45 protein-coding genes (2 of these 45 only partly in view) are annotated in these 57,671 nt (G+C 68.7%); 17 read left to right on the top strand and 28 right to left on the bottom strand.

Going from position 1 to position 57,671, the window contains the following annotated elements; all coding sequences use genetic code 11:
* From KF715_07930 to chrA, 5 genes are all read right to left on the bottom strand, one after another.
* Window positions 1-1,533 carry the 5' portion of a TonB-dependent receptor gene (locus tag KF715_07930; protein MBX3736601.1) on the bottom strand. The gene continues 720 nt to the left of window position 1, outside the view, so the window shows 1,533 of its 2,253 coding nt (coding positions 1-1,533); its start codon is at window positions 1,531-1,533; its stop codon lies beyond the left edge, outside the window.
* Window positions 1,534-1,573: 40 nt separating this feature from the next.
* Window positions 1,574-2,089, bottom strand: a complete 516-nt coding sequence (locus tag KF715_07925) for a cytochrome c (protein ID MBX3736600.1) — start codon at window positions 2,087-2,089, stop codon at window positions 1,574-1,576.
* 102 nt (window positions 2,090-2,191) lie between these two features.
* Window positions 2,192-4,276 carry a TonB-dependent copper receptor gene (locus KF715_07920; protein ID MBX3736599.1) on the bottom strand — a complete coding sequence of 695 codons (2,085 nt, stop codon included), beginning with the start codon at window positions 4,274-4,276 and terminating at the stop codon, window positions 2,192-2,194.
* A 134-nt stretch (window positions 4,277-4,410) separates the two neighbouring features.
* Window positions 4,411-4,794 (bottom strand): hypothetical protein, encoded by a 384-nt coding sequence (locus tag KF715_07915; protein ID MBX3736598.1) that lies wholly within the window; start codon window positions 4,792-4,794, stop codon window positions 4,411-4,413.
* Window positions 4,795-4,868: 74 nt separating this feature from the next.
* On the bottom strand, window positions 4,869-6,332 hold the full coding sequence (chrA, locus tag KF715_07910) for a chromate efflux transporter (GenBank protein ID MBX3736597.1): 1,464 nt from the start codon (window positions 6,330-6,332) through the stop codon (window positions 4,869-4,871).
* On the opposite strand from chrA, the gene KF715_07905 reads away from it, so the two are divergent.
* The gene (locus KF715_07905; protein ID MBX3736596.1) at window positions 6,331-6,909 is read left to right on the top strand and encodes a pseudouridine synthase; all 579 of its coding nucleotides are present in this window, start codon (window positions 6,331-6,333) and stop codon (window positions 6,907-6,909) included. The genes chrA and KF715_07905 overlap by 2 nt on opposite strands.
* Before the next feature lie 30 nt (window positions 6,910-6,939).
* Here KF715_07905 and KF715_07900 read toward each other — a convergent pair whose 3' ends face one another.
* From KF715_07900 to KF715_07885, 4 genes are all read right to left on the bottom strand, one after another.
* The gene (locus KF715_07900; GenBank protein ID MBX3736595.1) at window positions 6,940-7,287 is read right to left on the bottom strand and encodes a hypothetical protein; all 348 of its coding nucleotides are present in this window, start codon (window positions 7,285-7,287) and stop codon (window positions 6,940-6,942) included.
* Between the two features lie 82 nt (window positions 7,288-7,369).
* Window positions 7,370-8,269 (bottom strand): EamA family transporter, encoded by a 900-nt coding sequence (locus KF715_07895; GenBank protein ID MBX3736594.1) that lies wholly within the window; start codon window positions 8,267-8,269, stop codon window positions 7,370-7,372.
* Between the two features lie 208 nt (window positions 8,270-8,477).
* Window positions 8,478-9,500 (bottom strand): WD40 repeat domain-containing protein, encoded by a 1,023-nt coding sequence (locus KF715_07890; GenBank protein MBX3736593.1) that lies wholly within the window; start codon window positions 9,498-9,500, stop codon window positions 8,478-8,480.
* A gap of 119 nt (window positions 9,501-9,619) precedes the next feature.
* Window positions 9,620-10,783, bottom strand: a complete 1,164-nt coding sequence (locus tag KF715_07885; protein ID MBX3736592.1) for a PEP-CTERM sorting domain-containing protein — start codon at window positions 10,781-10,783, stop codon at window positions 9,620-9,622.
* Window positions 10,784-10,967: 184 nt separating this feature from the next.
* Between KF715_07885 and KF715_07880 the strand changes: the two genes are divergently transcribed.
* Window positions 10,968-11,882 (top strand): formamidopyrimidine-DNA glycosylase, encoded by a 915-nt coding sequence (locus KF715_07880; GenBank protein MBX3736591.1) that lies wholly within the window; start codon window positions 10,968-10,970, stop codon window positions 11,880-11,882.
* Window positions 11,883-11,888: 6 nt separating this feature from the next.
* Here KF715_07880 and KF715_07875 read toward each other — a convergent pair whose 3' ends face one another.
* From KF715_07875 to KF715_07860, 4 genes are all read right to left on the bottom strand, one after another.
* A complete protein-coding gene (locus KF715_07875) occupies window positions 11,889-12,059 on the bottom strand; it encodes a hypothetical protein (GenBank protein MBX3736590.1) in 171 nt (56 codons plus the stop codon).
* 50 nt (window positions 12,060-12,109) lie between these two features.
* Window positions 12,110-13,492, bottom strand: coding sequence for a toll/interleukin-1 receptor domain-containing protein (locus KF715_07870; GenBank protein MBX3736589.1), 1,383 nt, complete (start codon window positions 13,490-13,492; stop codon window positions 12,110-12,112).
* 218 nt (window positions 13,493-13,710) lie between these two features.
* Window positions 13,711-17,376 carry a fused MFS/spermidine synthase gene (locus KF715_07865; protein MBX3736588.1) on the bottom strand — a complete coding sequence of 1,222 codons (3,666 nt, stop codon included), beginning with the start codon at window positions 17,374-17,376 and terminating at the stop codon, window positions 13,711-13,713.
* Window positions 17,377-17,382: 6 nt separating this feature from the next.
* Window positions 17,383-18,840, bottom strand: a complete 1,458-nt coding sequence (locus KF715_07860) for an autotransporter-associated beta strand repeat-containing protein (protein MBX3736587.1) — start codon at window positions 18,838-18,840, stop codon at window positions 17,383-17,385.
* 157 nt (window positions 18,841-18,997) lie between these two features.
* On the opposite strand from KF715_07860, the gene KF715_07855 reads away from it, so the two are divergent.
* From KF715_07855 to KF715_07840, 4 genes are all read left to right on the top strand, one after another.
* Window positions 18,998-20,389: a HAMP domain-containing histidine kinase gene (locus KF715_07855; protein MBX3736586.1), complete on the top strand. Its 1,392-nt coding sequence runs from the start codon at window positions 18,998-19,000 to the stop codon at window positions 20,387-20,389.
* On the top strand, window positions 20,344-21,075 hold the full coding sequence (locus tag KF715_07850) for a response regulator transcription factor (protein MBX3736585.1): 732 nt from the start codon (window positions 20,344-20,346) through the stop codon (window positions 21,073-21,075). Before KF715_07855 ends, KF715_07850 begins: the two co-directional genes overlap by 46 nt.
* A complete protein-coding gene (locus KF715_07845; GenBank protein MBX3736584.1) occupies window positions 21,072-21,938 on the top strand; it encodes a CPBP family intramembrane metalloprotease in 867 nt (288 codons plus the stop codon). The genes KF715_07850 and KF715_07845 overlap by 4 nt, the downstream gene beginning before the upstream one ends.
* 125 nt (window positions 21,939-22,063) lie before the next feature.
* Window positions 22,064-22,474, top strand: coding sequence for a hypothetical protein (locus tag KF715_07840; protein MBX3736583.1), 411 nt, complete (start codon window positions 22,064-22,066; stop codon window positions 22,472-22,474).
* Between the two features lie 134 nt (window positions 22,475-22,608).
* On the opposite strand, the gene KF715_07835 is transcribed toward KF715_07840, so the two are convergent.
* The 7 genes from KF715_07835 to KF715_07805 all read right to left on the bottom strand — a co-directional run bounded on the left by KF715_07835 (window position 22,609) and on the right by KF715_07805 (window position 37,074).
* On the bottom strand, window positions 22,609-24,714 hold the full coding sequence (locus KF715_07835) for an autotransporter-associated beta strand repeat-containing protein (protein ID MBX3736582.1): 2,106 nt from the start codon (window positions 24,712-24,714) through the stop codon (window positions 22,609-22,611).
* 321 nt (window positions 24,715-25,035) lie between these two features.
* Window positions 25,036-25,497 carry a response regulator gene (locus KF715_07830; protein MBX3736581.1) on the bottom strand — a complete coding sequence of 154 codons (462 nt, stop codon included), beginning with the start codon at window positions 25,495-25,497 and terminating at the stop codon, window positions 25,036-25,038.
* A 233-nt stretch (window positions 25,498-25,730) separates the two neighbouring features.
* Window positions 25,731-29,984, bottom strand: coding sequence for an autotransporter-associated beta strand repeat-containing protein (locus KF715_07825; protein ID MBX3736580.1), 4,254 nt, complete (start codon window positions 29,982-29,984; stop codon window positions 25,731-25,733).
* Between the two features lie 294 nt (window positions 29,985-30,278).
* Entirely contained in the window at window positions 30,279-32,636 is a 2,358-nt protein-coding gene (locus KF715_07820; protein ID MBX3736579.1) for a TonB-dependent receptor, read from the bottom strand.
* 31 nt (window positions 32,637-32,667) lie between these two features.
* Window positions 32,668-33,429 carry a response regulator gene (locus tag KF715_07815; protein MBX3736578.1) on the bottom strand — a complete coding sequence of 254 codons (762 nt, stop codon included), beginning with the start codon at window positions 33,427-33,429 and terminating at the stop codon, window positions 32,668-32,670.
* Complete coding sequence (locus KF715_07810; protein MBX3736577.1) at window positions 33,426-35,282, bottom strand: histidine kinase; 1,857 nt, start codon at window positions 35,280-35,282, stop codon at window positions 33,426-33,428. Before KF715_07810 ends, KF715_07815 begins: the two co-directional genes overlap by 4 nt.
* Window positions 35,283-35,595: 313 nt before the next feature.
* Window positions 35,596-37,074: a GTP-binding protein gene (locus KF715_07805; GenBank protein ID MBX3736576.1), complete on the bottom strand. Its 1,479-nt coding sequence runs from the start codon at window positions 37,072-37,074 to the stop codon at window positions 35,596-35,598.
* A 233-nt stretch (window positions 37,075-37,307) separates the two neighbouring features.
* On the opposite strand from KF715_07805, the gene KF715_07800 reads away from it, so the two are divergent.
* On the top strand, window positions 37,308-37,544 hold the full coding sequence (locus KF715_07800; protein MBX3736575.1) for a DUF1653 domain-containing protein: 237 nt from the start codon (window positions 37,308-37,310) through the stop codon (window positions 37,542-37,544).
* A gap of 131 nt (window positions 37,545-37,675) precedes the next feature.
* Here the strand turns inward: KF715_07800 and KF715_07795 are convergent, their stop codons facing one another.
* Window positions 37,676-38,365: a phosphatase PAP2 family protein gene (locus tag KF715_07795; protein ID MBX3736574.1), complete on the bottom strand. Its 690-nt coding sequence runs from the start codon at window positions 38,363-38,365 to the stop codon at window positions 37,676-37,678.
* 80 nt (window positions 38,366-38,445) lie between these two features.
* Window positions 38,446-39,879, bottom strand: coding sequence for a pyruvate kinase (gene pyk, locus KF715_07790; protein MBX3736573.1), 1,434 nt, complete (start codon window positions 39,877-39,879; stop codon window positions 38,446-38,448).
* Between the two features lie 173 nt (window positions 39,880-40,052).
* Between pyk and KF715_07785 the strand changes: the two genes are divergently transcribed.
* Complete coding sequence (locus tag KF715_07785; protein ID MBX3736572.1) at window positions 40,053-41,519, top strand: MFS transporter; 1,467 nt, start codon at window positions 40,053-40,055, stop codon at window positions 41,517-41,519.
* Between the two features lie 257 nt (window positions 41,520-41,776).
* On the opposite strand, the gene KF715_07780 is transcribed toward KF715_07785, so the two are convergent.
* Window positions 41,777-42,574, bottom strand: coding sequence for an MBL fold metallo-hydrolase (locus tag KF715_07780; GenBank protein ID MBX3736571.1), 798 nt, complete (start codon window positions 42,572-42,574; stop codon window positions 41,777-41,779).
* 128 nt (window positions 42,575-42,702) lie between these two features.
* Here KF715_07780 and KF715_07775 point away from each other — a divergent pair, with 128 nt between their 5' ends.
* The 6 genes from KF715_07775 (at window position 42,703) to KF715_07750 (ending at window position 47,483) form a co-directional block, all read left to right on the top strand.
* Window positions 42,703-43,209, top strand: coding sequence for a 6-carboxytetrahydropterin synthase (locus KF715_07775; protein MBX3736570.1), 507 nt, complete (start codon window positions 42,703-42,705; stop codon window positions 43,207-43,209).
* A 50-nt stretch (window positions 43,210-43,259) separates the two neighbouring features.
* The gene (locus KF715_07770; GenBank protein ID MBX3736569.1) at window positions 43,260-44,240 is read left to right on the top strand and encodes a GTP cyclohydrolase I FolE2; all 981 of its coding nucleotides are present in this window, start codon (window positions 43,260-43,262) and stop codon (window positions 44,238-44,240) included.
* 13 nt (window positions 44,241-44,253) lie between these two features.
* A complete protein-coding gene (locus KF715_07765; GenBank protein ID MBX3736568.1) occupies window positions 44,254-44,532 on the top strand; it encodes a hypothetical protein in 279 nt (92 codons plus the stop codon).
* Complete coding sequence (locus tag KF715_07760) at window positions 44,529-45,251, top strand: SDR family oxidoreductase (protein MBX3736567.1); 723 nt, start codon at window positions 44,529-44,531, stop codon at window positions 45,249-45,251. The genes KF715_07765 and KF715_07760 overlap by 4 nt, the downstream gene beginning before the upstream one ends.
* Before the next feature lie 161 nt (window positions 45,252-45,412).
* Window positions 45,413-46,249, top strand: a complete 837-nt coding sequence (locus tag KF715_07755) for a PEP-CTERM sorting domain-containing protein (protein ID MBX3736566.1) — start codon at window positions 45,413-45,415, stop codon at window positions 46,247-46,249.
* 106 nt (window positions 46,250-46,355) lie between these two features.
* Window positions 46,356-47,483 (top strand): cation:proton antiporter, encoded by a 1,128-nt coding sequence (locus KF715_07750; GenBank protein ID MBX3736565.1) that lies wholly within the window; start codon window positions 46,356-46,358, stop codon window positions 47,481-47,483.
* 70 nt (window positions 47,484-47,553) lie between these two features.
* Here the strand turns inward: KF715_07750 and KF715_07745 are convergent, their stop codons facing one another.
* The 5 genes from KF715_07745 to KF715_07725 all read right to left on the bottom strand — a co-directional run bounded on the left by KF715_07745 (window position 47,554) and on the right by KF715_07725 (window position 54,509).
* A complete protein-coding gene (locus tag KF715_07745; GenBank protein ID MBX3736564.1) occupies window positions 47,554-49,131 on the bottom strand; it encodes a right-handed parallel beta-helix repeat-containing protein in 1,578 nt (525 codons plus the stop codon).
* Between the two features lie 227 nt (window positions 49,132-49,358).
* Window positions 49,359-51,449, bottom strand: a complete 2,091-nt coding sequence (locus KF715_07740; GenBank protein ID MBX3736563.1) for an HAD hydrolase family protein — start codon at window positions 51,447-51,449, stop codon at window positions 49,359-49,361.
* Window positions 51,446-52,033, bottom strand: coding sequence for a mechanosensitive ion channel (locus tag KF715_07735; protein MBX3736562.1), 588 nt, complete (start codon window positions 52,031-52,033; stop codon window positions 51,446-51,448). The genes KF715_07740 and KF715_07735 overlap by 4 nt, the downstream gene beginning before the upstream one ends.
* Window positions 52,034-52,075: 42 nt before the next feature.
* Window positions 52,076-53,413, bottom strand: coding sequence for a glycosyltransferase (locus tag KF715_07730; protein ID MBX3736561.1), 1,338 nt, complete (start codon window positions 53,411-53,413; stop codon window positions 52,076-52,078).
* A gap of 253 nt (window positions 53,414-53,666) precedes the next feature.
* The gene (locus KF715_07725; GenBank protein ID MBX3736560.1) at window positions 53,667-54,509 is read right to left on the bottom strand and encodes a metallophosphoesterase; all 843 of its coding nucleotides are present in this window, start codon (window positions 54,507-54,509) and stop codon (window positions 53,667-53,669) included.
* Between the two features lie 181 nt (window positions 54,510-54,690).
* On the opposite strand from KF715_07725, the gene KF715_07720 reads away from it, so the two are divergent.
* The 3 genes from KF715_07720 to creC all read left to right on the top strand — a co-directional run.
* Window positions 54,691-55,851: a hypothetical protein gene (locus tag KF715_07720; GenBank protein ID MBX3736559.1), complete on the top strand. Its 1,161-nt coding sequence runs from the start codon at window positions 54,691-54,693 to the stop codon at window positions 55,849-55,851.
* A gap of 64 nt (window positions 55,852-55,915) precedes the next feature.
* Entirely contained in the window at window positions 55,916-56,608 is a 693-nt protein-coding gene (gene creB / locus KF715_07715; GenBank protein ID MBX3736558.1) for a two-component system response regulator CreB, read from the top strand.
* On the top strand, window positions 56,605-57,671 hold the 5' portion of the coding sequence (gene creC, locus KF715_07710; GenBank protein ID MBX3736557.1) for a two-component system sensor histidine kinase CreC. The gene runs 298 nt beyond the window's last position; 1,067 of the gene's 1,365 nt are visible here — the first part of the coding sequence; its start codon is at window positions 56,605-56,607; its stop codon lies off the right edge, out of view. Before creB ends, creC begins: the two co-directional genes overlap by 4 nt.

Below are 57,671 nucleotides of genomic sequence, written 5' to 3'. Positions count from 1 at the left end.
GCCGGTCCACGGGGCGTAGCTTTTCGTGTAGGTGGCGAACGTCGTCGTGGGCGTCGCGAGCGTGTCGCGCTGGAGGTCGATCGCGTCGTGACGGAGGCCGGCGACGAGCTTGAGCGTGGGCGTGAGGTCGAGGGCGTCCTCGGCGTAGAACGCGAGCGTGTCGATCGTGATGTGGGAGGTTTTCAGAAAGCGGTTCGGGTCGCCGGGGCCGTAGGTTTGCGCGGGATCGAGCAGCGTGACGGCTGGGGCGGTGGTGGCGTAGCCGGTGGGCGTGCCGCCGCGGGTGAGGTTGTTGCGCTCGAAGAAGCCGCCGACGATCACGCGGTTCGGCCGGCCGGCGAGCGTGCCCTTGTAGATGGCGTCGAGGCGGTCGCCGGTGAGCAGATCGTCGCGGTAGATGTGGAGGAACGAGGAGCGCGTGACGAGTTTGGTGACGGGATTCCAGGTGTTGGACTCGAGGTTGCGCCACTTGAGGAGCTGGGTGGCGAGGTAGGCTTCGTTGCGGAGTTCCCAGTCGGGCGTGAGGCGCAGCTCGGCGCGGAGGCGCGAGAAGGTGTTCTCGGTCTTCGCGTAGTTATCGAGGATGTTGTAGTTGGTGCGGCGCGCGGCGGGCTCGACGCGGGGATTCACCAGGCGGTCGGTGGCGCTGTTGAAGGTGCGGATTTCGACGGGCGAGTTGGGCACGGTGGTGTTGATGACGCCGTCGTAGACCACTGGGTTGCCGTAGTAGGACTCGTTCCAGTCTTTCAGGCCGGTGGTATTGAAGGTGAGTTTGAGTGTATCGCTGACTTGCCAGCCGAGTGCGGCGGCGAGGCCGTCATAGCGCTGGGCGTTGCGGTCGACGTAGCCGGCGGTCTCGTTGTGCGAGTAGTCGAGGCGCGAGGTGACGCTGCCTTTTTTGCCGAGCGGGAGCGGGCCGCCCCAGCCGAGGCCGTAGCGGTAGCTGTCCCACGCGCCGACGGAGGCGAAGGCTTCGCCGCCGGCGCGGGTGGCGGGCGGTTTCGAGAGGTAGTTCACGGCGCCGCCGATGGCGCCTTCGCCGAACATGAGCGAGGCGGGACCCTTGAGGATTTCGACGCGGTCGAGGAGGAACGAGTCGACGGTGCGCGAGGATTGCGACGCGGTGTTCTGGCGGATGCCGTCGCGCATGATCGTGACGCTGTTCGAGCCGAAGCCGCGCGTGGAGTAGGTGGGGATCGAGCCGAATTGCGTGCCGCCGGTCATGCCGACGGCGGCCTCGACCGCTTCGACGGCAGTGCGGAGGCCGCGCAGTTGCATCATTTCCTGCGAAACGATGGAAACGGACGCGGGCAGGTCGCGGTTGGCGAGGCCGAGGCGCGAGCCGGTGGCCGGCGCGGAGTCGAGTGGGAGCGAGAAGTCTTTTTGCTTTTCCGCGGTGACTTCGAACTCGTCGAGTTTGACGACGTCGGGTTTGGCGTCGCTCGCCGAAGTGGCGGGCGCGGTTTGGGCGCGCGCGCCGGTCGTGGCGAGCAGCGCGAGGAACGTGAGAGTGAGGAGCGTGGATGGCTTCATGACGGAGATGAAAGGTGGCTTGATGGAATGCGGGCGGCGTTCAGCGCGCGTTGAGTTCTTCCCAGGTCCAGAACTTGTCGCGCTTCACGGTGAGGCGGACGACGGAGACCTGTTCGGCGGTGACGGCGGAGGCCTTGTTGCCCCAGGAATTGCGCGCGTAGGTGATGGCGGCGGCGAGGTCGGCGTCGTTGAGCACGGGGCCTTGCGGCGGCATGACGCTGTTGAATTCGTGGCCGTTGACGGTGATCGGGCCTTGGAGGCCGTGCATCGTAGCGCGGATGATCTTGCCGGGATCGGCTTCGGTGATGAGCGGCGATCCGGCGAGCGGCGGGAACACGGCGGGCACGCCCTGGCCGTTGGCCTGATGGCAGACGGCGCAGACTTTCTCGAAGACGGCTTTGCCGGCCAGGAGCTGGCGCGCGAGCGCGTCCTCGGGCGATTCGGCGGCCGCGGTGGGCGTAGCGGTTTCTGAGCCCGACTTTGAACAGCCGGCGAGCGTGAGGAGGGCGAGGCCGGCGGTGAGCGCGGCGACGCGGGTGGAGCGGAATGATTTCATGGTGTGGCGAAAAGGGAGGGCCGCCCCGGCGCTCTTATGAAAAACCCGACAGGACAAGTGACGGTTTTTCCGCCGGAGCGGCCCCAAGTGGTGCGGTGAACGTCAGAGGGTGACGTCGAGTTTGAGCCAGAGCGTGCGGCCGGGCTCGTTGACGCGCGCGGTCTGGACGAAGCCGGGAACCATCGCGCCGGATTTGCTGAGGTGCTCCGCGTAGGTGCGGTCGAAAACGTTGTCGACGCCGGCGGAGAGGCGGGCGCGCGCGGTGGGTTTCCAGCTGGCGTTGAGCGAAAGCGTGCCGAAGCCGGCGGTCTCGCCGAGGTCCTGACCGACGATGTTGCCCTGGCCGATCGCGACGCGGTTCTGGCGTGCGACGGCGCGGAGGAGCGCGCCGGCGGACCACGTCGGGCGCGTGTAGGCGAGGGCGAGGCGCGACTCGAGCGGCGGCAGCTGCGCGAGCGGGCGCGCGTCGGTGTCGTTCGTGCCGCGCACGTAGGCGAGCGACGCGTCGAGTTTCCAGTCGGTGGCGAAGCGCCACGCGAGGCCGGCCTCGCCGCCGCGCGTGGTGGCGTCGATGTTGCGCGTCACGACGGCGCTGCGCGTGCCCATCATGCCGGACGGTTTGGTGAAGCCGCTCTGGACGAGGATGAAATCGTCGATGCGCGCGGCGAAGAGGGAGGCATTCCATTCGAGCGCGCCGATTTTGCCGAGGGCGCCGACATCGAGCTGCGTGGTGGTTTCGGGACGCGTGCTGAACGCGGTCACGCTGCCGGTGGACTCGTTCTTGATCGCTTCCCAGTAATCGGGGTAGCGCTGCGTGCGGCCGAGTCCGGCGAAGAGCGTCGCGGTGCTGCGGCCGGGCGCGCCGAGATCGCGTTCGTAGCGGACGAAGCCGCTGGCGAGGTCGCTCGTGCGCGTGCGGCCGGCGGAGGGGTTCGGCGCGGTGCTCATCATCGAGAGCGCGACGACGGCGCGGTTGTCGGTGGCCTTCCATTGATCGAGGCGCGCGCCGACGTAGGCGCGGGAGCCGGGCGCGAGCGTGACGGCGGCCTCGCCGAAGAGGCCACGTTGCTCGAAGCGGGCGTCGCGGACGCGGGCCTTGGCTTCGTAGGGCGACGCCGTCTCGTTCGTCGTCGAGCGCAGCGTGTGGACGTTGGTCTGCGTGTCGGCGCCGAGCGTGAGGTGCGTGGACTCGCCCGGCGTGAGTTCGAGTTGCGCGGTGGCGCCGGTGGTCTCGCGGTCGGGGTTGGAGACGGATGGGTTGGGCATCATCATCGACGCGGCGAAGGCCCGCAGCGAGTAGTTGTCCATCACGTGGTCGACGTAGTTGTGGAAACCGCGCAACTCGACCGCAGCGATGAGCGGGGTGAGTTGCTCGCGGCGGAGACGGAGTGCGTAGTTGTCGCGGGCGAATTTCACGCCGTCCATCGCGCGGTCGGCGTAGGCGGCCTCGCCGTCGCTCACGGCACCGGAGAGCTCGACGAACGTGAGCGCGTTGGGCGTCCACGCGGCGGTGGCGTTGGCGCTCCAGCGACGGTAAGCGCTGTGCACGTCGCGGCCGGCTCCATCGGCGTAGTCGTCGGCGCGCGTGGTGGTGCCGGTGGCGCGGATTTGCCAGTCAGGCGCGCCGGTGCGCGCGTCGGCCACGGCGTCGAAGCGCCCGAAGCTGCCCGCAGTGACGGAGCCGAAGAGCGAGGATTCGCGCTCGGCGAGGCGGCGGTAGGTGCGCTCGAAGAGCACGACGCCGGCGCTGTTGCCCGGACCGTAGAGGACGGATTGCGGGCCCTTCACGACGGTGATGCGGTCGTAGGCGGCGGGGAAAACGTAGGCGGTGGGCGGGTCCATGCGGTTGCCGCAGCCGCCGAAGATGCACTGGCCGTCGAGTTGCACGCCGAGGCGCGAGCCGGCCATGCCACGGAGCACGGGATCGCCGTCGGTGCCGCCCTTGCGGATCACGGCGAAGCCCGGCACGGCGCGCAGCGCGTCGGCACCGTCGTGCGCAGGCATCGGTTGCGCGGGAGCCTTCGGGTCGGTGGTGACGACGAGCGGCTGCGCGGCCTTGGCGCCGGTGACGACCAACGGGTCGAGTTCGACGGCAGGCTCGCGGGCGGGTGGAATGGCGGGCTCGGACGCGGTGGCGACCAGAGCGGTGAGAGAGAGGGAAAGAGCGAAACGGGAAAACGAGTGCATGACAAACGGGCGCGCAGAACGCGCATTGAGGCGGGAGCAGGCGCGCGCGGACGGGCCGGCGCGGCCAAACGCAACGGACGCGGCGCTACGAGGCGCGCGTCGAGGAGAGCGTGGAGGGAGGGCTCAGTGGCGCGTTAGACGCGCGGGGGCGGCACGGGCACCGCATCGGTGCGCGTGAGGCCGGCCTCGTTCGCGAGGCCCGGCCAGGAAAATTCAGGAGCGATCACCACGACCGGAGGCGTGGCGTGAAAAGCGAGGACGACGCGGTCGCTGCCACCGAGGGCGTCGTCGCGCGGCGACTGGTCGCGCGCGGTGTCCTGGGCGGATTGGGCGATGTGGCAGAGATTGCACGCTTCGCCGTCGACGAAGGTCACGCGCAGCGCTTCGTGCGCGGGCATGACGGCCGAGTAGTCGTGAAACATCTTCGCCCACGCGACAACTTGCACGACATTCCACACCGCGCCGTTGGCACAAAGCCAGGCGACGAGCAGCGCGATCGTGGAAAGTTGGCGGCGCATCGGGGACGCAGCAATGCGAAGGCCCCGCGCGGTGCGCAAGCTGTTTCGCCGGCGGCGCGCGGAGAAATCAGGTCTTACACGACGTCGATAAGCCCGCCTGCGAGCGCGCAGGCCAGCACCACGGCCCACACCGGGACCCGTGGCACGAACAACGCGCCGAACGCGGCGGCGGTGAGCGCGGCGCTGCGGAGGTCGGTGAATGCGACGGCGCCGATGGGATGGATGAGCGCGGCGAGCAGCAGGCCGACGACCGCGGCGTTGGCGCCGCGGAGTGCCGCGCGCGCGCGTGGCTGGACGCGGAGCGTTTGCCAGAACGGCAGCACGGCGGCGACGAGCAGCAAGCCGGGCAGAAAAATCCAGAGCGTGGCCCACGCTCCGCCGGCGACACCATGCGTCGTCGTGCCGAGGAAGGCGGCGAAGGTGAACAGCGGACCCGGCATCGCCTGTGCCGCACCGTAGCCGGCGAGGAACTGCTCGGCGCTGACGCCGCCCGGCGCGACGAATTCCTTTTGCAGCAGCGGCAGCACCACGTGCCCGCCACCGAAGACGAGTGCGCCGGAGCGGTAGCATTGATCGGCGAGAGCGGCGGGCCAATTTGCCGTATTACGGCAAATTGCCGGGAGCGCGAGGAGCAGGGCGAGGAAGGCGACGAGGACCGTGGCGGACGTGCGGAGCGAGCTGGCGGTGGCGGAGTAACCGGAGGAAGCGGCGGGAGGTGCTGGCGGGGCCGCAGCTTCGGACGGGCGCGAGAGCAGGGCGAGTCCGGCGAGCGCACCGGTGGCGATGACGGCGAGTTGCAGCCACGCGAACGGCAATGCGAGCAGTGCGGCGGCGCTGACGAGGACGAGCACGGCGCGCGCGGCGTCGGGCGCGAGAGCGCGCCACATCGCGAGCACGGCGTGCGCGACGACAGCGACGGCGGCGAGCTTGAGGCCGTGGAGCCAGCCGGTGCCGAGGAACGCGCTGAGTTTTCCGGCGCTGAGCGCGAAGGCGGTCATCAACGCGGCGCTCGGCAGCGTGAAGCCGAACCACGCGGCGAGTCCGCCGGGCCAGCCGCGCCAGAGGTAGCCGAGGCCGAAGCCGGTCTGGCTGCTCGCGGGGCCGGGGAGGAATTGGCAGAGCGCGACGAGGTCGGCGTAGTGCGCCTCGTCGATCCAGCGGCGGCGCTCGACGTAGTCGCGGCGAAAATGGGCGAGGTGCGCGACCGGACCGCCGAACGACGTGCAGCCGAGGCGCAGCGCGGCGAGAAAGATCTGCGGGACGGTCGGCGGTGTCGCTGGTGTGGCCACGGGAGAGACAATCAGTTGAACCACGAATGGACACGAATGAACACAAATGACGAAGCGCCGGGTGAATTTTTCGCGTCGGAACACGGATGAGATTTTGGGGTGAGCCTGGATGTGGAAGGTAGGCTTGCGGCTGGTGCGGGAATTGGAGCGTCGCGAGCCAGCTCGCTCCCACAGCAAGACCAAGGCGGGTTCGTGGAGGCTTGCCCCGGGGTATTGGGCGGCGCTCAATCGCGGCGCGCGACGCACCATGCTCCTCGCTTTGCACAAACCCTACGGCGTCCTGTCGCAGTTCACGCCCGAGCCCGGCTCGCGGTGGCGGACGCTGGCGGAGTTCGGTTTGCCGAAGAACGTCTACGCGCTCGGGCGGCTCGATGCGGACAGCGAGGGATTGCTGCTGCTGAGCGACGAGGCGGGGCTGAATTCCCGGCTGCTCGATCCGGAGCGCGGGCATCGGCGCGAGTATTGGGTGCAGGTGGAGCGCATTCCAAACGATGCGGCGCTGGCGCAGCTCGCGCGCGGCGTGACGATCGGCGATTACCGCACGCAGCCGTGCGCCGTGCGGCGGTTGGAGCCGGCGCCGGAGCTGCCGCCGCGCGAGCCGCCGATCCGTGTGCGGCAGAGCGTGCCGGATTGCTGGCTGGCGCTGGAGTTGGGCGAAGGGAAAAACCGGCAGGTGCGCCGCATGACGGCGGCGGTGGGGCACCCGACCTTGCGGCTGGTGCGCGCGAGCATCGGGGCGCTGACGCTGGCGTCGCTCGCGCTGAAGCCCGGTGCTTGGCGCGAACTCACCCGGGCGGAGCGCGACGCGGTGTTTGCCACCCAATAGGTGACAAACGCGGCGGTCGCGGACGGCGCGTCAGGCGCGGGCTGGCGCGGGGGCGACATCGCCGTCGGCGAGTGCGGCGGCGAGGTGGCGGCGCAGTTTGCGCGAGGAGACGCGGAGCTTCAGCCAGCGGCGCGAGAAGCGGGCGTTGTCGGGGTGGATTTTGAAATCGGCGGCATCGACGGCGAAATGCCGGAGTGTGCGCGCGCGTCCGATGTCGCGGATGAATTCGAGATCCGGGTCGAAGAAGCCCGGGATCATGCGCAGCAGCGGATAGAGCAGCTGGCCCTGCAGCGGCAGCGCGCGCCGCAGCGCGCGGCGCGCGAAGCGATCAGCGGCGATGCGATGGCGGGCACAATAACGCTCGGCGATGGTGGGCATGCGACCGCGCATCGGACGGCGCGGGTGCCGTCGCCTCGAAGGCGAACTGACGAGCGGAGCCGGGTGGTTGACGAGCGGCGCGTCAGGTGCGCGCGACCTGGGGGATTCTCCCCGTGAAACGCGGGCCGAAGACGCACAGCACGAGACCGGAGATCACGAAGGCCGCGGCGGCGAGCTTCCATCCCGGCAGCGATTCGTGCAGGTAGATTGCCGAGGTCACCATGCCGAACACCGGCACGAGGAGCGTGAACGGCGTGACGGTCGACGCAGGATAGTGGCCGAGCAGCCAGCTCCAGATGGTATAGGCGACGAGCGTCGAGAGATAGACGGTGTAGGCAACGCTCAACCAAGCCGCGACGCCGGCGTGCGTGAGGGCATGGGCGATGGCTTCGCGGCCTTCGAAGGCGAACGAGGCGGCGAGCATCGGCAGCGGCACCACGAGCCCGCCCCACACGACGAGCGCGAGCGGATTCACTTTGCCGAGGCGACGCGAGGTGACGTTGGCGAAGCCCCACGAGGCGGCGGCGAGGAGCAGGCAGACGAAACCGACGGCCGTCATCTCGCCGCCGGTGTGCCGGCCGACGATGAAAAATCCGCCGGCCGCGACGAGGGCGCCGGCGACCTGCACGAGGCGCACGCGTTCGCCGAGCATCACGACCGAGAGCGCGAGCGACACGAAGACCTGGAACTGGAGCACGAGCGAGGCGAGGCCGGCGGGCATCCCGAGGCGCATGCCGAGAAACATGAAGGCGAATTGCGCGGCGAACATCGTGAGCCCGTAGGTGAGGAGCTGCGCCCAGGTGATCGCCGGGCGCGGCAGGAAGAACACGAGCGGCAGCGACACGAAGACGAAGCGCACGGCGCAGAGCAGCAGCGGCGGCAGGTCGACGAGCGCGAGTTTCAGCGCGACGAAGTTGGAGCCCCAGATCGCGACGACGAGCAGGGCGAGGAGCAGATGGCGGAGCGGCAGCGTGGAAGGCACGGCGAAGACCTGAGCGGCGAGGTGGTGGCGATTCAAGGTGCGAACGACAAGCTGCGACCTGTATGCCTGAAAATGAGGGCGATTGCGCGGGGCGAGGGTAGCGGTGGCAGAGGGAGTGGAGGGCGGGAGTTCGCCCCGGATTCTGCATCCGCTTGCTGGCGCGGCTGTGATGAATACAGCGCAGGGCCGGCCGGAGACAGCCCTGGGCTCACGCGGTCTTGAAGACGAAGAGCTGGCCCTTCGCGGTGCCGACGGCGAGGAGCGCGTCGTCGCCGCGCCACGCGAACTTCGTGGCGGCGGACGGCATTTTCACTTCGGCGAAGAGCGGATTCTTGCGCGCGGGCGCCCAGAGCGAGAACTCGCCTTCGGCGGAGCCGCTGGCGAGCAGGCCGTGGGAATTCTGAAACGCGACCGCGACCACGCGGCTGTTGTGCGGCAGCATCAGCGGCTCGCGGCCCTCGGGGCCGGCGCCGCTGCAATCCCACACGCAGGCATCGCGGCCGCCGCCGGTGGCGAGCCACTTCGAGTCGGGCGAGAACGAGAGTTCCTTCAGCCGCGTTTCATAGCCGCTCATGTGCAGCTCGAGATCCTCGGCCGGCGCCCAGAGGTGCACGGCGTTGTCGTGGCAACCGGCGACGAGCCAGCGGCGGTCGGGCGACCATGTGAGCGCGTAGATGGCGTTGCCGTAGGTGAATTCTTTTTCGGCGGTGAAGGTCGTCACGTTCCACAGCGAGACATGGCCGAAGCACGCCGCGGCAACCATCGCGCCATCGGGACGCGCGGCGAGAGCGGCGATCGTCTTCGGGGCGTCGGGGAAGGCGTGCACGACGGTGCCGTCGGGGCGGAGGGTGGCGAGTTTGCGGCCGGCAGCGGCGAAGAGAAGCTGAGAGCTGAGAGCGGAGGGCTGGGCGCGGTTGATCCAGACGAGGTGTTCGACCCAGGCGTTGCCGAGTTGGGTTTCGGCCGTTTGCGCGCCGGTCGCGGGACTCCAGAAACGCACGCTGCCGTCCTGGCCGCCGCTGGCGAGGACGTCGCCGGACGGCGACCACGCGAGGCAGTTGGCGCCGTCGGCGTGGCCGGCGAGCGTGTGCTCCGCCGCGCCGGTCGTCGCGTCGTAGAGCGTGATGGCGCCGGCGGCGGAGGCGGCGGCGAGGAGCGCGCCGTCGGGTGACCAAGCGAGGTCGATCGCGTAGTCGTCGAGCGTGGCGGCCCAGTGCTTGGCGAAATTCATCGGTTGCCACACCAAGGACGCAACGGGCGCGATGGCAAGGTCAGGTTCGCGCGTGCGCGTCGGTGTGGGCGCCTCTTGTGGCGTTGCGAGAGCCAGCGGGGCGCGACCAAGGTCGCGGCCTACCGTCGCGGACAAAAAGTGGCGGGGCGCAGTTTGCGACGATGGCAAGCGGTCGCGGCGAGCGCGGCGGCGGCGAGGAGGGCGGCGTAGGTCGAGGGTTCGGGCACGGCGCTGACGGTGAGGGCGAAACCGCGGGACGTGACGTTCATGGTCTCAAGGTCGAAGTAGTAACCGGAGCCGACGATCTGGCCGCTGTCGTTGATGCCGTAGGCGTAGTTGAGGCTCACGAATCCGCTCGCGGTCGCGCCGTCGCTGAACGAACCGGCGAAGAGGGTGTTGAGGTTGATCATCTCGCTGTTGGCATAGTAGAAGGCGTGGCTGTTGTCGTTGTCGTCGGTCGAATAGCCCACGATCGCGCCGGAGGCGTTGACGCCGCGGGCGACGCTGGAGGTATCGCCGAGCAGGGTGCCGAGGTCGCGCATGACGCCGCCGGAAGAAGCGAAGGCGTGGTTGTCGCCGTTGCTGTCGCGCGACACGCCGACGATGACGCCGGCGTCGTTGAGGGCGAAGGCGTCGGAAGTGTCGCCGCCGAGCGTGCCGAGGTCGGACATGCTACCGCCGCTGTAGAGGAAGGCGCGGTCGCTGTTGCCGGCATTGCCGGCGTAGCCGACGATGGCGCCCGAGGTGTTGATGGCGCGGGCGCCGCTGTAGTCGCCACCGAGGGTGCCGAGGTTCGTCATCGTGCCGCCGGAGTGGGCGAAGGCGAACGTGTGGCCATCGGCCGTGGCCGCGTAGCCGACCACGACGCCGGAGTTGTTGATGCCGAGGGCAGCGCTGTTGTTCTCGCCGCCGAGCGTGCCGAGATCGGTCATGACGCCGCCGCTATAGACGAACGGATGGCTCGAGCCGGTGCCGAAGTAGGCTTCGCCGACGATGGCGCCGCTGGCGTTGATGCCGTAGGCCCAGCCGCCGTAGGTGAGGCTCAGTTGAGTCAGGACGCCGTTCGAGAAGCTGACAGGATAGCTCTCGGAGAGGTCGTTGGTCGAGGCGCCGGCGACGACGCCGGAGGAGTTGACGGCCCACGCGGCGTTGTCGAGATAGCGGTTCTCGGTGGCGATCAACGGCAGGGTCGTGAGGTCGGAGCCGACGTAGGATTGCGCCCACGCGAGCGGTGCGGAGCTGAGAACGAAGGTGACAACGAGGGAGGGGGCGCGACGGAGCATGGCGCACGATGGAAATGCGGCCGTGGGCGCGCTACGGGAAACCGCGTTGCGGCAGGCCGAAGATGACCATGGTCGTCCGACCAGGGCGAGCGAGCGGAGTGCGTCGGGTCGGAAGCGGCGCGGAGACGAGCCGTGCGGTGCAGGATAGGCGTGTCTTTTGCGGCGCGCGTGTTTGCGTGGACGCGTGCCCGAGTTGCCGGACATCACCGTTTATGTGGAGGCGCTGGAAGCGCGTGTAGTCGGCCAGTTGCTCGAGTGCGTGCGGGTGCGGGATATTTTCGTGCTGCGCACGGCGGTGCCGCCGATCGACGCGCTCGCGGGGCAGCGGGTGGCGCGGCTGCGGCGGATCGGGAAGCGCATCGCATTCGGTTTCGAGGACGGCAAATGGCTCGTGCTGCACCTGATGATCGCGGGACGGTTGCAATGGACGGCGGCAACGTCCGCGAAGATGACGCCGGTGAAAGTGCGGAATGAGCTCGCGCAATTCGTGTTCGCTGCCGGCGTGCTGACGCTCACCGAGGCGGGCACGAAGCATCGCGCATCGCTGCACGTCGTCGCGGATGAAGCCGGGCTCGCGGCGCACGGGCGCGGCGGGCTGGACGTGTTTGCGGCGACGACGGCGGAGTTCGCGGCGCGGTTGCGCGGGGAGAATCACACGCTCAAGCGCGCGCTGACCGATCCGCGGTTGTTCGACGGGATCGGCAACGCCTACTCGGACGAGATCCTGCATGCGGCGCGGCTGTCGCCGGTCGCGCTGACGTCGAAACTGGACGACGAGGCGGTCGCGCGGCTGCACGCGGCGACGCAGCGCACGCTGCGCGAATGGACGGAGCGGTTGCGTGCGGAGGCGGCGGAGAAATTTCCGGCGAACGTCACGGCGTTCCGTCCGGAGATGGCGGTGCACGGGAAGTTCGGCGCGGCGTGTCCGGTGTGCGGGACGACGGTGCAGCGGATCCGTTACGCGGAGAACGAGGTGAATTATTGCCCGCGCTGTCAGACGGGCGGGAAGCTGCTGGCGGATCGCTCGCTCTCGCGGCTGCTCAATTCCGACTGGCCAAAGACGATCGACGAGTGGGAGGAGCGCCAGGCGGCGCGGTGACGGCAATCAGGGCTGCCGTGGCGTGGGCGGGATGACGGCGGAGACCGCAGCGGTCGCGGCGCGGATGGCGTCCTCGGCCTGTTGCTGGGCCGTGGCCAGAGCCTGCGCTTGAGCCTGCATGGCTTGCCTCACGGCCTGCGCGGCGAGTTCCTGGGGATTCGGAGCAGGGGAGGGCATGGGCGGACGAGGCGGAAACTCGGCGGAGGCGGCGCGCGTCCCGCGCGCGATCATTTCGCCGGCGCGGCGTGCAGGACGGCGTCGGCGATCCGGTTGCCGACCGCGGCGGGGTCGCTGTCTCGCACGGGGAAACTCTGCGACCACGTAACGTTGCCGTCCTCACCGCGCACCAACACGACTTCGAGCGTGGCTTCGGTGACGGGTGCGGTCGGGGCGGCTTCGGTGGTGGCGGGCGTGGCTGGCGGAGAAGTGCGGACGAGACGCGCGCCGAGGACGAAGGTGGCGTCGAGTTTCTTGCCGAGTGCGGCGAGGGCTTCGTTAGTCGGGGCGGGCAACGGCGTGGAGATGAGTGCGGTCTCGCCGGCGCGTTCGATGGAGAGTCGGCCCCAGAGCGGCATGAAGACGTCGGTGAGGAACTTCGCCTCGGCGGGATCGGTGATGCCGGAGTGGAAAGGGACGGCGACGATCTGCTTGTCGGCAGCTTCGGAGTTCCTGATTTCCGCGGCGAGGCGCTTGGCCACTTCGTTGCCGAATTCCGCGAGGCCGGCGGGCAGGCCGGATTCCTTGAGCGCCTTTTGTGCGGCGGCGAGATCGGCGGCGGTGAGTTGGGGCTTGGTTCGCTTCTCCGTCTTCTCGGCGGGAACTTTCCCCGCGGGAGGGGACGAGCGGTTGCGCGCGCAATAGGAGAAAAGGGTGAAGCACGCCCAGATGATGATCAGGACGCGGATCCACTTCGGCGCGCGGCGGAGGAGCAGCCATGCGGCGGTGATGATCCACCAGAGGATTTCCGCGAAAAATTTGAAGAGCGGGCCCACGCCCTCGCCGGTGTGATGCGGGAACGGCGGCATCGGCGGCGGGCCGTCGTGGGCATCGTGCCGGGCACGCGTGGGCGGGAGCGGCGGGGGCGCGCCAGGCGCGGGTGCGGTGGAAGCGCGCGAGATCGGCGGCTCGGTGCGGCCGCGGGGCGGGAGCGGCGCGAGGTGCTCGCCGGTGGCGATGCGGCGCGCGAGGTTTTCCAAGGCCGGTGTCGCGGTGCCGCCGGCGGCGCGCAGCCATTGCACGGCGAAGAATTTCTCCGGGACGCGCGCGTTGCTTTCCGAAGTGCCGTCGATGCAGACGGGCAGAAGGAACATCACGTCGTCGGCCATATCGAGCGTGCGCTCGACGGCGAGGCGCCACTCGCGGCGGAAATAGCCTTCCTTGCGTCGCTCGGTGTTGGCCGAGATGACGGGCATGAAGTAGTCGCACTCGCGGATTTGGCGGCGGATCTTGGCGTCCCAGGCGTCGCCGCCGCCGAGTTCGTTTTCGTCATACCAGACGTCGAGTCCCGCCGCGGCGAGCGTGTCGCGCAAACGGCGCGCGGCTTCGCGATCTTCGGAGGCGTAGCTGATGAACAGCGTCGGTTTGGGCGGCGGTGTGGCGGGGGACGTCACGTGTGGCGAAAATCGGAGTCGCGGCGGAGCGCGTCAAGCACGCGGCGCGGGAAGAGGGGCGCGCCCCCGGCGTGGCCGGCAGCGCGGTCGGGTAACCCAATCGTTGCCGATGGGCGGCGCCGGGGAACGGTTTCCCCGCCGGCGAGAAGGGAATTGTAACCTATTAGGTTACAATTGCTCGGTTCGCTGCGGCGCGGGATGCGGAGGGGCAGGCGTGGTCAGGGCGGGGCGGAGGCGAGCCAGCGGAGGTTGGCGGCGCGGTGATCGACGCGGCTGAGGTAGAATTGCGGCGAGTGGAATTCGAGCCAGCGGTTGCGGTCGGTATTGAGACCGTAGGCGCCGGCGTGGCGTTGCAGAAGCGCGTCGAGGCGCGGGCCGGGGAGGAGTTCGGCGGGGGCGAGGGTCTCGGGGGACACGATGCCGGTCGCGGCGCGCGCGGTGGCGAACGCGGGGTCGGTGAGCCAGCGTTGCCAGACGGAGAGGTTGAGGCGCGGCGGCTGCGTGGTGGCGACGAGGCAGGCCTGGCCGCCGGCGCGCCAGAGCGCGACGCCGGGAAACTCCGCGTGCGCGGTGGCGAGGATCGTGGCGATTTCGCGCGGGCCGAGGTGGTGGAGTTGGATCCATTGCACGAGCGCGCCGCCCGGCGCGAGGCGCGCTCGGGCGAGGGCGTAGAACTCGCGCGAGTAGAGATTCGTGGCGCCGGCGAACCAGAGCGAAGTGATCTCGATCTGGATGACGTCGTAGGGCGTGCGCGAGCGGAGGAGGAAATTGCGGCCGTCCTCGATGTGCACGGCGACGTTGGCGCGGTCGAAGACTCCGCCATGGAGATGGACGAACTCGGCGCGCGCGGCGGCGAGATGCGCGGGCGAGAGCTCGGCGATGTCGACGTGGGCGAAGCCGAGCTGGGCGACGATGGCGGCGGTCTGGCCCGAGCCGGCGCCGATGACGAGAGCGCGGCCGGTCTGCGGGGCGTGGAGGGCGGCGAGCAGGCCGAAGCTGATTTGGGCGGGGACTTCGCCGGCGTCGTCGGCGTCGAACTTGCCGTTTTGCAGGAGGGTTTTGACCGTGCGGCCCTGGGCGTCCGTGCGGGTCGCGACGGTGACGAAACCCGCGGCAAAATCCTCGCGGAACCACGCGAGCCGCGCGTCCGCGGGCAGGCCCGCCGCGAGATAGACGCCGTGCCCGCGCGTGAGCTCGAGGCGATCCCAGGCGGGGAGAAGCAAGACGAGCGCGATGCCTCCGACGGCGAGCGCGCGGGGCAGGTGCACGAGGCGGCGCCAACTCGCGAGCGCGCCGAGGGCGGCGAGCAGGGCGCCGCCGGCCAGGGTGTGCTCGGCGCCGAGGTGCGGGATGAAGCCGAATCCGGTGGCGAGAGCGCCGGCGACGCAGCCGGCGATGTTGGCGAGGCTGAGGCGACCGACTTGCGCGCCGTCGCCGCCGGCGTCGCGCAGCACGCGCGGGAAAACCTGTCCGAGCAGGACGGCGGGCGGAAGCACGAGCGCGGCGACGGCGAGAGTCTTGAGAAGTTCACCCGCCCAGAACCATTCGAGATGCAGCACGCCATTGACTGCTGCGAGCGCGCGGCCAACCCACGGCCACAGCGCGCCGGTGACGGCGAGTGTGACCGCGAGCGAGGCGAGCAGGCGCGGCAAGGCAGTGGTGCCGCCGCGCGCGATGCGGCGTCCGGCCAACGCGAGGCCGAGCAGCACGAGCCCGAGCAGAAGCGAGAAACTGTAGACGCTCGCACCGCAGGCAGCGCCGATGAGGTGAAACCAGACGACTTCAAGCGTGAAGAACGCGAAGCCCGCGGCGAACGCGGAGCCGAGAAACCGGGGCGCGACGGGCACGCGGCGCGCGAGGGCGCGCGGGGCGTGTCCGGACGCGGCGCTCGGGCGCGGAAGGCCCGACCAGAGCGCCAGGCCGATCAACGCGCCGAGTCCGGCGGCGAACCAGAGCGCGCCGTTGGCGCCGACGAGGTTGAAGAGCAGGACGGGCGCGCCGAAGCAGAACGCGCACGCGCCCGCGAGGTTCAGCGCGTAGAGACGCGTGAGCGAGGCATCCGCGAATTCGGGCGTGCTGTGCAGCGCGGCGGCGAGCGTGGGAAGTTGCGCGCCCATCGCGAGCGTGGGCGGCAACAACCAGAGGACCGCGATGGCCGCGCGGCTGGCGCTGAGCGCGTAGGCGGACGATTCGTGCGCGGCGAGCCAGGAGCCGAGTCGCTGGTCGACGGCGAAGAAGGCGAGGGCGAGCAGCGCACACCAGGCGGCAATGAAGAGCTCGAGAATCGCGAGGCGGCGGGAGGCGCCGGCGGATTTTTTCGGACACAGCGCGGCGCCGAGCGCGAGTCCGGTGAAATAGACGACGAGCACCAGCGTGGCGGCGGGCCGGCTCGAGCCAAGGAGGGTCGAGAGGTATTTTTCGGCGACTTGTTCGAGGATGAGCGCGGTGCCGCCAGTGCAGAAAACGGCGCCGGCGAGCAGACGCGGGGCGAACACCGGCGCGTCCGGCCGATGGGGCGCGGGAATTTTTGCGCGAGGAGTATCCGATGCGTGCTCAAACAAACGCCGCGCGGCGATGAGCGGGGCGAGAACCACGAGGGCGGTCAGCGGCCACGCGAGCCATGGCGGGAGCGGGGCGGCGACGCCCCAGAAAACCAAGGCGGCGACGCTCGCGGCCAGTGCGCCGGCGAGGACGAGCAGGCGCGGGCGGCGGATGGTTGCGTCGCCGCGCAAGGGCGGCAGCGGCGCGGCGTCCTCGGGCGGGAAGCGCCGTGTGGCGGCTTCGGCGAGCGACCACGCGAGCACGGCGAGCGGCACGGCGGCGATGAGGTCGACCACGTAGTGCACGCCGAGCGTGAGCGTCGTGATGATTTGCGAGGCCGCCAGCGGCAGCCACAACAGCACTTCGCGGCGGCGCGGCCAGAGAGCGGCCAGGGCAACGAGCGTGAAGGTCGTGTGCAGCGAAGGGAAGACGTTGCGCAGGACGTTTTGGCGGAAGCCGATGGTCGATGCTCCGCCGAGCACGTGGACCAGCACATCGGACGGCGGCGTCGTCTGGGAAAATAGCTCCGGCCACGCGTAGATCGGACCGACGGCCGGCAACGCCCAGTAGAAAACAGGTCCGAGGAAGGCAACGAAGACAACCGCGGTGAGGTAGCGACGCAGCGGGGCGAATTCACCGGCGAGGTGCAGGCGCGCCCCGACGGCGGCGAGAAAGAAGCCGAGCAGCGGGTAGGTGTAGTCGCTAAGGAATTGCGCGGCGGGATGGGCGGCGGTCCAGCGGGCGATCGCGGCGACGAACAGCGGACCGAGCGAGGCGTCCATTTTCAGCAGCGTCGGATCGAACACGTCGGGCGTGAAGTGGCGGACGATCGAGAGCAGGTAGCCGCCGGTCGCGAGGTAGAAGACGACGCCAATCCAATGGTGTCCGAGTTCGCGCGCCGCGGCGCGCAGATCGCGCACGCGCACGAGTCCGCAAGCGGGCAGCAGCACGGCGAGCAGTGCGCTCCAGGCCAGCACGGCCAGCACGAGGGATTGGAGAATCCAGCTGGTGGAGGTGCGCGCGGGGTGGGCGAAAGAGAAGAGCAGGCCGGCGGTGGTGGCGGCGACGACCACGGCCCAGCCGACGCGCAGCGTGCGGGCGACGGCGGGCGGCGCGGTGCGGAGGAGCAGCGCCACGAACACGCTCATGAACACGCTGATCATGCCCACGCCGAAGGAGTCGGCGAGGTGACTGAACAGGACGCGATCGAGCGCGAGCACGCGCAGCGACGTCAGCTGGAAGACCGGGATGACGATCGCGAGCGTCGCGCATCCGACCCAAAGATCCGGGCGGCGGCGCACCGCGCGAGCGAGGCGCACGAGGGCGGACAGGGCGCCGCGCATTTTCGATCAGCGTTGCAGCGCGCGCCGCCGGCGCAGCAGCACGCAGCCGAGGCCGGCGGCGCCGAGGGCGAGCGCGATGGTGGACGGCTCCGGCACGGCAGAGACGGTGACTTGCAGGCTGTCGGCGGTGAGGCCGAAGGTGTAGCTCCAACCCGAGGGCGAGGTGCCGAGGGAGAAATCGGCGGCATCGAAGTCCGAGAGCGTTGCGCCGGTGAAATTGAACAGCGTGTAGGTGGCGGCGGTGAGCCCGCCGGCGTTGGCGAGGTTGACCGTGACGCTGCCGGAGGCCGGACCGGCGAGCGTGCCGCCGTCGACCACGATGAGATCGCCCGTGGTGCCGAGGTCGAAGCTGAGCACGGCGCCGGAGGCGAGACTCAGGCCGTCGTGGAAGGTGAGCGTGCCGACCGAATCGCCGGGCGCGAGGATGCCGCCGGTGGCGATGGTGGTGGCGCCGCTGATCGAACCCGTGCCGCCGAGGGTGGCGCCGCTGGCGACCGTGGTGGCCGTGCTGCCGAGCGAGCCGTTGACGAGCAGCGTGCCGGCGGAGACGTCGGTGTTGCCGGTGTAGGTGTTCGCGCCGGAGAGCACGAGGGTGCCGGTGCCGGATTTGGTGAAGGCGAAGTTGGGGTAGGAGCCGCCGAGCGTGCCGGAAAAGACCTGGCGTTCGCCGTCGGGGGGGGCGACGCCGAGGTGGCCGGAGCTGCCGCCGAAGCTGTAGACGGTGCCGGCGCCGGTCAGGCCCGCGCCGGTGGTGGCGTGGTTGGAGATGTCGAAATACGCGCCGCTCGCGACGTAGACCTGGGTGGAGGTGGAGAGACCTTGATCGGCGTTGGCGGCGAGCACGAGATAACCGGAGTTGACGAGCGTGCGGCCGGTGTAGGTCTGGGGGATTTGCAGGCGGAGGATGTCCCCGTTCTGCACGACGTCGCCGGTGCCGGTGATGTAGTTGCCGTAAGCGTAGTCGCCGCCGCGGTTGAAGACGACGGTGGCGTTGTTGGTGATCGCGCCGGTGAAAGTTGCGCTGGCCGTGCCGTCGCCGATCTGGAGCGTGCCCTCGGAGACGGTGGTGCCGCCGGAAAAGTTATTCGTGCCGGCGAGGACGAGCGTGTCGGACGTGGTCTTCGTGAGGCCGCCACTGCCGAGCAGTTGGGCGGTGACGGTGCCGCTGTAACCGGTGAAACCGGTCGAGGCGTTGATGGCGCCGTTGGTGACGGTGCCGCCGTTGAGGATGGCGGTGGCGAGCGTGACGGTGCCGCCGCCGAGATCGTAGGTGTTGGGCGCGTCGTAGCTGGTGGTGCCCGAGCCGACGACGCCCGATCCGGTGCCAGAGCCCGTGTCGGTGCCGGATCCGGTGCCGGAGCCCGTGGTGCCAGAGCCCGTGTCGGTTTGCGCATGGGCGGCGAGCGCGAGGAGTCCGGTGATGAGGAGAGCGGTGAGGCGGCGGCGGACGGTGTGCGGGGTCATCGTGGGAGAAGCTTCGCGCGGGACGGCAACAGGGCGCCGGGGGCGGCGCAAAGACCCAGTTGTCCTGGGACAAATGTCCCAGAAGGACCAAATCGGGCTTCCCCGGCGGGGCAGCGTGCGGCAAGGTGCGGGGCACATGGAGAGCTCCACGCCCCCGATGCTCGAACTCCTGCAGCGCCAGGCGCGCCGGCTGCGCTTCACCGATCCCGTCATGGAGAGTGCCTTCATGACGGAGCGCATCGAGGGTGGGCTGACGCGGGCGCGGGTGATCTTGGTGGCGGCGATGGCGGCGTTCGCGCTCGGCGGCTGGGCGGACATCGCGAATATCGCGCGGACGTCGATGTTGTTGCGGGCACTCCTCCAGATGCGCGTGCTGGCCGAAGTGGCGTGCGCGGGGATGCTGCTCTCGACCTGGTTGCCGGGGCACACGCGGCGCGCGGAGTGGGTCAACGCGCTCGGCGTGGCCGTGCTCGCGGCGTATCCGGTGCTGGCCTACTGGCATTTCGCCTACCATCTGCCGAAGCTGCAATTCGTGGGGCAGCTCATCGGCAATCTCATGCCGATTCTCGCGGTGTCGGCGTTCGCGCTGCCGTTGCGCGCCCGCACGCTGGCGGTCGTCATCACCGCCGTGCTGGTGCCGGGGGCGTGGTTCTTCCGCGCCACGGTGTTGGTGGACCGGGCGTCGGAATGGCGCGTGCTGGTGACGGCGTTTTTCGGCATCGTGCCGGTCGTGCTGCTGATGGCGTGGTGGCGCGAGGCGGGCGAGCGCACGATGTTCGCGCAGCGCGAGCATGCACGGCGGTTGAATGCGGAGCTGGAGCGGGCGAACGCCGAGCTCGCGCGGCTCAACGCGGAGAAGAACGAATTCATGGCCGTCGCCGCGCACGACCTGCGTGCGCCGCTCGGCGTCGTGCGCGGCTTGCTGGAGCTGTTGCGCGAGGGGCGGATCGCGGCGCCGGAGAAGCGCGACGAGGCGTTGCGGCAGGCGCTCGGAGAGACGGGCCGGATGCATGCCCTGGTGGAAAATTATCTCGGCGCACACGCGGCGGAGAGCGGAGTGTTGCCGGTGCGCATGGAAACGATCGATCTCGGCGCCGCGGCGCACGAACTCGCGGCGCGGCATGGCGCGACGGCGGCGGCGAAGCGGCAGGCCCTGACGACCGATGCGCCGGCGGGGCGCGTGCGCGTGACGGCGGATGCGGCGCTGCTCGCGCAGGTGGGGGACAATTTCGTGACCAACGCGCTGAAGTTCTCCCCCGCCGGCGCGGCGGTGCGGATAGAGCTGCTCGCGGCGCCCGGTGCGGGCGTGGCGCGGCTGGCGGTCGTGGACGCCGGGCCGGGCGTATCGCTCGAGGAACAAGGGAAGCTGTTTCGCAAATTCAGTCGCGGTGCGGCGCGGCCGACAGCCGGCGAATCGAGCGCGGGGCTCGGCCTCGCGACGGCGCGCCGTCTGGCGGAGGCGATGGACGGACGCGTGGGCTGCGAGAGTCCGATGGCGGACGGGTGCGGCGCGTGTTTTTGGATCGAATTGCCGGAGGCGACGTCATGAGCGGCAGGGCGGCGCGGACGGCGGCGAAGATCGCCGTGGGTTTGGTGGAGGACGATGTGCCGTATCGGGCGTATTTGGAGACGCTGCTCGGCGGCAGCGACGCGTATGCAATCGCGGCCCTGGCCGGATCGGCGGAAGAAGCGCTGGCGTGGCCGCTCGCGACATCGCCGGCGTTGTTGCTCATCGATGTGGCGCTGCCGGGGCGCAGCGGCGCGGCCAGCGTGAAGGATTTTCTCGCGCGCTGGCCGCAGGCGAAGGTGATTATCCTCACGGGGCGCGATGCGGACGAGCCCGTGCTCGAGGCGATCCGCGCGGGCGCGGCGGGTTACCTGCTCAAGAGCGCGTCGTCGTCGGAAATTCTCGAGGCGCTCGATGACGTGCGGGCGGGCGGCGCGCCGATGTCGCCGGCGATCGCGCGGCGTGTGCTGACGTTATTGCGCGAGCCGGCGGGCGCGAGCGCGGCCGGCACGGGGACGGCAGCGGGACCAGAGTTGGCATTGTTGACGGAGCGTGAGCGCGCGGTGCTGGCGCTCGTGGCAGATGGTTGCGCGGACAAGGAGATCTGCACGCAGCTCGGCGTGACGCGGTCGACGGTGAAGAATCACCTGACTGCCATCTACGACAAGTGGCGCGTGCGTTCGCGCACGCAGGCGGCGGTGAGATTCGTGAAGATCACCGGCGGATGAGCGGCGAGATCGCAGGCGGGATGCTGGCGTTGGCGGTGGCGGCGCTGTGGTTGCCGGGCACATGGCTCGGGCGGTCGGCGTGGCAATGGCTCACGGTTGTGGCGTTCGCCGCGGCGTGGTGGGCGGGCGTGCTCGACGCGACGGGAGCGGGCGTGGCGGTGGTCTGGTTCGGAGCGGTGCAGGTGTGGGCGAGCGATCGCGCCGCGCCGCGCGGACGGCGTGCCTTGGAGGCGATCGTGGTCCTGGTCGCGGCGGCGGCGTTGATGATGCACGCGCTGCCGGGGTTCGCGAATCCGCGCGTGATCGGGCCAGTGCGGTTCACGCCGGATGCGATGCCGTTTTCGTTGTTCGTGAATTTCGACAAGACGCTGATTGCGCTCGGACTGCTCGGGCTGGCGCACGCGCGCGTAGCTTCGGCGCGCGAGTGGCGCGGCGTGTTGCACGAGGTGGCGAAATGGGCGCCGCTGACGATCGCGGCGGTGCTGACGGGATCGTTCGCGCTCGGCTACGTGCGCTGGGCGCCGAAGCTGCCGGCGGAGGCGCCGCTGTGGCTGGCGGTGAATCTGCTGTTCACGTGCACGGCGGAGGAGGCGCTGTTCCGCGGGTTCGTGCAGGGCGGCTTGCGGCGGGCGTGGGCGAACGTGCGGGGCGGAAAGTGGCTCGCGCTCGCGGTTGGCGCGATGGCGTTCGGCCTCGCGCACGTGGCGGGCGGCTGGAAATACGTGGCGCTGGCGACGGTGGCGGGCGCGGGCTACGGCTGGGTTTACGAGCGGACGCAGCGCGTGGAGGCGAGCGCGCTCGCGCACTGGGCGCTGAACACGCTGCAATTTTTCCTGTTCACTTATCCGGCGCTGGCGCGGTGATCGCAACGAAGCCCGGCGCCTAGCCGGGCTTCGTTGCGAGTGGAAGTTGAAGGTTGAAGTTTAAGTTGTCGGTTGCGCGTGGCGGGCGGGTTTCGTGAAGTGTATGGCAAAAGAGAGAGCCCTCCATGAACTACGAAAACACTTTCATCGCGGTGGCGGCGGACACGAAGGCGACGGCGGGCACGCCGCCGAAGAAGCGCGAGGGCAAGCCGACCATTGCGGAGATGGAATACGAGATGATCGCGGCGGCGCCCTACGCGCACACGCAGGAGGACGTGCAGTTCGCGGTGCATGTGAAGAAGTGCGGTTTCACGCCCGCCGAGCTGAAGGCGCGGCGCGCGGCGCTGTGGCGGGAATTTTTCGCGCAGCCGATGGCGTGCATGCGCACGTCGCCGCTGGCGAAGACCTACGGTTGGGGTCTGCACTTCAATCCCGCGGGGAAGGTCGCGCTCGTAGGCGTGGAATCGGCCGAGTATCGGCGGCTGGCGAAGGACCGGACGATCGCGCAAACCCGCGCGATGCGGAGCGCGCGGTGACCGCAAAAAAGCCCGGCGCTGTGGCCGGGCTTTTCGCGAGTTGAAGGTTGAGATTTCAGTTGTCGGTGCGGCGGCAGCGCCACGCCGCGAGGGCGAGGGCGGCGAGTCCGGCGAGTCCGGCGAGCCGCCTACGCTTAGTTCCGCGTGGCGGCGGTGAATCGTCTGCGGCGATGGAGGGCGGTTGCGAGGAGAGCTACGGCGGCCAGGGCGGCGGCGTAGGTGGAGGGCTCGGGGATGGCGCTGGCGGTGGCGGTGAGCTCAAGCGTGAAGGGCGTGAGGGCGAGGGTGTAGTCGTAGCCGGCGATAGTGTTGCCGAGGGTGAAATCGGCGAGGTCGAGGCCGGAGGTGGTGGCACCGCCGTCGGAGTAGAAGGTGAGCAGCGTGTAAGTGGCGGGGGCGAAGCCGCCGGCGTCGGTGAGGTTGATGGTGACACCGCCGGTGCCGGACGGGGCGGTGAACACGCCGTTGTCCACCGCGAGGAGGTCATGCGTGGCGCCGAGGTGGTAATCGAGGATCGAGCCGGTCTGGAGGGTGAGGCCGCCGGCGAGGGTGAGGGCGTTGCCGTCAGCGCCGAAGGTGAGCGTGCCGCCGTTCTGGACGGTGACGAGGCCGTCGATCCAACCGGTGCCGCCGAGGGCTCCGCCGCTCTGGACCAGCACGGCGCCGCTGCCGGTGGAGGTGTGGGCGCGGCCGGAGATGGGGTCGAGAGTCTGGCCGTTGGCGAGGAGCGTGCCGGCGGTGATGGTGGTGCCACCGGTGTAGGTGTTGGCGCCGGTGAGGGTGAGCGTGCCGGCGCCGGACTTGGTGAGCGAGCCGGTGCCGGAGATGGTGCCGGAGAAGTCGCTGGCATCGGAGCGGTAGGAGACGAGGGTAGAGTTGTTCGTGATGTCGCCCGCGAGCGAGCCGGTGGTGCCGCCGTTGCCGATCTGGAGCGTGCCGCCGTTGATGGTGGTGCCGCCGGTGTGGGCGAGGGCGCCGGTGACGACGGTGTAGCCGGCGGTGTTGACGAGAGCGATGGCGTTCGTGGTGTCCACGCCGGCACCAGTGGCAGTGCCGTCGCGCGTGAAGTAGGTCGGCGCGTTGCTCGTGCCGGTGGTGTTGAACTGGATGACGCCCCCGGGGCCGCCGATCAGCGGGGTGTCGATGATGCCCGCGGCCTGCGCGGCGGAGCTGCTGTCGGCGCCGATGTTCAAGGTTCCTGAGCCGGTTAACCCCAGACTGATGTTGGCCGCGGCACCCAGCTTGCCGCCGTCGCTCACGGTGACGGATCCCGCACCGAGTTGCCCGATAGAAATGCCTCCTAGGGTGGAAAATTCCGATCCCGCGCCGGAAACTATCAGCGTCCCCGAGGCGCTGCTCCAATTAGAGCCTAAGGTAAGACCTCCGTCTGAGGTCACTTTGCCGCCATTGGTGATGGAGAGGCGGCCGGCGGCGCCATCGCCGACGATGATTCCGCCGAGGGCAGTCCAGTGAGACCCCGATCCGCTCACGTTGACGTCGCCGCTGATGTAGTTGACCGTGGTAGGGGAGGAACTGGTCAGCGTCGCGCCGCCGGTGAGGTTGAGGATGCCGGTGGCGTTGCCATTGCCGTCGTCGAAGAGACTCGTGGCGCCGGCGGATAGGTGCACGCCGTTGGTCAGGGTGAGCGTCGCGCCGGATTCGACGCCGATCAGGCCATTGAAAGTGCTGTCAGCCGCGAGCAGGAGGTGGCCGCCGTTCAGGCCGTGGATGATGAGGTTCGCGTCGCCCGCGAGGTGAATCTGGGAGGTGAACGGTGTCGCGGAGCCGTTGAACTCGATGTCGTTCATGGCGGCGCCGGTGACGGTGCCGGTGCCGGTGACGTTGTCGAGCAGGAGGCCGCCGTCGCCGAAGTCGAGCGTGGCGCCGGCCGCCACGAAGATCGGGCCGGTGCCGGTGAGGGTTACGGCGCTGCTGTTGAGCGCGAGGGTGCCGGCGGAGACGGTGGTGCCGCCGGTGTAGGAGTTGGCGGTGTTGGAGAGCGTGAGCGTGCCGGCGCCGGTCTTGGTGACGGAGCCGTCGCCGGTGATGGCTCCGGCCTCGGTCGCCGTGCCGCTGGCGAGCGTGACGGTGAGGGGATTGGCGGTGGTGGTGGTGCGCGCGGTGTTGCTGCTGTCACCACTCTGGTAGGTGACGGTGGTCTGCGCGGGCAGCCGGATGGCGGTCGAGAGTTGCGCGAGGACGATGAGGAACAGGGCGAAGGGGCGGAGCGGTGATTTCATGGCGGCGGGAGGTGGCGCGGGAGTGCGCGCTCGGACCTACGGCGGGCCAGCGGAGAAACAATGCGTTGGTGACGGCTGCCCTGATAAATGTGACGACTGCTCGGGTGCGCCGCGCCAGTTGAAGTTGAAGGTTGAAGTTCAAGTTGTCGCCGCGCGGGCGGCTCGCGCCGTGCGCGGCGGGGTGGCGTCGCGCAGGCGTCTCGCCTGCTGGGTTGGGCAGGCAGGATGGCTGCGCTACGTCAGCGGAGACGTTCGCGGCACCGGCCTGCACGTCTTGTGCGCCGGTGCGTGAGTGGGTGAACGCTCCGGTTGAATCGCGGCTCAGTTGAAAGGAGAGGAGGTGTGTGCACGCGGAAGAGGGACGCGGAACAGATCGACTTCGACGGGAGCGAACAGGCGGTGCAGCGTGGCCCGCAGCTCGTCCGCGGTGACGGGCTTGTCGAGCAGCGCATCGACGTGGAAGCCGCGATACGCGGCGCGGACCTCGGGGTCGCTGACGCAACTGAGCACAACCACCTTGCCGCGGAAGCGCAGCGCGCGCAGGCAGGCGACGAGATCGAGGCCGTTCATCACCGGCATGCAGTGGTCGGTGATGACGAGGTCGAAGGCATCCGGGGCGGCGGCGAGCAGGTGGTGCGCGTCGGCGCCGTTGGGAGCGGTGATGACGGTGTGCTCGTCCAGCTCGAGGATGCGCGCCACGATGCGTCGCAACTCCGGCAGATCTTCGACGTAGAGGATGCGCAGGCGGTCGGACGCGGGATCGAGAGTGAGCGAGGGCGACATGGCGGCGATGCAGGCCAGGCGAGCGTCGGCCGCAATGCTTTGGTGATCGGTGCGGCCAACTTTGTGACGAGTGCCGGATGGCGCGTCGCTGCGCGGCGCGCCAGTTGAAGTTGAGGGTTGAAGTTCAAGTGGTCGTTGCGTGGGCGGAGGCAGGCAGGATGCCTGCGCTACGTTATGCTCGGAAGCGGCGGCGCCAGGCGGCGAGGGCGGCGAGTCCGGCGAGCCACCTACGCTTAGTTCCGCGTGGCGGCAGTGAATCGTCTGCGGCGATGGAGGGCGGTCGCGAGGAGAGCTACGGCGGCCAGGGCGGCGGCGTAGGTGGAGGGCTCGGGGACGGGCGAGGCGGCCGCGGTGAGTTCGAGCGCGCTGCCGTTGAAGGCCAGCGCGTAGGTGTAGCCGGCGGGAGTGGTGCCGAAAGTGAAGTCGGAGAGATCGAAGCTGCTCGTGGTTGCGCCGGTGAAATCGAAGAGCGTGTAGGTGGCAGCGGTGAAGCCGCCGGCGTCGCTCAGGTTCAGCGTGACGCCGCCGGCGGAGGCGGGGCCGGTGAGCGTGCCGCCGGTGACGCGGATCAGATCGCTCGTGGTGCCGAGTTCGAAATCGAGCACGGCGCCGTCGTTCAGCGTGAGGCCGTTGGTGAACGTGAGCGTGCCGGGCGAGTTGCCGGGCGCGAGGATGCCGCCGTTGGCGATGGTGGTGGTGCCGCCGATAAAGCCGCTGCCGCCGAGCGTGGCGCCGGTGGCGACGGTCACCGCGCCGCTGCCGGTGGCGGAGCCGGTGGTGTTGTTGGCGAGGAGCGTGCCGGCGGAGATCGTGGTGCCGCCGGTGTAGTCGTTGGCGGCGGTGAGGGTGAGGGAGCCGGTGCCGACTTTGGTGAGTGAGCCGCCTGAGCCCCAGTCGATGAGCTGCCCGGAGACGGTGGTGCTGGCATGGGTGCTGCCGACGGTCAGGGAGGTCGCGCCGAGATAGACCGTGCCGCTGCCGGCAATCGACCCCAGCGTGAACGTGGGCACGCTCAAGCTGGTGAGATCCAGGGTGCCGTGGTTGGTCACGGTCGCTGCGCCGCCGGTGGAACTGCCTGAGAAGGTGAGGATGCCGTAATTGTTCGTGAGGTTGGCCGAGCCGGCCGACGAATTGTCGTAGAATGCGACGGTGCCGAAATCGTTCGTGAGGGTGGACGCGCCGGCGGTGGCGTTGGTGAAGAATTCGAGGGTGCTGTCGTTCGCGATGTGCGCCGAACCGGCGGAGGCGGAGTCGGAGAACGAGAGGTAGTTGTTGCTGGTGATGCTCGCGGCGGCCGCGGTCGCGTTGCCGGAGAAATTGAGGGAATTGTTGTTGGTGAGGTTGGCCGAGCCAGCGGTGGCGTTCGTGGTGAAATTTATGGTGCCGTTGTTCGTGATGTGCGCCGATGCGGCGGTGGAGGAGTCGGAGAAGGTGACGTTGCCGCCGAAATTATTCGTGAGCGTGGCGGCTCCCGCCGAGGACTGGGTGTTGAAGGAGAGGGCGCCGCTGTTGGCGATGGCGCTGGTGGGCGCGGTGGTGCTGTCCTGGAATGACAGCGTGCCGGCGGCGCCGATCAGCACCGATCCGCTCAGGCTGCCGGAGCCGGTGAGGGCCAACGTGCCGGCACTGACGGTGGTGGCGCCGGTGTAGGTGTTGGCGGCGGTGAGGGTGAGCGTGCCGGTGCCGGACTTGGTGAGGGTGCCGCCGGAGCTGGCGAGGGCGGAGGCGAAGGTGATGTTCTGGCCGTTGGTATCGATCTTGTAGGCTTGGGCGGCGGCGTGGCTGAAACGCGCGGAGTAGTCGGTGGTGCCAGTGGCGGTGAACTGGAGCGTGCCGCCGTTGAAGGAGATCGTGCCGCTGCTGCCGAGGGCGTCGGCGCTGCCGAGGGCGAGGGTGCCGGCGGCGAGGGCGATGTTGCCCGTGGTGGTGTTGGCGCCGGAGAGGGTGAGCGTGCCCGAGCCCGTCTTGGTGAGGGCGCCGGTGCCGGAGAGCGCGGAGGCGAAGGTGACGTTGTTGCCGTTGGTGTCGAACGTGGCGCCGCCGGAGCCGAGGGCGGTGAGGCGAGACGAGATGTCGGCCGTGGAGCCGGTGGCCCATTGGAGGCCGCCGCCGTCGAGCGTGACCGCACCGGTGCCGAAATTGGCGAGCGAGGAGAAGTTGACGGTGCCGCCGGTGACAGTGGTGCCGCCGGTGTAGGTGTTGGTGCCGGCGAGGGTGAGGGTGCCGGCGCCGGCTTTGGTGAGGGCGCCGGGGAGGGCGTTGCCGATGGCGTTGGCGAGGATGACGTTGTTGCCGTTGGTATCGAAGGTGGAGTTGCCGGACTCGATCCAGACGCCGCGAGAGGAGATGTCGGCGGTGTTGCCCGTGGCCCACTTGATCGTGCCGCCTTGGAAACGGAGCAGGCCGGTGGGACCAAAATTGCCGAGCTGGTTGAAGAGGATCGTGCCCTCGTTGAAGAACGTGGCGGCGGCGTAGGTGTTGACGCTGGTGAGCGTGAGCGTGCCGCTGCCGAGTTTGCGGAGGCGGCCGGCGCCGGAGAGGACGCCGGACCAGGTGGTGTCGGTGGACTGGTTGACGACGAGGAAGCCGTTGCCCATCGCGATGGAACCGGAGCCGGTGAGTGAGGAGACATAGAGCGACGCGGTGTTGCCGGTGATCGCGTTGATGGCGGTGGTGTCGAGCGTCGCGCCGCCGGCGATGGAGAGCGGGCCGCTGATGCCGCCGACGCCGTTGAGGCCGAAGGAGGCGAGGTTGGTGAGGGCCAGCGTGCCGGCGGAGATGGTCATGCCGCCGCTGTGGGTGTTGGCGCCGGAGAGCGTGAGTGTGCCGACGCCGATCTTGGTGAGCGCGCCCGCACCGGAGAGGACGCCCGAGTAGGTGGTGCTGGCGTTGTTGGCGCCGACGGTGAGCGCGACGGGCGCGGACGAAGCATTGGTCAACGCGAGGGACGACGAACCGGTGATGCCGCCGAGATTGGCGGAGGTGAGACTGCCGAAGTCGAGGGCGCCGCCGGTGACGTTGAGGGTGCTGAATTGCAGCGCGAGCGAGTGGGCCAGCGCGAGAGTGCCGGCGTTGACGGTGGTGGCGCCGCCGTAGGTGTTGGCGGTGGAGAGGGTGAGTGTGCCCGTGCCGGACTTGGTGAGGGAGTTGCGGCTGTCGGTGAGGGCGGAGGCGAAGGTGACGGATTGGCCGTTGGTATCGATGGCGTAGGTCTGGTTGCTGCTCGTGCTGAAGCGGGACGAGTAGTCGGTGGTGTTGGCGGCGGAATATTGCAGCGTGCCGCCGTTGAAGGAGAGGGTGCCGGAAGTGCCGAGGGCTCCGGCCGAACCGAGGGCGAGCGTGCCGGCGTTGAGATAGGTCCCGCCGGTGTAGGTGTTGGCGCCCGTGAGCGTGAGGGTGCCGGTGCCGGATTGGGCGAGACTGCCATAGCCGGAGACGGCGCCGGCGAAGGTGACGGCGTCGGAGCGGTTAAAAGCAAGGGTGCCGAAGTCGGAGACATTGCCGGTGATACTGCCGGAGGTGCCGCCGTTGCCGATTTGGACGGTGCCGAAGACGGTGGTCCCGCCGGTGTAAGTGTTGTCGCCGCTGAGTGTGAGGGTGCCGGTGCCGTATATAGAAACGAGACCGGAGCCGGAGATGGCGCCGGCGAAGGTGCTGGCGTTACTGCGTTTGAAGGAGAGCTCGGCGTTGTTGACCACGTCGCCAACGATTGAGCCCGTGGTGCCGCCGTTGCCGATCTGGAGGATGCCGGCGGTGACAGTGGTGCCGCCGGTGTAGGTGTTGGCGCCGAAGAGGGTGAGTGTGCCGACGCCGATCTTGATGAGCGAGGAGCCTGTGCCGCCGTTGAGGCCGCCATCGGCCAGCACGCCGGAGACAACCGTGGAGGTGTTCGTGCTGCCGACGGTCACCGCCTGCGAGCCGAGGGAAAACGTGCCGCTGCCGGCGAGGGAGCCGAAGGTGGTCGCGGTCCCAGTGAGCCGGCTCAAGTCCAGCGTGCCGTCGTTGATCACTCGCGCCGTGCCGCCGGTTGAGGCGGCTTCAAAACGAAGCGTGCCGTTGTTCGTGATCGAAGCCGAGCCGGCGGAGCTGGTGTCGAAAAAAGCGAGGGAGATGCTGTTGTTGAGGATGGAGGCGGAACCGGCGGTGGATGATCCGTTGAAAAACAGGACGCCGTTGCTGGCGTTCGTGATGGAAGCGGAGCCGGCGGTGGCGGTGTTAAACAGATCGATCCGGTTGTTGTTCGTGATCACCGCCGAGGCGGCCGTGGAAGAGCTGGAGAAGCCCATGCTGCCATCGTTGGTGATGGAGGCGGTGCCGGCCGACGCGCTGCCGTTGAAATACATCTGGTAGCTGTTCGTGAGCGTCCCCGTGGCGGTATCGCCGGTGTTGTAGGTGATCGTCGTCTGGGCCGGTGACGATGCGGGCAGCAGGAACACGGAAACCAGCAGGGACAGCGGGACGAGGACCGAGGGGCGTGGGAGGAGCATGGCCTTCGCAGGGAAGGCAGCGGTCCAGAGGCAACAACGTCACTGTGACCGCGGCCCCGAAGAAAGTGACGACAGCCCCGGGGAACCAGTTGAAGTGGGAAGCTTAAGTTGAAGGAGCGGGCGCGTGGATTCGGTCCAGCTCGCGCCGAATGCTATGCGAGTAGAAACGTTCGCGGACCGGACGGAGCCGGTTCCTCCAGAAATTCCCGTGGAGGGACGACCTCTGTGTAGTCCGTCGTTCGCGCGGAATGGAGGCAGCGCAGGCGTCTCGTCTGCGCTGCGCGACGGGTGCGCTCACCAAGTGCGGGTGACTTCGAACGCGAGGCGGCGCGGCTCGCCGCGCACGAAGGTCGGGATGCCGAAGCTCGCGCCGGTGTTGCCGGCGTCGATCCGGGTGGCGCGGTCGAGGGCGTTGCGGACGGAGCCGGTGATTTCCCAGCGCCGATCAGCGGAGGTCCAGCTTGCGCGGGCGTGGAGCAGCGCGCCGCCGGGTTGGCGGAGCGTGCCGCCGGAGCGCGTGTTGTCGTCGTCGAAGAAATGCGCCGAGCGATACTCGAGGCGCGGCGCGAAGGTGAATCGCCCGCGCGCGAACGGCGCGGTCCAGCTTGCGCCGAGCGCGGCGGTGTGCCGCGAGGTGAGGCGGAAGGTGGAGCCGGCGAATTGTTGCGCGATGCCGTTGTCGGCGCGGTCGTCGAAGGTGGCGTCGGTGTAGCCGTAGGTGGCGAAGAGCGCGCACGCGCCGTTCAGTTGCGCGGTGAGGGAGGCTTCGGCGCCGCGGCCGGTGGCGCTGCCGGCGTCGAGCGTGACGAAGCGTGCGAGGTTCGCGGGGTCTTGCACGGAGGTCTGGAAATGGCGGTAGCGATACGCGAACGCGGCGAGCGACCAGCGGTAGCGCGCGTCCGCCGACTGGCCCTTGGCGCCGAGCTCGGCGTTGACGATCGATTCCTCGCGCGCGCGAGTGCGATCGGTGGACGTGATGATGAGCGCGGGCGGACGGCGGCCGCGCGAGAGCGTGGCGTAGAGACTGGCGCGCGGTGTGGCGAGGTAGCGGGCGGCGAGGCGGCCGACCCAGCCGGTGGAGCGCGCGGAGTCGGTGAGGCGGCCGGCGGTGGGTGCGATGGCGAAATTCGGCGTGGCGCCGAGGAGGAAGCCGAGTGTCGAAGGCACGGCGTCGGCGGGCGCTTCGTAGCCGGTGGTCTGGTGCTCGAGCGTGAGGCGGAGGCCGGCGGTGAGTTCGAGGCGTTCGGTCGCGCGCCAGGTGCCGTCGGCGAAAAAATCGACGGCGTCGAACGCGGCGTCGTTACGGTAACGGTCGGCCGCGAGTGGGCGCAGCGGCGCACCGGCGAGTGTGGCGAGCGGCGCGAGCGGCGGCACGAACGCGAGCGCGGCGAAGCCGGCGGGAAGATTCGTCTGCGGGAGGAACGGATGCAGCGGCGGCACGGCGGCGTCGACGAGTGTGGCGGGCACGCCAGCGGCGAGGAGGCCGCTGCGGAAATTGCCCGCGAGGAACGGCCAGAGCTGGCGCTCGTCGGTGGCGAGATCGACCGTCTCGGCGGCGCGTTCGCGCGTGGCGCTCAGGCCGAGGAAGCCGGCGAGGCGCTGGTCGTCGTCGAAGTTGAGACGGAGTTCCTGACTGAGTTCGCGGCCGGTTTGGTGGTCGCCGGCTTCGAGGAGGAAGAGGCGCGAGCCGTCGATGTCGCTCTCGTCGTGCGCCGTGAAGCGCCGCGCGGAGGTGAGCGAGACGAGCGTCCAGCGCGGCGCGAGGCGGTGCGAGAGCGAGAGCGTGGCGCTGTGGAGCTCGCGCGTGCCGCCGAGCGCGGCGCCGCGATTGAGTTCGGCGGCGGTGAACGGATCGGTGTCGCCGCGCGAGGTGGGGATGACGCCGCTCTTGAACGCGGTGCCGCTCGCCGTGTCGCGTTCGTAGCCGAGGATGAGATCGATGGTGGTGTCGGGCTGCGGTTGCCGGCGCAGCGATGGGCGCAACGCGACGGTGTCGCGGCCGCCGAGCGCGGGACCGCCGGCGAGGTTGGGCGTGGCGCCATCGGCGCGATCGAAAAGGAAGGCCACGCGCGCGCTCAGGCGCGCGTCGGGCGAGGCGGTGTTGACGAAACCGGTGGCGCGGCGCTGGCCGGCGTCGCCGCCGCCGAGCGCGAGGCGCGCGGAGTCGGTCGCGGCGGGGCGCGCGGTGACGAGCGAGAGCGCGCCGGAGCCGGCGTGGCGGCCGAAGAGCGTGCCTTGGGGGCCTTTCAGCACCTCGACTTGCGCGAGGTCGAAGAGCGCCACCGAGGCGCCGGCGGTGCGACCGATGGCGACGCCGTCGAGGAAGACGGAGACGCGCGGCTCCTGGCGCGGGTCGTTCGAGTCGGTGCCGACGCCGCGGACGTTGAGGCTGGGATACGACGGCGATTGGGTGGAGACGAAGAGGCCCGGCACGAGCGGCGCGAGCGCGTCGAAGGAATCGATGCCGAGCGCGGCGAGCGCGGTGCCGGAGTAGGCGGTGAGGGAGGCGGGAACCGATTCGATGGACTGACCGCGTTTCTGAGCGGTGACGACGAGCGGTTCGAGACGCGCGGGCTCCTCGCTGGGCGTCTGAGCGGAGAGCGCGAGACCGAGGCTGCCGCCGAGGAGAAAAAGGAAGAGGGCGCGAGTCATGCGGGGACGCGAGAGGGTGGGCGGCGGGGGCTCAGTCGCGGAGTTGCGCGAGGTGCTGGCGCAGTTCCGCGAGGTAGCGCTGGCTGGCGACGACGGGTTGCGCCATGCCCTGGACCGTGAGGTGGCTGACGTCCACCGTGACGCGCGCGACGCCGTGGACGTGCGCGGCGTTGACGAGGGTCTGGCGATGGACGCGGACGAAGTGCGACGACGGGAGCTGATCCTCCCACGACTGCAGCGTGCGCCGGACGAGGAGGCGCTCGGCGGGAGCGCCGACATGCACGGCGGTGTAGTTTTCCTCGGACTGGATGCAGCGAATCTCGCCGACGCGCACGAAACGCTCGGTGCCGCCGCCGAGCTTGAGGTGGACGCGGTCCTCCAACAAGAGCGGGGAGAGTGGAGCGGGAAGCGGGGCGAGTTGAGAGTTGAGAGATGAGGGTTGAGAGTCGGGCGCGAGGCGGGCGAGGGCGACGGCGAGGCGCTCCGGCACGACGGGCTTGAGGAGGTAGTCAAGGGCGTTGACGGTGAACGCGCGGACGGCGTGCTCGTCGTGCGCGGTCACGAAGATGATGCGCGCGCCGGGACGGACGAGCGGCACGAGGTCGAAGCCGGAGCCGCCGCGCAACTGGATGTCGAGGAGAACGAGATCGTAACCGGAACGCGCGAGCTGGAGGCGTGCATCGGTGAGCGTGCCGGCTTCGCCGACGACTTCGATGTCGAGGTGCACGGCGAGGAGCGAGCGCAGAGCGTCGCGGGCGATGGGTTCGTCGTCGATGATGATGAGACGTTTCACGAGTGGAGCGGCGAAGGCAGGCGGAGCGTGAGCGTGACCCAGCCGTCGTCGGCGGCGGTGGTGAGCGTGGCGGCGGGGCCGTAGGCGCGCGTGAGGCGCTCGCGGAGATTGGCGAGGCCGGTGCCGGTGGAGGCGCGGAAGGGCGCGGCAGAGGCGCGCGGCGGCGAGTCCTCGGGTTGCCATTCGCCGCTGTTGATCACGGTGAGCGTCAGTCCGCCGTCGGGCTCGCGCCGGGTGGCGAGGCGGAGCGTGAGCACGCGCGGGCTGGTGGCGCCGCCGTGCTTGATGGCGTTTTCGACGAGCGGGAGGAGCAGGAAGGGCGGAATCTGGAAGGCGTCGGCGGCGGGATCGAAATCGGTGGCGATGACGAGATTCTCGCGCCAGCGCGCCTGCTCGATGTCGAGGTAGCTGCGGAGCATGGCGAGTTCGTCGGCCAGCGTCTGCCACGAGCCGCGCGGGCGCATGAGCGTGCTGCGGCAGAAATCGGAGAGTCGGCGCACGAGATCGCCGGCGGCGGCGGAGTGCGGGAGCACGAGGCCGTAGATGGAGTTGAGCGCGTTGAAGAGGAAGTGCGGGTTGAGCTGATAACGGAGCGCCTCGAGCCGCACGGTTTCCTCAGCGAGGCGGGCTTCGTAGTGCTCGCGCTGGAGGCGCGCGAAACGGTCGGCGAGCGCGAGCGAGAGCAGGAGCATTTCGAGGGCGGAGCCGAAGAGGGCGCCGAGGAAGGCGTTGCCGAAGGGGATCGCGAGCAGCCATTGGACCGCCATCGGAAGACCGCCGAGCAGGAGCGCGCCGAACGAGAGCGCGAAGTAGCGTGCATGCGCCGCACCCGCGCGCCAGACGATGATGGCGCCAGCCATGATCGTGCCGTGCGTGGCGACGCCGACGGCGAGCACGACATGCATCCACGCCGGACTCGCGTTGCCGAGGATGGAGAGCGCGCCGAGCCCGAGGCCGGCGTTCAACCAGAGCAGCGCGCGCGCGAGGCGGTCGAAGCGCGGCGCGAGTTCGGCGAATTGCAGGAACTCCCGCGCGAAGCCGACGAAGAAGAACGCGCTCGCCGCGAGGGAGCCCGCGACGAGCGTTTCATAGATCGGCGTGGGCACGGCGGCGCCGACGACCTGATCCTGTGCGCGCGCGAGGACCATGAAGAACGCGAACGAGCCGAGGTAGGCGAGGTAGTAGCCGAGGTCGCGATGCCGGAGGCGCGACCAGAGCACGCTGTTGTAGATGAGCAGCGCGGCGAGGATGCCGAAGTAGAGCGCGTCGGCCAGCGTCGCGCGCAGTTGCGCGGCGTGGAACGCGCGTTGCTCGGGCCACCATTGGAGTTGGAGCCAGGTCGAGAAATGATCCGCTGCGCGCAGGTAGAGCGTGCCCGCGCTGTGCGGCGGCAGCTCGACCGGGAAGGCGGCGGCGCGGCCCCACGTCGGTTTCTCGGCGGCCGGCACGGATTGGCCGGTGCGCGCGTGGCTCCAGCCATCCGGCGCGGTCGCCTCCGGTGCCCACAACTGGATTTCGTCGGCGATGAAATCCGGGTCGGCAAGCACGCCGCGGATCGGTTGCGCGGTGGGGTTGGCGAGCGTGATGCGCACCCAGACGGCTTCGCCGAGGCCGGCGTGGATGTAGTCGCGCGATTGAAAGGCGTGCCAGCCCAGCTCGTCCCGCACGGCGGGCCACGCGAAGTGATGCGCGGGATCGGGGAGCACCTCGATGCGCGCGCCGGTGTCGGCGAGCAGGCTCATGCCGCTGCGGTCGCCGGCGACGCCGTAGATGAGCGCGGAGAGGCCGCCGACGGCGAGGAGCAGCACGAAGGCGAGCAGCGGCCGACTGGGCGCGGAGGCGGCGCGGTTCATTGGCAAGGGGAAGTGCCTGGCGCGGCGCGGGAGGGCAATCCCGTTCAGGCGCGCGTGGGCGATCGAGAGCGCAACGCATGCGCGGGGGATCACCAACCTTGTTGTGACGGCAGCCGCAAAATCAGTGACGAGAGCCGCGCGGGTGCGGTCGCCAGCGAGCCGCGCGGGTGCGGCGCTCGCCTTGAAGCTCAACATTCAACGTCAATCGGCGCGAGGGGGCTCGAGGGTCGCCTGCAAGCAGGCTCCTACAGGGGGCGTCGGCTCGCGGGCGCTTGCCGCTACGAGCGAGGCGGAATCGAAGCGGGCGATCCGTTTACGCGAGGCAGGCTTTGAAGCCTTCGGTCAGCGCGGCGCGGTCGAGGTTTTTGCCGATGAAAACGAGGGTGTTCGTGCGGTTCTCGTCGCGCTGCCACTCGCGGTCGAACTTCGCGTCGAAGAGCATGTGCACGCCTTGGAAGACGAGGCGCTTGTTCGTGCCCTTCACGCAGAGCACGCCTTTCATGCGGTAGATGTCGCCGCCTTTGGTGCGGAGGAGTTCGCTGATCCAGTCGTTGAGCTTCTTGCCGTCGAGGTCGCCGGGGACGCTGATGCCGACGGAGGAGACGGCTTCGTCGTGCGAGTGTTCGTGGCGGAAGGTGCGGTCCCACGCGTAACGGAGGAAGCCGGCGCCGTGCGGGTCGTCGGCGGGCGCGCCGGAGCCGTTGCGGGCGTAGAAGTGCGTGGGGACGTCGTGGGCGGTGAAGAGCAGGTAGCGCCCGGTGGCGGGAATCGAGAGGCGGAATTTGCCGTATTCGTTCGCGAGCTTGAGGCGGTTGAGTTTCGGGCCGACGGCGAGCGACTCGCCGGGGAGCACGATGTTTTCCCAGTCGGAAAAGGTTTGAACCGTCGCGTTGATCGCCGCGGTGACGTCGGGTTCGGCGAAGGACTTCACAGGCACGACGACGACGTCGAGTTCGTTGTGGTTGTGGCCGCAGTCGGGGCCGCACTCGTGATCGTGTTCGCCGTGGTGGTGATGCGCGTGGTCGCCGTGATCGTGGTCGTGGCCGCAGTCGTGTTCGTCGGCTTCGGCAGGATCGTGGCCGATCTCGAGTTCGTGTTCGCCGGCGGTGAGTTCATAGCCGCCGGCCCATTCGAAGGGATATTCCATCTCGAGGAACTGCGGATCGACTTCGACGGCGCGCTCGAGTTTGAAGCCGCCGAGGTTGAGCACGCGGTCGATGGGGACGGCGGCGTTTTGCGCGCGGTAGACTTTGGCGACGGCGTTGATGCGTTTCAGGCGCTGCTCGAGTGCGTCGAGCTCGGCGGGCGTGATGAGGTCAGTCTTGTTGAGCAGGATGACGTCGGCGAAGGCGACTTGCTTGAGCGCTTCAGGCGAGTCGTCGAGGTGGAGCAGGATGTGTTTCGCGTCGACGACGGTGACGATGCCGTCGAGGGAGAACTGCTCGCGCATTTCCGGATCGGTGAAGAAGGTCTGCGCGACGGGCGCGGGGTTGGCGAGGCCGGTGGTCTCGATGAGGATGGCGTCGAGGCGGTCCTTGCGCTTCATGAGGCGCGTGAGAATGCGGAGGAGGTCGCCGCGCACGGTGCAGCAGATGCAGCCGTTGTTCATCTCGAAGATTTCCTCGTCGCTCTGGATGACGAGCTGGTTGTCGACGCCGACTTCGCCGAATTCGTTTTCGATGACGGCGATCTTTTTGCCGTGCTGCTCGGTGAGGATGCGGTTGAGCAGCGTGGTTTTGCCGGCGCCGAGGAAGCCGGTGAGGACGGTGACGGGAATGGGAGCGTTGGCCATGTCGGAGGACGGAGAACACTAGACAGAGGACAGAAAGGGCCGAGAGGCAAGCGGGGCTTGCGTCGTTCATGACGGCGCGAGTGGCGTCGTTTGGTGGACGGCTTTGGCTCGGAGCATGAACGCGCGACGCACGAGTGCGAGACGGCGCGATCGAGCAATGTTGCTCGTTTAGAACTTTCGCCGGCTGACGGGGAGGCTTGCGCCGCGGCGAGGAGCGCGGTGGATTGGCGGTGATGAACGATCTGCCGCCGCTGCCGAGTGAGCCGAAGCCTGGACTCTACCGCCACTACAAGGGCAACGAGTATCGCGTGCTCGGGCTCGCGCGGCATTCGGAGACGCTGGAGCCGCTCGTGGTTTATCAGGCGCTCTACGGCGAGCGCGGGACATGGGTGCGGCCGGCGGGGATGTGGAGCGAGATCGTCGAGGTCGGCGGGCAGCGCGCGGTGCGGTTCGCGCGGATCGGCGACTGACCGTGCGATGCGCCGCGTGAGCGGTTGAGGGCAACCGCCCTGTCGCGGCGTGCGTTGGACGTCCCGAATGGAGCGAGCCGAAGAAGTTACCCTGAACCCGCGCTCGGAGAGCGCGGGCTACCTGGGCCACCTCACGCGGCCTTCTGGTGCGCGGCGATCGCGGCGGCGAGCTCGGCACGGATTTCCTCGAGGGCGTGCTGGGTCTCGGGGGACTTCAGCATGGCGGCGGCGATCGCGGCGCCGAGGTGATGGCCCGCCACGACGTCGCTCGGGTAATGCGCGCCGCCGTAAAGACGGCTGAGGCACACGAGTTCGGCTTGGTGGTGAAATTCAGCGGCGTGGTCCGGGAGCGCGGCGCCGAGCAGGGTGGCGTGCAGCCAGGCGGCGGTGGCGTGGCCGCTCGGATAGGAGGAACCGTCGGGTTTCTTGTCGAAGGCAAGGGTCAGGGCGGGATTGTCCTCATGTGGACGATGGCGCGCGTAGGCGCTCTTGGCGCGGTCGGTGAAGGGGCGCGTTTCGACGGTGGAGTTCTTGATGAAGGCGGCGAGTTTCGGGAGCGTCTGTGCGCTCGCCCAGTCGCCGAGGACAGGCTGCACCATCTTGAAGACGTCGTATTTCTCCCAGCGGCGGGCGAGGGCGACCTGTTCCGGCGTGCGGTTCTGCACGAGGAGGGCGAGGGTGGCGCGCTCGGCTTCGGCGACGATGGTGTCGGGCGCAGGCGGCGGCGGGACAACTTGGAGGGAATCGAGCGCGTCGGGCGCGATGAAGCCCGCGCGCGCCAGACTGGCGAGAAGCGTGAACAGAACCGCACAGCGTAACATGCCGGCGGATTGAACACGCGCCGCGCGCGGTGTCGATAGATCGTTGACGAGCGGTGTGTCACCGCTCGTCCACTCCGGGCTCACTCGACAGTGCGGAGCTGGATGCTGTCGACGCGCTGGTGTGTCTCGGTGGTGATGTCCGAGACGATGACGATCTTGTCGCCAGCGCGGAGGCGGCCGAGTTTGCGCAGGGCGGAGACGGCGCGCTCGAGGGTCCGCTCCGGATCGCCGAAGGGATGGAGGATGTAGGGCTCGACGCCGCGGACGATTTTCAGGTGTCGCAGCGTGTCCATCGAATCGGTCACGGCGAGGATCGGCGCGCAGGTCGGGCGGTGCGCGGCGAGGCCGGCGGCGGTGATGCCGCGACGGGTGAAGCAGAGGAGCGAGGAATTCGGCAGCTCGTTCGCCATGATGACGGCGGAGCGGAGGAGCTTCATGCGCTCGGCGATGAAGACGGCGGGTTCCTCGATGTCGGCGGCCATCTCCTGCTCGATGCGGCGGGAGATCTTGTCGAGCACGGCGACGCACTCGAGCGGGTATTTGCCGACGGTGGTCTCGCCGGAGAGCATGACGCAGTCGGCGCGTTCATAGACGGCGTTGGCGACGTCGGTGATCTCGGCGCGGGTCGGCATGGGCTGGCCGATCATCGACTCGAGCATGTGCGTGGCGATGATGACGGGGCGGCCGATGGCGAGGCAGATGGAGACGGCGCGGCGTTGGACGACGGGCAGATCCTGGAGCGGAATCTCGATGCCGAGGTCGCCGCGCGCGACCATGAGGACGTCGGTGGCGCGGATGATTTCCTCGAGGTGCTCGATGGCGGACTGGTCCTCGATCTTGGCGACGATGCGCGCGGCGGAGCCGTGTTGCTTGAGGAAGGTGCGGAGATCGTGCACGTCGCTGGCTTCGCGGACGAAGGAGAGGGCGACGAAGTCGATGCCTTCCTGGATGCCGACGAGCGTGTCGCCGCGGTCCTTTTCGGTGAACGACGGGAGATTCACCCGCACGCCCGGGAGGTTGATGTGGCGGCGCGACTTCAGCTCGCCGGGCGTGAGCACGCGGCAGCGGATGCGAGTGTCGTTCTTTTCGAGGACCTCGAGGCGGATGAGGCCGTTGTCGACGAGCACGGTGTCGCCGACGCGGATGTCGTTGACGAGATTGCGGTAGTTGACGTCGACGGAGCGGACTTCCTCGGCGCGCTCGGCCTCGTTCTCGGGTTTGACGGAGAAGTCGAAGATCTCGCCGGCCTTCAGCTCGATGGGCAGGGCGACGTCGCCGGTGCGGATCTCGGGGCCTTTGATGTCCATCATGATCGCGACCTCACGACCGCATTGCCGGGAGACTTCGCGGATGCGGCGGATGATGGCGCGCGTCCAGTCGTGCGTGGCGTGTGCCATGTTGAGGCGGACGACGTCGACGCCGGCCTCCATCAATTGCGTGAGCATCGCCTCGCTCTCGGTGGCGGGGCCGAGGGTCGCGATGATTTTGGTGCGGCGGAAAGGCACGGGCGTCATGCGGGGCGAAAGGAAGGCTCCGGCCGGGGCCGGTGCAAAGCAAAAGGCTGTGTCACCATGAGCGGAACGATTTGTTACATGAGGTTAGTAGTTTTTCCGTGCCATGCCCGGGGGTTCCGCTAAACAAACGAGCCACGTTTCGCGTTGGTTGGCTCCCTTTTCCTCTCGCCCTCATGTCGCTCAGCATCGTCGCCCTCTGCCTTCTCGTCGTCGTCGGCATCTACTTCTACAACAACCCGCTCAAGCACGGCCCGTGGTTCCTGAGCCGGCGGTTCATCAACTGGTTCCCGCTGGGGATGACCTACTCGTTCCTCTACATGGGGCGCTACAACTTGGCGGTGGCGAAGAATTCCTTCGGCGCGCTGATGACCAACCAGGACTTCGGCATCATTTTCGCCGCGGGCACGTGGGTCTACGCACTGTCGTTCCTCGTCAACGGCCCGCTGGTGGACAAGATCGGCGGCAAGAAGGGCATCATCATCGCCGGCGTGGGCTCGGCGCTCGCGAACATCGCGATGGGCGTCGTGACTTGGCTGGTCGTCACGCAGCGGATGCAGCTGAACCTCGTGTGGGTGCTCTCGATCACCTACGCGCTGAACATGTATTTCCAGAGCTACGGCGCGGTCTCGATCATCAAGGTGAAAGCGAACTGGTTCCACGTGCGCGAGCGCGGCGTGTTTGGCGCGATCTTCGGGACGCTGATCTCCTTCGGCGTCTATTTCGCCTTCGACTGGGTCGAGGCGATCATCGACATGACGAAGCTTCACGCCGACGGCGCGATGGGCGGGCTCACGGCCCTGTTGCAACGGGTCTTCGTGCCGGCAGGGGCGACGACCGATGCGACTTGGGCGGCGTTCTTCGTGCCGGCGGCGATCATCCTTTTCTGGGTCTTGCTCGACTGGTGGCTCATCAAGGAAACGCCCGAAGACGCCGGTTTCCCGCACCTCGACACGCACGACGCCTCCTCCGGCCACATGCACGAGGAATACACCACGCTCGACCTGTTGAAAAAAGTCTTTGGCAGCCCGCTCATGCTGATGCTGGCCGGTGTGGAGCTGACGTCCGGCGTCCTGCGCAACGGCATCATGCAGTGGTATAAAATCTTCGCCCACGACGTGCCGCAGCCCGGCGCCGAGGCCATTCTCAAGAACTGGGGCCTGCTGCTTTGCATCTTCGGCATCATCGGCGGCTTCGCCGGCGGGTTGATCTCGGACAAGTTCTTCCAATCGCGACGCGGGCCGCCGGCGGCGATTTTCTCCGCGTTCATGCTCATGATGGCCGCGGTGATGGCCATGACCATCTTCTCGATGCCAGTGCTGGTTGGCGTGGCCGCGCTGCTGATCGTCGCCGCCGTCACCGGCGTGCACTCGCTGATGTCCGGCACGGCCGCGGCGGATTTCGGCGGCCGCAAGGCCACCGCGACATGCTCCGGCATCGTCGATGGCTGCGTCTATCTCGGTAGCGGTGTGCAGTCCGTGTGCGTCGGCTACCTCTCGGGCCTGAGCTGGCGCTGGTGGCCGATGTTCCTCATCCCCTTCGCGCTGGCCGGCGGCATCATCGCCTGGCGCATCTGGAACGAGCTGCCCGCGGCGACGCGCAAATACATCGACGAACACGAGAACAAGCCGACTTCGGCCTGAGCGATCGATTCTGGCTTTTCACCCAACGCCGCCGTGCAGGCGGCGTTTTTCTTTGGCACTGATCGAGCGGCGGCCTGGTCTCGCGGTTGCACGCGTGCCGGTCCGTGCTTCGGGTTCGCCGGAGCAGGTGGGGCGCGAACAAGCTCGCTGCCTACAGCGGTCGCTCGGTTTCCGGGTCGACGGACGATATCGCGTTGGAGTTCTCGCGCTAGTCCCGTCGCCGCGCGCGATGGCGCTGCCGGAGACGGAGTTCGCCGTCAAAACTCCAGCAGCTCGCTCGCGCCGCCCGGCGCGACGACCGAGAAGCTGCATCGCAGCGCTGCCAATGCCGGCCCGCACGCGGCCTCGACCGCCGCGGGTGAATTGCAGTCGCGGCTGAGGTGCGCGAAGAACACGTGGCGCCAGCGCGGATTCGCGACGGATTGCAGCAGTTCGCGCGCGGCTTCGTTGGAAAGGTGGCCGTGCCGGCCGTTGATGCGCTGCTTCACCGACCACGGGCGCTTCGTGTCGGCCTCGAGCAGGCGCGGGCAGTAGTTCGCCTCGATCACCAGCACATCGGCGTCGCGCACGCGCTCGCGCACGTGCTGCGGCGCATGGCCGAGGTCGGTCAGCCACGCGAGCGTGCGGCGCGGCGCGAAGAGATCGCCCTCGTGTCCGTGCGAGATGAAAAAGCCGACCGGGTCCTGCGCGTCGTGCGGCACCGAGAAGGCGCTCACCTCGAGGTCGCGGAAGCGGAATGTCGCGCCCGTCTCGAACACCTGCCAGTTGGCGCGATGCTTGAGCGAGCGCTGCACGGCCTGCGCCGTGGCGTGATTCGCGAAGACGCGGATGTGCGGGTGCTTCGCGAGGCCGCTCAGCCCTGCGGCGTGATCGCCATGCTCGTGCGTGAGGAAAATGGCGTCGATCCGCTCCAGCGATTCGCCCGCGGCGGCGAGCATTTCGCCGAGGCGGCGCGCGGAAAAGCCCGCGTCCACGAGCACGCGAGTGTCGCCGGTGGAGAGAAGAGCGGCGTTGCCGTTGCTGCCGCTGCCGAGAATGCGAAACCGCACGGGCATCGCGGCGATTGAGCGGCGCGCGCGTGGCGTGGAGCAAGGGAAAAGTCGGCCTCAGCGACGGCGGCGGACCGGCCGCGGGCGGGCGGCGCAGTTGACGCGGCGGGGAAACTGGCTTGGCTCGTCCCTCCATGCCTGCGAAACGCACCGCCCGTTCCCGTCGTCCCGCCACCGCCCGCGCGGCCCAGCCGGCGGCCGTGCGCGTGCTCGACGGGGTCGTGACGATCACGCGCCAGGTGCATTTCAACTCCGCGCACCGGCTCTACAACCCGACGAAGAGCCTCGCGTGGAATCAGGCGCAATACGGCCTCTGCACCAATCCACACTGGCACGGCCACAACTACGTCCTCGAAGTTTCCCTGCGCGGCCGGCCCGACCCGGTGACCGGCTACCTCATGGACCTCGCCGAGCTGAAGCGCATCCTCCAGCGCGCCATCGTCGACAAGTGCGATCACCGCAACCTGAACGACGAAGTCGATTTCCTCCGCGGCATCATTCCCTCGACCGAGAACCTCGTGATCGCGTTCTGGCATGAGATCGCGCCGCACATCAACCTGCCGCACGCGCGCCTGCACTGCGTGCGACTTTACGAAACCCCACGCAACTTCGCCGAATATTTCGGCCCCGCGTCCGCCTGACGCCCGGCGCGCGTCCCACCGGTTATCGTCCCCCGTAGAAAAACGACTCCATGAGCAAATCGAAGCCGATGTATCTCCACCGTTCCGCCGCCGGCACCGCGCCGCGCATCGCGCGCGGCTACGACGCGAAGTTCCGCGCCACGCCGGCCTATCGCGCCTCGCTGCCGGACATGATGGAGGCGGCGCACGACGCCATCCAGGGCGCGAACGTCCCGATCCAGCAGGTCGGCATCCACAACTTCAAACTGCCGCTCAAATACCGCGCGAAGTCCGGCGAGACGCACACGCTCGAGACCAGCGTCACCGGCACGGTGTCGCTCGAGGCCGAGCTGAAGGGCATCAACATGAGCCGCATCATGCGGACCTTCTACGAGCACAAGGACGAGGTCACGACCGGCGAGTGGATGGGCAAGGTGCTGAAAAATTACCTGCGCAACATCGACAGCAAGGATGCGCGCCTGAAAATTTCGTTCTCCTACCCGATGCTGCGCGAGAGCCTGCGCAGCGGCCTCGAGGGCTACCAATTCTACAACGTCGCGTTCGAGGGCGTGATGACCCGCGACGGACGCTACCGGCGCTTCATCCACTTCGACTTCGTCTACTCGTCCGCCTGTCCGTGCTCCGCCGAACTCAGCGAGCATGCGCGCGACCACCGCGCCGCCTACACCGTGCCGCATTCGCAACGCAGCAAGGCGCGCGTCACCGTCGAGGAGGCGCCGGGGAAGAAAATCTGGATCGAGGACATCCATGCACTCTGCCTGCGCGCGCTCCAGACCGAGACGCAGGTGATGGTGAAGCGCGAGGACGAGCAGGCGTTCGCCGAGCTCAATGGCGCGTATCTCAAGTTCGTCGAGGACGCCGCGCGGCTGCTCTACAAGGAGTTCGACGCGGAGAAGCGCATCGTCGACTTCCGCATCGCGTGCTCGCACCTCGAGTCGCTGCACTCGCACGACGCCGTGAGCGTGATTTGCAAGGGCGTGAAGGGCGGCTTCACCGCCGACTTCATGGATTTCGGCGCGCTGCTCTGCTGACGAAAGGCGGCGCATGTGGCAGGAACTCACGCGCGGCACGGCCCTGTTGACGGTCGCCGCGTTGCTGTTGCTGCTGGGTTTCTTCCTCTGGCGCGTGAACAGTGCGCTGAGGAACGCCTTCCGGCATCGCGAGAACTACGCGGAAAATCTGCGCCGCGCCGGCCGGACGGCGGAGGCGGAGCGCGTCGAAGCCGAGACGCGCGGCCTCGCGCGGCGCCTGCCGCTCTACGGCCGGATTTTGGTCGTCGCCGCGCTCGCGCTCGGTCTGGCAGGCTTGCTCCGACTCCGATGAAATCGAAATCCCCCGCCCCCGTCGTGCTCATCACCGGCGCCTCGCAAGGCATCGGCGCCGCCCTCGCCCGCGTGTTCGCCGCCGAAGTGAAAGGCGTCCGTCTCGCGCTGGTCGCCCGCCACGCGCGCAACCTGCGCGCGGTCGCCGCCGAGTGCACCGCGCTCGGCGCGGAGGCCGCGACGTTCCCGGGCGACGCGAGCGACGAGGCCGCCGTGGCGAAGCTGGCGCGCGCCGTGGCGAAGCGCTTCGGTGCCGTCGACGTCCTGATCAACAACGCCGGTGCGTTCACGCAGGCGAAGTTTGCCGACACGACGGTCGCGGCGTTCGATCACATGATCGCGGTGAACCTGCGCAGCGCGTTCCTCGTCACGCGGGCGTTCCTGCCCGCGATGACGGCGCGGCGGCGCGGGGATATTTTCTTCATGAGTTCGATCGCGGGACTCGGCGCGTATCCGAACGCCGCGGCGTATTGCGCCGCAAAATTCGGCGTGACCGGCCTCGCACAGGTGTTGCGCGCCGAGACGCGCGAGGCCGGCGTGCGCGTGTGTTGCGTGCATCCGGGGGCGACGTGGTCGCCCTCGTGGAGCGGGAGCGGCGTGGCGCCGGAGCGCATCATGCCGGCCGAGGATGTGGCCCGCGCATTCCTCGACGTTTATCGGTTGGGTCGCACGACCGTGGTGGAAGAGATCGTGTTGCGGCCGCAGCGCGGCGACCTGTGAGTGGCGCTCCCCGCATGCCAGCAGGGCAGAATGGGGCAGATATTCATCGGAGATTTACCGGAGTGGGTTTCCTAGCCGAAAGGACCTCCGGATTTTCACCCAGTCGCGAGTAAATTGGCTCGCGCATGCGCGGGGGGATTTCACCTTGGCCCACGACCGGCATGAGCTCCCCACGACTCAGCATTTTTGCGCTGTGCATTCTCGCGACCCTCGCGGGGCGGGCGGAGGCGCAGACGGTGCTCTACCGGGATTTCACGAGCACCACGGGCCTGTCTCTGAACTCCGCGCAGGTGAGCAACGGGGCGATCCTGCTCGCGCAGAACCAGCAGGATCGGAGCGGCTCGTTCTTCACCACGTCCAGCTACAACGTCAGCGGGTTCAGCGCGGCCTTCGAGTTCCGCATCTCGAGTCCGGGCGGCATCAGCGACGGCATCGCCGCGGGCGCGGACGGTCTGGCGTTCGTCATCCAGCGCGCGGGAGCGACGGCGCTTGGCGGCAGCGGTGAGGCGCTGGGATATGGGGCGCGCGGCGGCACGAACGGCATCGGCAACAGCGTCGCGGTCGAGTTCGACACTTTCAAAAATTCGTGGGACCCGGACTCCAACCACATCGGCATCGACACGAACGGCAACCTGACGTCGCTCGCGACGGCCGGCGTCTCGAGCGCCTTCGACAATGGCACGAACTGGACTGTGTGGGTGGACTACAACGGCACCGTGCTCGAGGTGCGGGCGAGCCAGAACGGTGTGCGCCCGACCGCGGCACTGCTTTCCCAATCGATCAACATCGCGAACACGATCGGCGGTTCGACGGCGTTCGTCGGCGTCACCGGCGCGACGGGGTCGGCCTTTGGCAAGCACGAGGTGCTGAGCTTTGCGTTCTCGGATACGTATCTTTCCGGAGGCGTTTCGGTGGTGCCCGAGCCGTCGACTTACGTGCTGTTCGCGCTGGGCCTGGGTTTCATCGGCGTCGCGTGCTGGCGCCGTCGCCGGGGCTGAGGGTTCGGCTTGCACGGGTGGAGCGCGCGGCGCTTCATGCGGGCATGTGGCGACGAATCTCCGTTGAGATCAACCGTAGGGTGCCTGTCCGGGCGGAGGGGCCGGCGTGACGAGCATCGAGCTGCTCGTAATTCTGCTTCTGCTGGTGATGGCGGTGCCGGACGTGTGCCGCTGGCTCGGGCGGCCGGCGCTGGCGTATCCGGCGTTCGTGTGCTTCGGGCTGCTGGTCGGGCCGCTCGTGCGGCCGGAAGTCGGCCAGATGCTACGCGAGGCGGGCCAGATCGGGTTCGTGCTGCTGCTCTTCGAGGTCGGCCTCGAGATCGACCTTCCGGTGTGGCGCGAGCTGCGGGCGCCGCTGCGCTATGTCGCGCGTTGGGTGCTGCCGCAGTATCCGGTGCTGATCGCGCTGGCCCGGTTGGCCGGCCTCGGCTGGCTCGAGTCGTTCCTCGCCGCGGCCGCGCTGAGCGCGTGCGCGGTGGGCATGGCGCACGCGGCGTGGAAGGATTTTCCCGGTCTCGACGGGGCGAGCCGCCGATTTGTGCTCTCGGTGATGGTGCTGCTCGAAGTGCTCGCGGTGGTGCTGCTCGCCGTGGAAACCGCCGTGCTCGGCCGCGCGCCGACGTGGCTGTTCGCGCTGAAGCTCGCGGGCATGGCGCTGGTGGTCTACGTGTGCAGCCGCGCGGCCGTGCACGTCGGACGTTTGCTGCAAGCGGTGCTCGAGCGGGCGACGCACTGGCGGCTGCACCTCGTGACGTTGCTCGTGCTGGCGATTTGCGCGGTGGGCGAGCGCTTCGGTCTATCCGGGCCGAAGACGGCGTTTTTCCTCGGGCTGTTCTCCAGTCGGGTGGAGCACGACGGCAAGCACCTCGAGGAATACCTCGCGCCGATCTCGCGGCGCTTCCTGATTCCGCTGTTCTTCGCCGCGCTCGGCACGCAGGTGCCGCTGGCGGCGCTGTGGTCGCGCGAGGCGCTCTACGCGGTGATCGCCGGCGCGCTCATCATCGCGGCGCGGCAGCTGTGGCACGCGCGCGGCGCTCCGCTCGGCGGCGGGCGCGACACCTACCTCCTGCTCTGCCCGAACTTCACCCTCGTGGCGCTCGCCGCCGACGCGCTGCTGAAGGCGCCCGATGTCCCCGCGGGCTGGGCGGTGTGGCTGCTGTTGACCGGTTTGGTAATCACGATCGTCGCGCTCGCCGCGCTGCCGGCGAAGCCGACGGGGGGCGAGGGGCACTGAGGCCGCGTCACTCCTCGCGCGGGTGGAGAACAGGTGTTCCCGCGGTGCGAGTCGAGTGACTGACGAAGGTTTATTCCAGATTACGTGTGCGTATAACTTTGCTCGCACAGTCGGCTGTAATCTCCCACGCTCCGAGTGCGTTTTCCCGGAGATCGTTGTCCTCAAAGGTGCCGCCACCGCCTTGGAATATCCTGATGGCTCGGTAGTTATTCTTCGTGATGCGATTACGGCGAAAAGTGGGATTGCCCTCTTCCGTGATTGCCACTCCGCCAAATGCGTTAGCGAAAATATCATTGTCCTCAAACGTGCCTTGTCCTTTTGCGTGCACAAAGAGGCCACTCTGTTTTCCGTTATGAATGCGGTTACGGCGCAAGGTGGGATTGGCACCTTTCGTGATTTCTACGCCGCTGTATGAGTTGGCGAAGATGTCGTTGTCCTCGAGGGTGCCGAGTCCGTCCTTCTGGATGAGCACGCCGCCTTGTATCCCGTCGTGGATGCGATTGCGACGGAGCGTTGGATTACTCCCGGTCTTGATTTCTATGCCCGCGAGGGCATGTGCATAGATGTCGTTATCCTCGAGAGTGCCCATGCCGTTTTCGTAGACGAAGATTCCAGATCTCTTTCCGTCATGAATGCGGTTGCGGCGTAGGCGCGGGTCGGCTCCGTCGTGGATTGCTACGCAGGCTAGGCTGCGGCTGGTGATGTCGCAGCCCTCGACCTCGAGACGCCCCTGCGCGATATCGATACCGAAGCATCTTTCACCGCCGTTCTGGCGAAGGGTCAAGTTTGCGATGCGTCCCATACTGGTCTTGAAGAGCACAACATCCTTGGCCGTCGCTTCGATGACAATTTCTCCGAGCTCCCCATCGCCGACGATTTCAACCGGCTTGTCGATCACCACGCCTTCGTTGTAGAGCCCCGGGCGCACGAGGATGCGGCTGCCGGGTATGGCGGCGGCGAGCGCCGCTGTGAGGGTGGGATGGTCGCCGCGATGCATGGCGTCGACGATCAAGGTCGGGGGCTCGGTTCGAGCGGAAATCTTCGGCGTGCCGACTGGACCGACGTTCGCGGCGCTGCTGACGGCGGGGGCGGTGATCGTTGCCGGATGCGATCTGCGCTTGCGCGTCGGTTTGGGCGGCGTGACCGCTTTTGCTGCGGCGGGGACGCGTTCCAAGGCGGCGACGACTTGGGTCGCCAGTTGGGCGAGGGTCTTCCCGGCGGCGGGTGTCGTGAGCGGCTCGAAACGCAGTTCGCGCCAGTCGGCGTATTGGCGGGCGGCTAGGATTTCGGCGAGCGTGTCGCTCTTGCGTTTGGCCGCATTGCCGAGCACCGGACACTCGACGTAGTAAACGGGCAGGATGAGGTCACCGCGTTTCAGTTTCTTTTCGCGTTGGAGGAAGCGCTCCAGCTCCGTCCGGCACGCGTGACTTTTGAAGAAGCCGGGCGTGATGATCGGGATGAGGAAAGTCACGGCGTCGAGCGTGTCCTCAATGCGCGCCTGCCATTGCTCGCCCCACTTGATGTCGTTGCGGTCCTGAAAAATGTCGAACGCGTCGCCGGTTTGGAGACGGATTTCACCGCTCAGGCGTTCGCGGAACTGACTCAGACGTCCTTCTTCGTGCTGATCGTCGAAGCGAACGTAACTCATGAAAGCTACCGGGGCATGGCTCATGTGCAGATCGTCATTTCTGCGCGATGGGGAGAGCGCATAGGCCCGGATGCGCTTCGCGAGACAGACTGGCTCCGACAATGCGAATGCGTTGAGCGATGGACAGAAAAAATTACCGCCGCTCGCGCTGCTGACAAAACTGGCGGCGAAGGTCGACGAGGCGCCGCACAGTCGACGTCGGGTCGCCGGCGCGCACTGAGATCGCGTCACTCCTCGCGCGGGGCGGGGCCGGCGTCGAGTTCGTGGCAGGCGTGGAGGAAGGTCGCGGCGGACCACGCCTGGTAGGCCTTGCCCATCGGCCGGCCGGTCTGGCCGTGCACCCACTCGTTGAACTCCCACTCGCGGTCGCGGCCGAGCTGGTTGACTTGGGCGAGGCGGACTAGTTCGCGGCAGGCGACCTCGTGGAAGCCGAGGCGCTGGATGAAGCGCACCCACATGCCGCCGATGAAGGGCCAGATGCCGCCGTTGTGGTAGTGGTGCGGCAGGTTGAGCAGGTTGACGGTGTAGTAGGCGCGCCAGTCGGGGTCGCCGGCCTGCACGACCGGGTAGAGGTTGGCGACGGGCCAGGGCTGGTTGACGCCGACGCCCCACATGAAGCGGAAGGCCGTGCGCGCGCGCTCGACGTCGAGGACGTTCATGAGGAACGCGAGGATGTTGCCGTAGGGATCGCAGCGCCAGTTGAAGGCGAAGGGCGTGATCTCGGCCAAAAGATACTGCGTGTCGCCGAGCGCGAACTGGCGGTCGGCGAAGCGGTGCGGGCGCGTCTCGCCGCTGCCGTTGGTCGTGGGCCAGAACACTTCGAGGATGCGGGAGCGGATCTTCTGCGAGCGGCGCAGGTAGGCGGCGGCGTGGTCGAACTGACCCATCAGCTCGAGGATGCGGCCGTAGCAGACGTTGGCGCGGAACCACAGCACCTCGTCGTAGAGGACGTTGTAGCTGCGGCCGAAAAGGTCGGTCCAGTCGCCGGCCTCGGGGATCTCGAGCAGGCCGTCGTTGTTGGCGTCGTGCGCGGCGAGCCAGACCATGACGTCACGGAGGCGGTCGGCGTGCCGGTAGAGCAGGGAGAGGTCGCCGGTGCGGGCGGCGTAGTTGTAGAGCGCGATGATGACCCACAGGCCGCTGTCGATCGAGGCGATGTTGCCCACGCCCGAATAGTCGGGCTCGCCGGTGTCGATGCGGACGTTGGCGGGGATCTGGCCGTGGACGGAGACGGCGTTGAGCAGGGTCTCGAAGGTGCGGACTTGGGCGGCGCGGACCTCGGGGTCGTTCACCTGGAGCGTGCTCCAGATGGTGATGGCGCCGTCGCGCGCCCAGACGCTGCGGTAGTTGGCGTCGGTGCCGGTGACGGTGTTGTCGGCGAGCGAGCAGGCGGAGAAGCCGAGCGGCGTGATGTTGCGCTTCAGGGCGTCGAGCCCGCGGCCGTAGGCGGTGCGCAGGAGCTCGCGCTCCGGGTCGGTGAGGCCGCCGAGGTGCGTGCCGGTGAAGAGCTGGCGGAAACTCGGCGCGAGGTCGTCGGCGGTGAGGCGGGCCTCGGCGCGGCTGGGCAGGGCGCAGATGACGCCGAAGTGGCAGAGACCGTCGAGCACGCCCTCGGCGATGATCTGCCGCGAGGTGTAGCTCGGGATGTCGACCGTGGCCTCGAAGAGCTCGGGCTGGGCGTTCTCGACGATGATGCCGCGGACGCCGGGCAGGAGGAACATCGAGGAGTCGTTGCCGGTGTCGCCGGCGACGAGCACCTCGTCGGGGGCGATACCGAGGCGGGCGAGGAGCCAGGAGAGCGCGCCGCCCTTGGTGGCGTGGCGCGGCAGGATGTCGAGGTCGCGCGAGCTGGAGTAGACGACGTTGACGTCGAGCTCGGCGGCGGCGAGCTGCGCGCGCAGGCCGCGGATGGCGCCGCGCGGCGCGCGGTCGAGGAACCAGCTGGACTTGAACTCGTGCTGGAACTCGTCCGGTTGCACGCGGGCGCCGGGGAACTTGCCGACGATCTCGCGGACGCGCGCGAGATCCCAGCCCGTTTGGAGGTGGGCATGGAAGTCGGTGAGGAAGGCGCCGGCGCGCACGTCGTAGATCTGCGTGCCGACGCCGCCGAGGTAGAACTCGGCGGCGGGCAGGGTGCCGTCGTCGACGAAGCGGCGCAGGTCGTCGACGAGGCGGCCGCTGTTGTAGACCAGGACAGGGCGGACGGCGGGATCGATGGCCTCCCAGGCGAACTTGAAACGGCGCGTCGCCTCGGGGTTGCCGAGGAGCGTGCCGTCGAGGTCGGAGCTGAAGAGGCGGATCGGTTTCGGCTCGGTCATGTCTGGGTGGGTTCGGGCGCGGAGTCGGCGGCGCGCTCGTGGTGATGGCGGAGCTGGTCGCCGAGGCCGACGGTGTTGCGGCCGGCGCGGCGCCGGAAGACGCGTTGGAAGTAGAGGTTGTTGGGGATCATCACCGACTCGCCGGGGGAGACCTGCAGCGTGGTGAAAATCAGGCTGAGGTCGATCACGCGGCCTTTGACGTTTTCCGTCGGCAGTTCGATTTCGTCGCCCACGGAGAAGGGCTTGAAGACGACGAGCACGAAGGTGCAGAGGAAGTTGCTCAGCACGCTCCAGACGGCGACGAAGCCGATGGCGACGAGGCCGAGGACGGTGCCGAGCAGCGCGAGGATGGTGCCGAGCTCGAAGCCCCAGAGGCCGAGGATCATCAGTGCCGCGATGGCGAGGACCGAGGTGCGGAGCGTGAGCCGCACCGGAGCGAGCGCGAGGCGCGGGAGGCCGGCCCACTGGGCGAATTTGAGGATGCGGCCCTTGAGGCCGAAGAACAGGATGAGGGCGATCGTCGCGATGACGGTGCTCTCGATCAGGCGGACGAGCGTGTCGCGGTCGAGAGAGAGTATATCCATGCGGGATGAGGAGAGGTTGGAGGTGATGGAACGGACCGCGGATCAATCGCCGTCGTTCCAAGGTTCGTCCCACTCGGTGTCGCTGAAGGCGAGGGCGGTGGCCCGCTCCTCGATCAGGCTGACGAGCTGCTGGGCGATGCCGGTCCAGGTGAAGAGACTGCGCGCCTTGTGGGCGCCCATGCGCGCGAGACGCGTGGAGAGCCGCGGGTGGCGCAGGACCTTCACGATCGAGATGCCGAGATCGAGCTTGTCGAAGGAGTCGGCGTAGAGCGCGTGGCGCCCGAAGGTGACGGCGCGATAGAGTCCGCCATGCGTGGTGATGACCGTCGGTGTGCCGCAGGCCATGGCCTCGATCGCGGTCATGCCGAAGGGTTCGTAGCGGCTGCTGAGCACGAAGACGTCCGCGGCGCGGTAGTGGTTGGCGAGGTCGCGATCGGAGACGAAGCCGCCGAAGGTGACGCGTGAGCGGAGCTTGTAGCGGCGGACGCGTTTCTTCAGGTCGGCGAGGATGGCTTTTTCCGCGGCGTTGAGGCGCGTGCCGCCCACGGCGAGGTGAAGGTGGGCGTCCTCGATGCGCGGCGCGACCACGGAAAAGGCGTCGATCAGCAGGTCGTAGCCCTTGTTGCGGGCGAGGCGGCCGATGGCGAGGACGACCTTGCCCTTGAAGCCGAGGCGGCGGCGCAGCGTCTCGCGCGAGGCGGCGCTGACCGGGAAGAAGCGGTTGTCGTCGTAGCCCGGCGGGATCATGTGCACGTGCTCGGCGGGCGCGCCGTAGTCGCTCACGATCATGTCGACTTGGGGCGGCGTGGTGGCGATGACCTCGTCGCAGTGCCGGTAGAGCAGGGTCTCCTCGTTGATGCGCTGGGTGAAGTTGTATTTCTTCTCGAAGTGCGCGGCGTCGTGCGGGAAATCGCGCTCCATGAGCTGCTTTTTCCAGAGGCCGAGCGAGTGCGGCGTGTGGATGTGCGGCACGTCGAGGGCCTCGGTCAGGCGCTGGGTGGCAAAACCGGCGTCCCAGTAATGGCTGTTGAAAAACTGGTAGCGGAGGCGGTGCTTCTTGATGAAGCGCAGCGCGTGCTCGGCCCACTCGGGCAGGTGGCGGACGAGATATTCCTTGTCGATGAAGTCCGGGCCGCCACACGGCACGCGGATGATGCGGACCCGGTCGGCTACGGGCTCGATCTCGGGCTGGTCCTCGAAACGGCGGGTCCAGATGTCGACTTCGAAGCCGAGCTGGGCGAGTTTCTTGGAGAGTTCGAGCACGTAGACGACCTGGCCGCCGGTATCGGCGGCGCCGAGCGGCGGTTGGGCCGCGACATAACCATGCGTGGAGACCATGCCGATGCGCGGCAGGCGGGACTCAGGGAGTTTGCTAGACATAGGGTCCTTTCGTTCGGTCCGCGGGCGCTGAGTCGGCGCTGGCGGACGGTTTCGGATTGAGCGCGCGGCGAGGGGCGCAAGCGCGAGGCCGCAGAGGCGGCGGAGGCGGCGCGCTCACACGCGCGTGGATGCGAACCCGTGCAGGACGCAGTCGTGCGAGCGACGCCGTGGTCAAGAGACTTCCGTCGCGCGCGAGTGCCAAGGAAAACGGCATGGGGGATTCCCCCAAATTTCGGCGCGCGCCGTGCACCGCTCAGGCGCGACGCAAAGTGAAGAGCGCGACCTCCGGCCGGACGTTGAAACGCACACGCATCAGGTGGCCGACGCCGCGGGAAATGTAGAGCTGGCGGTCGCCGGCGAGCGTGAAGGCGCCGCTCGTGTAGCGACGGTTTTTCACCGGCAGAATGGGCGGCGGGAGAAACGGCGGTTTGCACTGACCGCCGTGGGTGTGGCCGGCGAGGATCCAGCTGCGGAAGTTTTCCCAGCCGGGCAGGTCGCACGCATCCGGGTTGTGGCAGAGGGCGAGCGCCGGCGCGTCCGCGGGCAAGCCGGCCAGCGCGCGCGCCGGGTCGAAGCGACCGGCCCACAAATCGTCGAAGCCCACGAGGCGCAAGCCGGCGCAATCCGCCTGGGCGTTGCGGAGGACCTGCACGCCGGCGCGAGTGAGCTCGGCGGTGACGGCGTCGGCCTCGTCGGCGTGGCTCCAGTTGTGTCCGTAGTCGTGGTTGCCGAGGACGGCGTAGCTGCCGAGCGAGCCACGAGGGAATGCGGCGAGCAACCGCCGCACCTCGGCGAGGCCGGATGCGCCGCTGGCGGTGATGAGGTCGCCGGTTTGCACGACGATGTCCGGCCGGCGCGCGGCGATGCGGCGAAACGTCTCCGCAATGTAGTCGGGATCGACGTCGCGGCCGATGTGCAGATCGGAAAAGTGCGCCAGCGTGCGCCCGGCGAGATGCGGCGGCAGGTGGCGGATCGGCAGATCGCGTTCGGTGATCTCGAGCCAATGCGGCTCGATGCGCCAGGTGTAGAGCAAGGTCAACGGGACGCCCGCGGCGGCAGCGAGAAAGGCGCGGCGAGTGAGCGGGGGGAGCGACATGGCGGAGTCGGTTGCGCCCACGCTGCCGGCCGCCGTGGTCGCGCGCAAGCGTCGCGATGTTTGGTCTCGAAGAACGCGCGCGGGGCGGCACACTGCGCGGGTCGGCGTCGAGCGACGCCGCGGCGCGCCGGGGCCACGGCGGGTCGATCCCCACGCGTCTCTCCCGATCGTCTCCGGCCCCATGAACACACCCCGTTCACTCCACGCCGCGCTGTGCGCGGTCGGTTTTTTCCTGTCGCTCGCCGCACACGTCGCGGCGCAAACCCCGCCCGAGCCGCGCGTCACTGCGCTCGTTGGGCATCTCGAGTTGGGCTACGACATCCGCGTGAGCATCGCGGGCCTGGAGGCGTGGGCCGCGCAGCCCGGCAACGACGTCGGCCGGCTCGTGCCGGTGATCAACGGTCGCGCGATTCGCGGCTGTTACCCGATCGAGCAGGACCTGGCGGACGGCACGGTGAATTTCCGTCCGCAGATTCTCCCGCAGAACCGCGACGTCTGGGTCGATCTGCTGGGCGAGCCGAAAGCGCGGACGAAGTCGGTCGCGTTCTCGGTCGAGCAGGAGGATCGGTCGCCGTTCGCCACGGCGCTGATCGGCAAGGCCGGTCCGCAGCTCACGGTGATCTCGAGCGTCTACGGCGCGATCGCGCTCGTGCTGGTCGCGCTGATCGGCATCGCCTGCGTGGGGCTCGGACAACGCACGGGCTTGCTGCGCGATGCCGGACCCGCGGGCCAGCTGCGCCCCTACAACCTCGGCCGCTGCCAGATGGCGTTTTGGTTTTTGCTCACGTTCGCTTCCTACCTGGTCATCTGGCTCATCACCGATGCCGCGGACACGATCACGCCGGGTTTGCTCGGCCTCATGGGCATCAGCGCGACGACGGCGCTGGGCGAGGTTTTCATCGATGCCAACAAGGACGCGGCGGCCGGAGCGCAACGCCTCGCGCTGACCGCGGAGCGCCAGGCGCTCGCCCAGACAGCGACGGAGACGGCGGCGAAACTCGCCACGTTCGCGGACGACGCGGTCGTCGCCCGTGCGGACGCCACGCGCCAGCTGACGGAGCAACGCACACGCCTCGCGCAGATCGATGCGCAACTCCCGACGCTCGCGCCGACGCCCGGCGCGAACGTCTCGGGCGGTTTCCTCGTCGACATCCTGTCCGATGCGCAGGGCTACAGTTTCCATCGTTTCCAGATCGTCGCCTGGACGCTCGCGCTCGGTCTGGTCTTCCTCTCCTCGGTCTACAACAGCCTCGCGATGCCGGAATTCAGCGCGACGATGCTCGGTTTGATGGGCATGAGCGCCGGCACCTACATCGGCTTCAAGCTCCCAGAAAAACGCTGAGCTGCCGCGCGGAGCGCAGGGAAGCAGGCTTGCGCGTCCCGGCGATTCGTGCCGAAACAGGCGCGTGACCACCCGCCGCCCCATCGTGCTCGTCGTCGAAGACGAGGCCGGCATCGCCGAAACGATCGTCTACGCCTTGCGCACCGAGGGCTTCGAGCCGCGATGGAAAACCACCGGGCGGGACGCGCTCGCGGCGGCGCGCACGGAGCCAGTCGCGCTCGTGGTGCTCGACGTCGGCTTGCCCGACATGAGCGGCTTCGACGTCTGCCGCGAGCTGCAGCGTGTCGCACCCGTGCCGGTGATTTTCCTGACGGCGCGCGCGAGCGAAGTGGACAAGATCGTGGGGCTCGAGCTGGGCGCGGACGACTATCTCGCCAAGCCGTTCAGCCCGCGCGAACTCACGGCGCGCGTGCGCGCCGTGCTGCGGCGCACGCAGGGCGCGCCGCGTGCGGCGACGGCGGTCGATGCGGTGTGGCAACACGACGCCGAGCGCTGCCGGATCACGTTTCGCGGGCACCCGCTCGACCTGACGCGGAACGAGTATCGGTTGTTGGCGACGCTGCTCGCGGCACCGGGGCGAGTGTTCAGTCGCGATCAGTTGATGACTGCGGCGTGGGACGATCCCGGTGCCGCCCTCGACCGCACAGTGGACGCCCACGTGAAGCAGGTGCGCGCGAAACTGCGTGAGGTCGATCCGGAGAGCGATCCGATCGTGACGCATCGCGGGTTGGGCTATTCGTTGCGCGAGGAAACGTGAGGATACGCACGCTCATCTTCGGCGTCTATGTCGGTGTGTCGGCGCTGGGTTTCGCCGCGGTGATGGGCATGGCGCTGCGGGACGTGCGGCTGCGCTACGTGGAGTCGATGCGGCGCACGATGGGCGACACGGCGGCGTTCCTCGCGGCTTTCGCAGCGCAGGAGCCGGAGGCGGATTGGGCGCGGCGGTTGCGGCAGATGCCGGCGCAGGCGGAATTGTTGCGGGTCTTCGCGTGCGATGCGGAGGGACGCGTGACCTTCGATGCGGGCGGGCGTGACGTCGGGCAGGTTTACGCTTGGGGGATGTTCGGCGGCGGAAAGTTCGCTTCGGAAAATTACACGTTGCCCAATGTGGCCGTCGTGGACAACGAGCTGCGCGTGCGCGCGCCGGTGCGGCGCGGGGGCGAGATCGTCGGCTGGGTCGGCGTGGGCCGTCCGCTGGCGACTGTGGTCGAGGGCGTGACACGCGCGCGGTGGCGGCTGGTTTTCTGGGCGGGCGCGATCGCGCTCGTGATGGTCGCGGTGGGTTGGTGGGTGTCGGCGCAACTCGTGCGCTCGCTCGAGCGCCTCACCGTGCACGCCCGGGCGGTGCGCGACGGACGCATGTCGGCGGCGCCGACCTCGCGGGCGCGGGAAATCGCGGAGCTGGCGCGGGCGTTCGAGGAGATGCGCGATGCCTTGGAAGGGCGAAAGCACGTGGAGCGCTACACGCAGGTGCTCGCGCACGAGGTGAAGGCGCCGCTGGCGGCGATCCGGGGCGCGGCGGAGTTGATGGACGAGGCGATGCCGGAGGAGCAGAGGGCGAAATTTCTGGCGAACATCCGCGCGGAGTCGGCGCGCATCCAGGCAATCGTCGAACGGTTGTTGGAGCTGTCGTCGCTCGAAGCGCGAAAGCAGCTGACGCGCGTCGAACGGCTGGATGCGGCGGCATTGGCGGAGGAGGCGGCGGGAGTGCTGCGCGGGGCGTTCGCGGCGGCGGGCGTGACGCTGCGAGTGGATGCGACGGAGGGAGCGAACGTGCACGGCGAGCGCGTGCTGTTGCGGGAGGCGCTGGTGAATCTGCT

This window comes from Candidatus Didemnitutus sp. (genome assembly GCA_019634575.1).
GTDB lineage: Bacteria > Verrucomicrobiota > Verrucomicrobiia > Opitutales > Opitutaceae > Didemnitutus.
Note: the sequence above shows the minus strand (reverse complement) of the source record. Positions and strands in the feature narration are given on the sequence as shown.

Coding starts and splice junctions, on each gene's coding strand:
- KF715_07925 (MBX3736600.1), bottom strand. CDS start 2,089: ATGAAATCATTCCGCTCCACCCGCGTCGCCGCGCTCACCGCCGGCCTC.
- KF715_07920 (MBX3736599.1), bottom strand. CDS start 4,276: ATGCACTCGTTTTCCCGTTTCGCTCTTTCCCTCTCTCTCACCGCTCTG.
- KF715_07915 (MBX3736598.1), bottom strand. CDS start 4,794: ATGCGCCGCCAACTTTCCACGATCGCGCTGCTCGTCGCCTGGCTTTGT.
- KF715_07905 (MBX3736596.1), top strand. CDS start 6,331: ATGCTCCTCGCTTTGCACAAACCCTACGGCGTCCTGTCGCAGTTCACG.
- chrA (MBX3736597.1), bottom strand. CDS start 6,332: ATGGTGCGTCGCGCGCCGCGATTGAGCGCCGCCCAATACCCCGGGGCA.
- KF715_07900 (MBX3736595.1), bottom strand. CDS start 7,287: ATGCCCACCATCGCCGAGCGTTATTGTGCCCGCCATCGCATCGCCGCT.
- KF715_07890 (MBX3736593.1), bottom strand. CDS start 9,500: ATGAATTTCGCCAAGCACTGGGCCGCCACGCTCGACGACTACGCGATC.
- KF715_07885 (MBX3736592.1), bottom strand. CDS start 10,783: ATGCTCCGTCGCGCCCCCTCCCTCGTTGTCACCTTCGTTCTCAGCTCC.
- KF715_07875 (MBX3736590.1), bottom strand. CDS start 12,059: ATGCCCTCCCCTGCTCCGAATCCCCAGGAACTCGCCGCGCAGGCCGTG.
- KF715_07865 (MBX3736588.1), bottom strand. CDS start 17,376: ATGCGCGGCGCCCTGTCCGCCCTCGTGCGCCTCGCTCGCGCGGTGCGC.
- KF715_07860 (MBX3736587.1), bottom strand. CDS start 18,840: ATGACCCCGCACACCGTCCGCCGCCGCCTCACCGCTCTCCTCATCACC.
- KF715_07855 (MBX3736586.1), top strand. CDS start 18,998: ATGCTCGAACTCCTGCAGCGCCAGGCGCGCCGGCTGCGCTTCACCGAT.
- KF715_07845 (MBX3736584.1), top strand. CDS start 21,072: ATGAGCGGCGAGATCGCAGGCGGGATGCTGGCGTTGGCGGTGGCGGCG.
- KF715_07840 (MBX3736583.1), top strand. CDS start 22,064: ATGAACTACGAAAACACTTTCATCGCGGTGGCGGCGGACACGAAGGCG.
- KF715_07835 (MBX3736582.1), bottom strand. CDS start 24,714: ATGAAATCACCGCTCCGCCCCTTCGCCCTGTTCCTCATCGTCCTCGCG.
- KF715_07830 (MBX3736581.1), bottom strand. CDS start 25,497: ATGTCGCCCTCGCTCACTCTCGATCCCGCGTCCGACCGCCTGCGCATC.
- KF715_07825 (MBX3736580.1), bottom strand. CDS start 29,984: ATGCTCCTCCCACGCCCCTCGGTCCTCGTCCCGCTGTCCCTGCTGGTT.
- KF715_07820 (MBX3736579.1), bottom strand. CDS start 32,636: ATGACTCGCGCCCTCTTCCTTTTTCTCCTCGGCGGCAGCCTCGGTCTC.
- KF715_07810 (MBX3736577.1), bottom strand. CDS start 35,282: ATGAACCGCGCCGCCTCCGCGCCCAGTCGGCCGCTGCTCGCCTTCGTG.
- KF715_07805 (MBX3736576.1), bottom strand. CDS start 37,074: ATGGCCAACGCTCCCATTCCCGTCACCGTCCTCACCGGCTTCCTCGGC.
- KF715_07800 (MBX3736575.1), top strand. CDS start 37,308: ATGAACGATCTGCCGCCGCTGCCGAGTGAGCCGAAGCCTGGACTCTAC.
- KF715_07795 (MBX3736574.1), bottom strand. CDS start 38,365: ATGTTACGCTGTGCGGTTCTGTTCACGCTTCTCGCCAGTCTGGCGCGC.
- pyk (MBX3736573.1), bottom strand. CDS start 39,879: ATGACGCCCGTGCCTTTCCGCCGCACCAAAATCATCGCGACCCTCGGC.
- KF715_07785 (MBX3736572.1), top strand. CDS start 40,053: ATGTCGCTCAGCATCGTCGCCCTCTGCCTTCTCGTCGTCGTCGGCATC.
- KF715_07780 (MBX3736571.1), bottom strand. CDS start 42,574: ATGCCCGTGCGGTTTCGCATTCTCGGCAGCGGCAGCAACGGCAACGCC.
- KF715_07775 (MBX3736570.1), top strand. CDS start 42,703: ATGCCTGCGAAACGCACCGCCCGTTCCCGTCGTCCCGCCACCGCCCGC.
- KF715_07770 (MBX3736569.1), top strand. CDS start 43,260: ATGAGCAAATCGAAGCCGATGTATCTCCACCGTTCCGCCGCCGGCACC.
- KF715_07765 (MBX3736568.1), top strand. CDS start 44,254: ATGTGGCAGGAACTCACGCGCGGCACGGCCCTGTTGACGGTCGCCGCG.
- KF715_07760 (MBX3736567.1), top strand. CDS start 44,529: ATGAAATCGAAATCCCCCGCCCCCGTCGTGCTCATCACCGGCGCCTCG.
- KF715_07755 (MBX3736566.1), top strand. CDS start 45,413: ATGAGCTCCCCACGACTCAGCATTTTTGCGCTGTGCATTCTCGCGACC.
- KF715_07745 (MBX3736564.1), bottom strand. CDS start 49,131: ATGAGTTACGTTCGCTTCGACGATCAGCACGAAGAAGGACGTCTGAGT.
- KF715_07740 (MBX3736563.1), bottom strand. CDS start 51,449: ATGACCGAGCCGAAACCGATCCGCCTCTTCAGCTCCGACCTCGACGGC.
- KF715_07735 (MBX3736562.1), bottom strand. CDS start 52,033: ATGGATATACTCTCTCTCGACCGCGACACGCTCGTCCGCCTGATCGAG.
- KF715_07730 (MBX3736561.1), bottom strand. CDS start 53,413: ATGTCTAGCAAACTCCCTGAGTCCCGCCTGCCGCGCATCGGCATGGTC.
- KF715_07725 (MBX3736560.1), bottom strand. CDS start 54,509: ATGTCGCTCCCCCCGCTCACTCGCCGCGCCTTTCTCGCTGCCGCCGCG.
- KF715_07720 (MBX3736559.1), top strand. CDS start 54,691: ATGAACACACCCCGTTCACTCCACGCCGCGCTGTGCGCGGTCGGTTTT.